Annotated in this window: 34 protein-coding genes and 1 pseudogene (1 of these 35 running past the window's edge); 10 read left to right on the top strand and 25 right to left on the bottom strand. The window is 47.4% G+C overall.

Annotated elements, in window-relative coordinates; genetic code table 11:
- The 3 genes from QZ323_RS06205 to nadA all read right to left on the bottom strand — a co-directional run.
- Positions 1-666, bottom strand: the 5' portion of a protein-coding gene (locus QZ323_RS06205) for an imelysin family protein (RefSeq protein WP_294633717.1). Its footprint begins 453 nt before the window's first position; only the first 666 of its 1,119 coding nucleotides appear in the window; its start codon is at positions 664-666; its stop codon lies beyond the left edge, outside the window.
- Between the two features lie 37 nt (positions 667-703).
- Positions 704-2,068, bottom strand: coding sequence for a hypothetical protein (locus QZ323_RS06200; RefSeq protein WP_294633716.1), 1,365 nt, complete (start codon positions 2,066-2,068; stop codon positions 704-706).
- Between the two features lie 278 nt (positions 2,069-2,346).
- On the bottom strand, positions 2,347-3,285 hold the full coding sequence (gene nadA, locus QZ323_RS06195; RefSeq protein WP_294633715.1) for a quinolinate synthase NadA: 939 nt from the start codon (positions 3,283-3,285) through the stop codon (positions 2,347-2,349).
- A gap of 495 nt (positions 3,286-3,780) precedes the next feature.
- Here nadA and QZ323_RS06190 point away from each other — a divergent pair, with 495 nt between their 5' ends.
- Positions 3,781-4,308, top strand: coding sequence for an RNA methyltransferase (locus tag QZ323_RS06190; RefSeq protein ID WP_294633713.1), 528 nt, complete (start codon positions 3,781-3,783; stop codon positions 4,306-4,308).
- 328 nt (positions 4,309-4,636) lie between these two features.
- Here the strand turns inward: QZ323_RS06190 and QZ323_RS06185 are convergent, their stop codons facing one another.
- Entirely contained in the window at positions 4,637-5,236 is a 600-nt protein-coding gene (locus tag QZ323_RS06185) for a DUF4294 domain-containing protein (RefSeq protein ID WP_294633711.1), read from the bottom strand.
- A 108-nt stretch (positions 5,237-5,344) separates the two neighbouring features.
- On the opposite strand from QZ323_RS06185, the gene QZ323_RS06180 reads away from it, so the two are divergent.
- From QZ323_RS06180 to rbr, 3 genes are all read left to right on the top strand, one after another.
- A complete protein-coding gene (locus QZ323_RS06180) occupies positions 5,345-7,354 on the top strand; it encodes a helix-hairpin-helix domain-containing protein (protein WP_294633709.1) in 2,010 nt (669 codons plus the stop codon).
- 153 nt (positions 7,355-7,507) lie between these two features.
- Positions 7,508-8,281, top strand: coding sequence for a radical SAM protein (locus QZ323_RS06175; RefSeq protein WP_294633742.1), 774 nt, complete (start codon positions 7,508-7,510; stop codon positions 8,279-8,281).
- 344 nt (positions 8,282-8,625) lie between these two features.
- Positions 8,626-9,204: a rubrerythrin gene (rbr, locus tag QZ323_RS06170; RefSeq protein WP_294633706.1), complete on the top strand. Its 579-nt coding sequence runs from the start codon at positions 8,626-8,628 to the stop codon at positions 9,202-9,204.
- A 258-nt stretch (positions 9,205-9,462) separates the two neighbouring features.
- Here the strand turns inward: rbr and nadB are convergent, their stop codons facing one another.
- Positions 9,463-11,034 (bottom strand): L-aspartate oxidase, encoded by a 1,572-nt coding sequence (nadB, locus tag QZ323_RS06165; protein WP_294633704.1) that lies wholly within the window; start codon positions 11,032-11,034, stop codon positions 9,463-9,465.
- A gap of 173 nt (positions 11,035-11,207) precedes the next feature.
- Here nadB and QZ323_RS06160 point away from each other — a divergent pair, with 173 nt between their 5' ends.
- The 3 genes from QZ323_RS06160 (at position 11,208) to dacB (ending at position 14,702) form a co-directional block, all read left to right on the top strand.
- A complete protein-coding gene (locus QZ323_RS06160) occupies positions 11,208-11,627 on the top strand; it encodes a PH domain-containing protein (protein WP_294633703.1) in 420 nt (139 codons plus the stop codon).
- 182 nt (positions 11,628-11,809) lie between these two features.
- Positions 11,810-13,168, top strand: a complete 1,359-nt coding sequence (gene lpdA, locus QZ323_RS06155) for a dihydrolipoyl dehydrogenase (protein ID WP_294633701.1) — start codon at positions 11,810-11,812, stop codon at positions 13,166-13,168.
- Positions 13,169-13,277: 109 nt separating this feature from the next.
- Entirely contained in the window at positions 13,278-14,702 is a 1,425-nt protein-coding gene (dacB, locus tag QZ323_RS06150) for a D-alanyl-D-alanine carboxypeptidase/D-alanyl-D-alanine-endopeptidase (RefSeq protein ID WP_294633700.1), read from the top strand.
- A 100-nt stretch (positions 14,703-14,802) separates the two neighbouring features.
- Here dacB and QZ323_RS06145 read toward each other — a convergent pair whose 3' ends face one another.
- Together QZ323_RS06145 and QZ323_RS06140 are read right to left on the bottom strand one after the other, a co-directional pair.
- Entirely contained in the window at positions 14,803-16,299 is a 1,497-nt protein-coding gene (locus QZ323_RS06145) for an acetyl-CoA hydrolase/transferase family protein (protein ID WP_294633698.1), read from the bottom strand.
- A 91-nt stretch (positions 16,300-16,390) separates the two neighbouring features.
- Positions 16,391-16,780: a hypothetical protein gene (locus tag QZ323_RS06140; RefSeq protein WP_294633697.1), complete on the bottom strand. Its 390-nt coding sequence runs from the start codon at positions 16,778-16,780 to the stop codon at positions 16,391-16,393.
- A gap of 534 nt (positions 16,781-17,314) precedes the next feature.
- Here QZ323_RS06140 and miaB point away from each other — a divergent pair.
- The 3 genes and pseudogenes from miaB to mutS all read left to right on the top strand — a co-directional run bounded on the left by miaB (position 17,315) and on the right by mutS (position 22,869).
- Positions 17,315-18,682: a tRNA (N6-isopentenyl adenosine(37)-C2)-methylthiotransferase MiaB gene (gene miaB, locus QZ323_RS06135; protein WP_294633696.1), complete on the top strand. Its 1,368-nt coding sequence runs from the start codon at positions 17,315-17,317 to the stop codon at positions 18,680-18,682.
- Positions 18,683-19,310: 628 nt separating this feature from the next.
- Positions 19,311-19,684: pseudogene (locus QZ323_RS06130) on the top strand (hypothetical protein); the annotation flags it as partial.
- 569 nt (positions 19,685-20,253) lie between these two features.
- The gene (mutS, locus tag QZ323_RS06125; protein ID WP_294633695.1) at positions 20,254-22,869 is read left to right on the top strand and encodes a DNA mismatch repair protein MutS; all 2,616 of its coding nucleotides are present in this window, start codon (positions 20,254-20,256) and stop codon (positions 22,867-22,869) included.
- A gap of 111 nt (positions 22,870-22,980) precedes the next feature.
- On the opposite strand, the gene QZ323_RS06120 is transcribed toward mutS, so the two are convergent.
- From QZ323_RS06120 to QZ323_RS06035, 18 genes are all read right to left on the bottom strand, one after another.
- Positions 22,981-27,021, bottom strand: a complete 4,041-nt coding sequence (locus QZ323_RS06120; RefSeq protein ID WP_294633693.1) for a two-component regulator propeller domain-containing protein — start codon at positions 27,019-27,021, stop codon at positions 22,981-22,983.
- A 551-nt stretch (positions 27,022-27,572) separates the two neighbouring features.
- Entirely contained in the window at positions 27,573-29,381 is a 1,809-nt protein-coding gene (locus tag QZ323_RS06115; protein WP_294633692.1) for a RagB/SusD family nutrient uptake outer membrane protein, read from the bottom strand.
- A gap of 29 nt (positions 29,382-29,410) precedes the next feature.
- Complete coding sequence (locus QZ323_RS06110) at positions 29,411-32,446, bottom strand: TonB-dependent receptor (protein WP_294633691.1); 3,036 nt, start codon at positions 32,444-32,446, stop codon at positions 29,411-29,413.
- Positions 32,447-32,588: 142 nt separating this feature from the next.
- Positions 32,589-34,505, bottom strand: coding sequence for a hypothetical protein (locus QZ323_RS06105; protein WP_294633690.1), 1,917 nt, complete (start codon positions 34,503-34,505; stop codon positions 32,589-32,591).
- A 7-nt stretch (positions 34,506-34,512) separates the two neighbouring features.
- Entirely contained in the window at positions 34,513-36,666 is a 2,154-nt protein-coding gene (locus QZ323_RS06100) for an alpha-glucuronidase family glycosyl hydrolase (protein WP_294633689.1), read from the bottom strand.
- Between the two features lie 19 nt (positions 36,667-36,685).
- Positions 36,686-38,632: a glycoside hydrolase family 97 protein gene (locus QZ323_RS06095; RefSeq protein ID WP_294633687.1), complete on the bottom strand. Its 1,947-nt coding sequence runs from the start codon at positions 38,630-38,632 to the stop codon at positions 36,686-36,688.
- Positions 38,633-38,653: 21 nt separating this feature from the next.
- The gene (locus QZ323_RS06090) at positions 38,654-39,775 is read right to left on the bottom strand and encodes a glycoside hydrolase family 88 protein (RefSeq protein WP_294633685.1); all 1,122 of its coding nucleotides are present in this window, start codon (positions 39,773-39,775) and stop codon (positions 38,654-38,656) included.
- A 16-nt stretch (positions 39,776-39,791) separates the two neighbouring features.
- Positions 39,792-41,258 carry a glycoside hydrolase family 125 protein gene (locus tag QZ323_RS06085; protein ID WP_294633683.1) on the bottom strand — a complete coding sequence of 489 codons (1,467 nt, stop codon included), beginning with the start codon at positions 41,256-41,258 and terminating at the stop codon, positions 39,792-39,794.
- A 21-nt stretch (positions 41,259-41,279) separates the two neighbouring features.
- On the bottom strand, positions 41,280-42,479 hold the full coding sequence (locus QZ323_RS06080; RefSeq protein ID WP_294633740.1) for a glycoside hydrolase family 76 protein: 1,200 nt from the start codon (positions 42,477-42,479) through the stop codon (positions 41,280-41,282).
- 916 nt (positions 42,480-43,395) lie between these two features.
- Positions 43,396-43,914 carry a hypothetical protein gene (locus tag QZ323_RS06075; protein ID WP_294633681.1) on the bottom strand — a complete coding sequence of 173 codons (519 nt, stop codon included), beginning with the start codon at positions 43,912-43,914 and terminating at the stop codon, positions 43,396-43,398.
- 132 nt (positions 43,915-44,046) lie between these two features.
- Positions 44,047-45,387 (bottom strand): family 43 glycosylhydrolase, encoded by a 1,341-nt coding sequence (locus QZ323_RS06070; RefSeq protein WP_294633679.1) that lies wholly within the window; start codon positions 45,385-45,387, stop codon positions 44,047-44,049.
- A 65-nt stretch (positions 45,388-45,452) separates the two neighbouring features.
- Complete coding sequence (gene xyl3A / locus QZ323_RS06065) at positions 45,453-48,041, bottom strand: xylan 1,4-beta-xylosidase (protein ID WP_294633677.1); 2,589 nt, start codon at positions 48,039-48,041, stop codon at positions 45,453-45,455.
- Positions 48,042-48,125: 84 nt separating this feature from the next.
- On the bottom strand, positions 48,126-49,577 hold the full coding sequence (locus QZ323_RS06060) for a family 43 glycosylhydrolase (RefSeq protein ID WP_294633675.1): 1,452 nt from the start codon (positions 49,575-49,577) through the stop codon (positions 48,126-48,128).
- Positions 49,578-49,579: 2 nt separating this feature from the next.
- The gene (locus tag QZ323_RS06055; RefSeq protein WP_294633674.1) at positions 49,580-50,278 is read right to left on the bottom strand and encodes an acetylxylan esterase; all 699 of its coding nucleotides are present in this window, start codon (positions 50,276-50,278) and stop codon (positions 49,580-49,582) included.
- Positions 50,279-50,336: 58 nt separating this feature from the next.
- Entirely contained in the window at positions 50,337-51,437 is a 1,101-nt protein-coding gene (locus QZ323_RS06050; protein ID WP_294633672.1) for a glycoside hydrolase family 43 protein, read from the bottom strand.
- Positions 51,438-51,461: 24 nt separating this feature from the next.
- Positions 51,462-53,489, bottom strand: a complete 2,028-nt coding sequence (locus tag QZ323_RS06045; RefSeq protein ID WP_294633670.1) for an NPCBM/NEW2 domain-containing protein — start codon at positions 53,487-53,489, stop codon at positions 51,462-51,464.
- Positions 53,490-53,520: 31 nt separating this feature from the next.
- The gene (locus tag QZ323_RS06040) at positions 53,521-56,145 is read right to left on the bottom strand and encodes a TIM-barrel domain-containing protein (protein ID WP_294633668.1); all 2,625 of its coding nucleotides are present in this window, start codon (positions 56,143-56,145) and stop codon (positions 53,521-53,523) included.
- 13 nt (positions 56,146-56,158) lie between these two features.
- Positions 56,159-57,511, bottom strand: coding sequence for a glycoside hydrolase family 43 protein (locus tag QZ323_RS06035; RefSeq protein WP_294633666.1), 1,353 nt, complete (start codon positions 57,509-57,511; stop codon positions 56,159-56,161).
- Positions 57,512-57,671 lie beyond the last annotated feature (160 nt).

The raw sequence follows: 57,671 nt of genomic DNA, 5'->3' as shown, positions 1-57,671 counted from the left end.
TCCTCCTTTGAGCACTTCTTCCAATACGGCACAAGCTTCCATCGCTTTTTCAGTTTCACTGCTATAGATATTGTTACGGAAAGGACTCGGAATAGCCCAGATGGCTGCTGCTGCATCATCAATCGCTTTCTTCACTGACGCATCAAGAGAAGCATTTACCGCTGCTACCGCTTTCGAAAGGGACAGGTCGCTAATGGCTCCGGTGCGTGTTCCGTAATATACGTTACGGATAGAATAGATATTGTTACGATAGTCTTCACGGGAATGCCAGCTATACCACGACTCTACTGCATAAAGGGCTTTCTCATATTCGCTATTTTTATAAAGGTCGTACGGATCGCCTATCTTGGCGGTGCCTACTTCATTGGCTATGTCCACGCAACCATCAATCAGTTGTTCTATGCTTGTCAGGGCATCCTGATTCTTGAAAAATGAAGCATAACTTCCACCTTCGTTGTACTTTACTGCCCAATCGTCATATAATATCGTGGCATCATTCACCAACAACTGCGCTACCACACGCATATAGTTTCCCCAACTGCTTGCATTTTCGACCGTATAGTCCAGGTTTTTAGCATCAATCTCCGTAGTGTCTTCATCACTACAAGCCGTAACAATGAACATCAACCCCATGGCGAGGGCTGACAAATAAAAAAACTTCTTCATTTTATTTATATGTTTTAATGATTAATATTCTTCCGATTTATTTTTTCACAAACCACCCTACATAAGCTATTCCGATGGCAAACTCATTCTCATTGTTGTATTTAGTCGATCCGAACACTTTGTTCGTACCGATCTTGCGGGTCATATAATCGGCTTTTACCACCAGATTGGGCAAAGCAAACCAGTTAAGTCCTACCGTCCATTTACTCACCTGGCAACGTTTCTCGATCATGGCGCTACCTTCCGCTTCTTCCTGCGGATTATAATATTCGTAACGGGCATACGGATAAATAACCGGACACTTCTTCTCCTTCGGGAAGAAAGCACTCAGGTTGATTCCCGCCTCCAACCCATAACACAAAGCATTCTGAGCGATATTGCGCATGGTACCATGATAGTAATTGGAATTATTGGAAAGGGTAATCTTACTAATCGCTGAAGAGTTCTCCAAGTCTCCATAGATGATGTTACCGCGTATCGTTAGGTATTTGTTTCGGAACTGTGCATCAGCAGAATATATCTTCAGTGCCGAAGCGCCTACGCTACTGTATTTATACTTCTTATCAGCATTGGCTGTGACATCCCGGCAATAGTAGAACGAAGCGCCTATGCGCAGGCCTGGCAGGCCTTTATAGTCCAGACGTGCCACATAGGCAGGCGATGTAAAATTATCTGCTTCGAAAAGTCCTTGTTTGCCACCCGCTACCCAGTTGTCGCGCCCGAATCCATCTGCATTCAGTCCTGCGACAACCATCGCCTGATAGTCGAAACGGGCATACCGTTTGCCGAAGGAACCGAAGAACTCCAACCCTGTTTCGTGCCACGTAGAGGGGATTATCGTCGTCTCTCCTTCCGGACGGGACGTGCCGAAGAAGTTAATGGGCTCGTGATGAGCATTGGTCAGTCCGACGGGTACAATCAGATGTCCTGCACGCACATTGAACACCGGATGTATCAACCGAGTGATATGAAACTGCTCGAGAGCTACTTCCCCACCCTTTTCCATCTCTGTCTCATACTCACCGTTCTCCGAATTTTCGAGTTCGGTCTCTATACCTACGCCTCCCGATTCGAACTCTATCTCAGCACCCAATACCCATTTAGAGTTAAACTTATAGTCGAAAGCCAATACAAAGCGAGGAATGGAGATCGTATTACGATGATCGCTATTGTCCACACCGCCATAAAAACGGTTTGTTCCATAGTTCATGAATTTCGCGACCATCTCTCCGTATCCGCCAAAGCGGAACTTTTTGTACTCCTCACCATTTACCGTTTGTTCCTTCTTCGCCATAGTTTCGGTTTGTCTTTCCACGGAAAGCACTTTTTCCGGTTCCATAGCCTGTAAAGTAGTCGCAAAGAACAAGAGACACAGCACACACAAATTTGTTATTTTTTTCATCTTTTATCTTAATATTTTTGTCGATGCAAAGATAAAGGGGAGTAAAAAAGCTGGCAATACCTAAAAATTGTGATTTTTAAGACTACTTTTAGAGATGGTTTTAATAGTTTTGGGTATCGTGCTGTTTCGAATCCCCCATGAAACTATCAAGCAATAAGAAATATAACTTTTATTGTAAAACACAGACTGTACTTAAAAAAATCGCCATGCTTGTTTGCTCTTCAAGCATGGCGGAAAAATGAATAAAAAAAAGAAAAAAAAGTATGGTTAAGAGTAACTTACAATCCTAATTTAGCCGATATTTCCAACATTCGTTTGATAGGCTTCACTGCCTTTTCTGCAATTGCCAGATCTACCGTAATCTCCGGTGATTCGTTTTTCAGGCAATCATAAAGTTTTTCCAGCGTGTTCAACCTCATGAAACTGCATTCATTGCAAGCACACGTGCTGTCGGCAGGAGGAGCCGGAATGAACTGGGTTTGCGGACACTGCTTCTGCATCTCATGAAGAATACCCGACTCGGTAGCAACGATATATTTCTTTTCAGGATGTTTCACCGCATATTTCAACAGAGCAGCCGTAGAACCGACTACATCAGCCAGTTTCAACACAGTACTCTTGCATTCGGGATGTGCCAACACAAGTGCATCGGGATGCTGTCTCTTCAGTTCCACAATCTTTTCAACAGAGAACTGTTCGTGTACGTGGCATGCACCGTCCCATAACAACATATTACGCCCTGTAACAGAATTGATATAATTTCCCAAATTTCTGTCCGGTCCGAAAATGATCTTCTCCTCCTTCGGGAAACTTTCCACAATCTGCTTCGCGTTGGTAGAGGTCACCACGACATCGGTCACTGCCTTTACAGCGGCCGTCGTATTCACGTAGGATATCACCGTATGCCCGGGATGCTCCTCAACAAACCGACTGAACTGATCTGCCGGACAACTGTCTGCCAACGAGCAACCGGCAGCCATATCGGGCACCAGTACTTTCTTATCCGGACAGAGCACCTTTGCCGTCTCGCCCATAAAGTGAACGCCACACATCACAATGATGTCCGCATCCGTCCGTGCCGCCCATTGCGCCAATGCCAGACTGTCGCCAACGTAATCGGCTATATCTTGTATTTCTCCCTTCTGGTAGTAGTGTCCTAAAATGATTGCATTCTTCTCTTTCTTGAGTTGCCTGATGGCTTCTATCAGATTATCCATAATTATATTTTTTATTTCTCTTTTTAAATTTAGAAATCCTTTATTGGTGATAATAGCCTGTTAATAGTGTCAACAAGTAAATGCGATTTTTCTTGCTCAGAAAGTTATTAGCATAAGATAAAACCTTATTCGGAGGTTATCAACGGGCGTATAAGGTATATATCTCTTGATAATAAGGCTTCTATAAAATTGCATTAACAGCTTGTTGATAATGTGCAAAGTTAATAACTTTATAGTTATAAACAGGTGTAATAGGGCTGAAAAATGTGTTTATATAACCTCGGAAAGTTTCTCTTAACTTTTTTGGAATGTTCATTTCGGTAGTTGCATATAGGTTGTTCCGAATATTGCAAGGATTACTTTTGACTTTCTTTCCAATCTGTTTTGACAGCTTTTCAACGGTTATTAACAGGGATGTGAACGGAAAGAAGTATCTTTGTGGCGTTTTGGTTTTATCCGTACTTAGAAACCTAAAAACTAAAGAATTGGAAGAATATGCGTAAATTGAAGATAACCGAGTTGAACCGTATCAGTGTAGAAGAGTTCAAGGAAGCTGAGAAACTGCCTCTGGTGGTCGTATTGGATAATATCCGTAGCCTTCATAATATAGGTTCGGTGTTTCGTACTTCAGATGCTTTTCGGGTGGAATGCATCTATCTGTGTGGCATTACGGCAACTCCCCCCCACCCTGAGATGCACAAAACGGCTTTGGGAGCTGAATTCACTGTCGACTGGAAGTATGTTGAAAACTGTGTTGAAACTGTTGATAACCTCAGAAAAGAGGGATATACAGTCTATTCCGTAGAGCAGGCAGAGGGTAGCATCATGTTGAATGACTTGGTGCTGGATAAGGCGGGTAAGTATGCCATAGTCATGGGGAATGAAGTGAAAGGCGTACAGCAGGAAGTTATTGACCATTCTGATGGTTGCATCGAAATACCGCAGTATGGGACGAAACATTCATTGAATGTATCCGTAACTGCCGGTATCGTGATATGGGATTTATTTAAGAAGCTGAAATAAACAGTTGTTTATATCATTATAAACAATATCAAATCTTTGTATTTCAGTATTCTATTTAGATAATTAACTTTCCTGTCAACAGGTTTTCAACCGTTTACTAACAAGGTTTCAACCGCTTCGATCAAGGAGTTATCCGGAAGTCGGAAAAATTGTTTGGAAGTAGTAAGAGTGATTAGTGATTCGGGAGCTATCGGCTTTAACTCCTAACGGAGCGAAAGGCAGTGATAACTCCTTTAACTTCTCTGACTCCTAAGAGCCTGTTTAAATTTTCTTCAAAAAGAACTCTCAAAAGAGGGCTGAACAAAATTTAAACAGACTCTAAAAATAATTATAATTGTCCGCTTTCTACCAATAAGATAACCCGTTCGGTAAGTGCATCTTCGCCCGTAGGATCATATTGTTTTTTCAAGTTGGCACCGAATAGTGCGGCAAAGGTCTGATAGAACCCTGCTTTGAAAGGACCCATGAAAGCTTTCACCAGTTCATAACCAGTGGAATTGGTTTGACGGTCTACTAACTTTATCAACAGCTTGCCTTGGGCGAAAGTCAGTTTCTTCATGCGTGGAGTATATTGTTCTTTCAGGCTTTTCTCTACGGCTTTTATGTGCTTCTGCCGGCTTTTCTCGTCGGGCAGAGTCATCAGATACTCGTATGTTTCGATGACTGCACGGTTGATTTCTTTGGAGATGGGAAGTACTTTCTTTACGTTGTACACCAGTCGGTTGTATTCATTCAGCTGCTTCTTATTCTTGAATTTCAACGGTTTGAATATATAGACAGTGGGTAATTTTACATAGGGGATAGTGTCACCTTGGTATATGCATACAGGAACCAGATATCCTTCTTTCTTCGTCTCCTGCGCATGGCATTGGAAGGTTACGAACAGAAGGAACACAGTTAGTATGAATATGTTAAGCCGCATGTCCATGCCACAAAATTACGTGTTTCTGTTGAATTATTGTTTGATTGTTACGGTTTTCCTTGCCTTGTTAACTTATTTATGGTAAATTCGTGCCCAATATATTGATTTACACACATGAAATTACTCAAGTTAGGAGTTTTTTTAAGTATGCTGTTAATGACTCCTATACTTGAAGCTCAAAATACGAACGTCTTTCTTTGGGAAGAGAGCATAGAGCAAATCTCTATGGATGAAGAGGAAAAAAACTGGGAAGACGAACTCGAAGAGCTTTCCAACCGCCTGCAAGAACCTGTTAATATCAATGTGGCTACTAAACGTGATTTAGAGCAATTTCCATTTCTTACGGACATCCAGATTGAAAATATCCTGGCGTATGTGTATATATACGGACAAATGCAGACCATTTACGAACTACAATTGGTGAAGGATATGGATAAACGTACCATCGACTTACTGTCACCTTTTGTCTGCACAATGCCGGTTCCTGAAAAAAACACCTTTCCACGGTTGAAAACTCTGTTGAAATATGGCAAACAAGAGGTATTGACCCGTTTAGACGTACCTTTTTATACCCGAAAAGGATATCAGAAAAACTATTTAGGACCGTCGATGTACCACTCTTTGAAGTATGGCTATCGCTATGGAGACTATCTACAGATGGGAATCACGGCAGAGAAGGATGCCGGAGAGCCTTTCGGAGCTTTGCATTCCAGCAAAGGATATGATTACTATTCGGTTTATTTTCTGCTTCACAATGCAGGGAGGTTGAAAACGTTGGCATTGGGCAACTATAAACTGAGTTTCGGACAAGGGTTAGTAGTCAGTACGGATTTTCGTTTGGGAAAGACTTATTCGCTTACTACACTGGACAATCGCAGTAATACGGGCATTCGGAAACATAGTTCGACCGATGAATATAATTATTTCCGGGGAGCGGCGGCAACGGTAGAGATAACTTCTGCGCTTCATGCGTCCGGTTTCTACTCTCATCGTTCGATGGACGGGGTAGTGGAGCAGGGCAAGATTACCTCTATTTCCAAAACCGGTCTGCACCGTACGGAGAAGGAAGCGGAGAAGATGAATGCTTTTACCTTGCAGCTGATAGGGGGAAATATTAACTATGAAATGAACAAATTAAATATTGGATTTACAGGTATTTACTACTTCTTTAATCATACTTATCAACCGAAGTTACGAACATACGCAAAATACAATATGCAGGGCAATCGCTTCTATAATGCAGGCATAAACTACAAGTATCGTCTGAACCGTTTTACCTTGACTGGTGAAGCGGCTCTTGGTAAGCAAGGTTATGCACTGGTAAACCAATTGAAATATAACGTATTAACAGGTTATCAACTGGCAATTGTTCATAGATATTATGCCCACGATTATTGGGCTATGTTTGCCCGTTCTTTTGGCGAGGGAAGTATGCCGCAGAATGAAAACGGTTGGTATTTGGCGGCGGAAGCCTCTCCGTTTAGCCATTGGAGCTTTTTCGCTTCACTGGACATGTTCTCCTTTCCTTGGTGGAGGTACCGCATCAGTAAACCGTCGCAGGGGGTAGATGTAATGTTCCAGTCGCTCTATTCGCTTCGGCGGAATCTCTCCATGTATGTCAATTACCGTTATAAACGCAAAGAAAGAGACGTGACGGGCACGGGTGGGGAAGTAGTACTTCCGGTTTATCATCATCGTTTCCGTTATCGGTTGACTTATTCACCGGAGCATATTCAGTTACGAACAACGGTTGATTACAATCATTTTCATTCGCAGGGATTGGCGGGAAGTCAGGGATATCAATTCACACAGTCTTGTTCGTATGTCTTTTCCTTTCCGTTGAGGCTTTCTGTGCAGGGTACTTATTTTCATACGGATGATTACGATTCTCGCATCTACGCCTCCGAGAGTGGGATGCTTTATTCCTTTTATGTACCTTCTTTCTATGGGCGCGGGTTCCGTTTTTCTGCCTGTGCCCGTTATGATTTTTGGAAAAGGTTTATGTTGCTCCTTAAGTTCGGGCAAACGATTTATCAGGACCGTGAATCCATCGGTTCAGGCAACGATCAGATACCGGGAAACAAGAAAGCAGACTTGCAGATGCAGTTGCGCATAAAGATTTGAGGGGAATTTTATTTAGGGAGTTGGAGAGTTAAAGGGAGTATTGGAAGTTAAGTGATAACTTCTTTAACTTCCGATAACCCCTTTTTCTTCCCTTTTAATTGCCTCTATATCCACCGAATTCATTAATTTTGTCCGTTGTAAAAAGTAAGAATGATGACTATTATTTATCCGTCTCCCATTTTCGGTCCTGTTCATTCCCGCCGTTTGGGAGTTTCTTTAGGGATTAATTTATTGCCGGAAGACGGTAAAGTGTGTTCTTTCGACTGCGTTTATTGCGAATGCGGTTTCAATGCCGACCATCGTGCACGAAAACCGCTTCCTACTCGCGAGGAGGTGCGTACTGCGCTTGAAGCCAAGTTGCTGGATATGCAACGGAACGGACCGAACCCCGATGTGCTTACTTTTGCCGGAAATGGTGAGCCAACGTCACATCCGCATTTTCCCGAAATCATAGAAGATACATTGGCTCTTCGCGACAAGTATTTTCCGGCTGCCAAAGTCAGCGTATTGAGTAATTCTACTTTTATTTCTCGTCCGGCGGTATTCGATGCGTTGAACAAGGTTGATAACAATATACTGAAACTGGATACGGTGGATGAAGAGTATATTCGTACCGTAGACCGTCCTAATACGCACTATTCGGTGACTGAGATTATCGAGCGTTTGAAAACTTTCGAAGGGAATTGTATCATTCAGACTATGTTTATGAAAGGTAGTTATCAGGGGAAAGATGTGGACAATACTTCTGACCGGTATGTTCTTCCTTGGTTGGAAGCCTTGAAAGATATAAACCCCCGCCAAGTGATGATTTATACCATCGACCGTGAAACGCCCGGACACGATTTGTGTAAAGCTACTCATAAGGAATTGGATCGTATTGCTGCTCTGGTGGAAGAGGCGGGCATTGCGGTGAGCGTTTCTTATTAAAAAAATAGGATGGATGATGTAGGAGGTGTATCAGAACTGGTCACAAATAGGTTTTGATACACTTTTATTGTTTTTATTTCATCTCACGAGACGGATAAATTCATCTCGTGAGATGAAATAAATCGTCTCATGGGACGGATTTTTTTGTCTCGTGGAACGAAATTATTCGTCTCATGAGATGATTTTTTCGCTATTACGGTATAAGTAAATCCATCCTTCAAATTTGAGTATAGAGACGAATCTCCTGAATAAAAAAGTGCGTATATGCTAAACAAATTCTTTTCCTTATACGTTCTTAATGAAAGAAAGGCAATACACAATTTATTAACTAAATAACAGAAATTATGGCTAAAAGCGTCAAGGGTACTCAGACAGAAAAGAATCTGTTGACCTCATTTGCAGGAGAATCACAAGCGAGAATGCGTTACACTTATTTTGCAAGTGTAGCCAAGAAAGAGGGGTATGAACAAATAGCTGCTATCTTCACAGAGACAGCCGATCAGGAGAAAGAACATGCCAAGCGTATGTTCAAGTATTTAGAAGGTGGTATGGTGGAAATCACTGCAAGCTATCCGGCCGGTGTTATCGGTACTACATTGGAAAATCTGAAAGCAGCCGCTGACGGCGAACACGAAGAATGGTCGTTGGATTATCCTCATTTTGCCGATGTGGCGGAAGCAGAAGGTTTCCATGAAATTGCTGCCATGTATCGGAATATCTCTATTGCCGAAAAAGGGCATGAAGAGAGATATCGTGCTTTCGTGAGCAACATTGAGAATGCTACCGTATTCGCCAAAGAGGGTGAAGTGGTATGGCAGTGCCGCAACTGTGGCTTTATCTATGTAGGTAAGGAAGCTCCGGAAATTTGTCCGGCTTGCTTGCATCCGCAGGCCCACTTCGAAGTGAAGAAGGAAAACTATTAAGATTTTTTGCATCTGTGTAAATAGAAGTTTTTTGCATCTGTACAAAAGATTCTGCCAAGAAGAAACGTCAAATAGCGCGAACGGGCAGAAGGCTGTGAACCTTCTGCCCGTTCCGTTTTTTCTGCTCGAAGCATTCCTTTATTTTAGAGCCTGTTTAAATTTTATTCAAAAAGAACTCTAAAAAGAAGACTGAATAAAATTTAAACAGGCTCTTAATATTCAGGACACTGTTGTCGGCAGTAACTTGTTGTTTGGCTTTTACTCTTTTGCGTGCGGATAGTCAATCGTATAGTGCAATCCGCGGCTTTCCTTGCGCTCCATAGCCTGGCGGGTGATCAGATAACCCACGTTGATCATGTTGCGTAACTCGCAGATTTCCTTTGACGCCTTGCTGCGCTTGAAGAGCTCTTCCGTCTCTTCGTAGAGCAAATCCAGACGTACCCAGGCACGTTTCAGGCGCAGATTACTACGCACGATACCCACGTATGAACCCATGATTTGGTTCACTTCCTTCATGCTTTGAGTGATGAGCACCATCTCTTCGTTGGTAACGGTTCCTTCGGCATTCCATTCCGGTATTTCGTGGTTGAACTCATAACGGTCGAGCACGCTCAGGGCATGCTTGGATGCAGCATCGGCATAGACAACGGCTTCAATCAGCGAGTTGGATGCCAGACGGTTTCCTCCGTGCAACCCGGTGCACGAACATTCTCCTACGGCATACAGGCGGTTGATGGAAGACTCTCCGTTCAGGTTCACCTTGATGCCACCGCAAAGGTAATGGGCGGCAGGAGCTACAGGAATGTAATCCTTGGTGATATCGATGCCCAAGCTGAGGCATTTCTCATAGATGTTCGGGAAATGCTTTTTGGTCTCTTCCGGATTCTTGTGCGTAACGTCCAGATAGACATGCTCGTCGCCACGCTGCTTCATTTCGCTGTCGATGGCACGTGCCACGATGTCGCGCGGGGCAAGCGAAAGGCGGGGGTCATACTTCTGCATGAACTCTTCGCCCCCCATATTGCGCAATACGGCACCATATCCGCGCATAGCCTCCGTGATCAAGAAGCAGGGACGGTCGCCCGGATGATAGAGCGCAGTGGGGTGGAACTGAATGAACTCCATGTCTTGCACCGAACCTTTGGCACGGTATACCATAGCGATTCCGTCTCCCGTAGCCACCAGCGGGTTGGTTGTATTGCGGTAGACGGCACCTACGCCACCCGTAGCCATCAGTGTCACTTTCGAAAGGAAAGTGTCCACTTCGCCGGTGTCCTCGTTCAGCACGTACGCTCCGTAGCATTTGATGCCCGGGGTATGACGGGTTACGATGATGCCCATGTGATGCTGGGTGATGATTTCTACGGCAAAGTGTCGGTTGAAGATTTCGATATTGGGATGTGCCTTTACGGCTTTGATGAGGCTTTGCTGTATTTCAGCGCCAGTGTTGTCCTTATGATGCAGGATGCGGAACTCGGAATGACCGCCTTCTTTGTGCAGGTCAAAGTCTCCCTGTTCGTTTTTGTCGAATTCCACTCCCCAGTTTATCAGTTCCTTGATTTGTCCGGGAGCTTCGCGCACCACTTTCTCTACGGCAGTGCGGTCACTGATCCAGTCGCCCGCAATCATAGTATCTTCAATATGCTTGTTGAAGTTGTCTACCAGCGTATTGGTTACTGAAGCGATACCTCCTTGGGCGAAGAAGGTATTGGCTTCTTCCAGTTCCGTCTTGCAGATGAGTGCTACTTTACCTTTGTGAGCCACTTTCAGGGCGAAGCTCATGCCGGCTATACCGGAACCAATTACTAAAAAGTCGAACTCTTTAATCATATTTCAAATGTTTTCTTGTTGCAAAACTACAAAATAACTGGTTTGCTTGTACTTCTCTTGTATATTAATTCACGATTTTGCGATAAATATTGTTTGGAGGGGCTTCATTCCCGTTGCATATCGGTTGGAGATACCATGAGAAAACTGTATCTTAGCGGCAAAAATAAAACTCAATGAACCGTATTTTTCATGCCCGCGTGGCGATAGGGCAATTTTTGTTTTTGCTGATGGCTACAGCTGTCACTCTTCATGAGATGTGGATGCGGCATGCTGTATTGACTGTTGTTTTCATGTTGCTGCTCGTGATTTCTATCGAGCGTCTTATCCATACTACCTATACACTGACGGCGGACGGTCGTCTTGTGCTCTATTTCGGGCGCTTCACCCGTCCGAAAGATATTCTTCTGAAGGATATTCTTTCTGTAGAGCAGACTTCATCGATGAAGATCGGGGGCTTTGCCATAATGCGTTATGTGTTGGTAAAGTACGGAGCGAAGGAAAAGTGTGCCGTGCTATTGCCTGTGAAGGAGGAGATGTTCGTTAAGATGCTCCAAGAACGCATGTGCGAAGAAAAGACAATGGATTTCAGTTAAATGTGCTAATGGTTTTAGAGGTGTAAAGTTCACGTTTGTGTCCCCAAAAGTGTAGACATGATTATGAGGGCAAAATGTGCACAGGTAAGTATAGAACGAAAAAAGTGAAGAAACCTCTTTTCTTTTGTGCAGATAAGGGAGGTTTTTATTAACTTGCAGGCAGTTTATAAATCAGAGAAACTATGAAATACCAAGTTGCCATTATCGGCGGAGGTCCTGCGGGATATACTGCCGCCGAAGCTGCCGGAAAAGCCGGATTGAGCGTAGTGTTGTTCGAAAAGCAAAGTCTGGGCGGTGTCTGTCTGAACGAAGGCTGCATTCCCACCAAGACGCTGTTGTATTCGGCGAAGACGTACGATGCCGCGCGCCATGCCTCAAAGTATGCAGTCAAAGTGGATGAAGTCTCGTTCGACCTGTCCAAAATCATAGCTCGCAAACAGAAAGTGGTGCGCAAGTTAGTGTTGGGTGTCAAGGGTAAACTGACCGCCCACGGAGTGAACATCGTGCAGGGAGAAGCCGTCATCGTCGACAAGAACACCGTGCAGTGCGGCGATGAAACCTACGAATGCGAGAACCTCATTCTCTGCACCGGTTCGGAAACCTTTATTCCTCCCATTCCCGGTACGGACACCGTGCCTTTCTGGACCCACCGTGACGCGCTGGACAGTAAGGAACTGCCCGCATCGCTTGCCATTATCGGTGGCGGGGTGATCGGTATGGAGTTCGCCTCGTTTTTCAATAGCCTGGGCGTGCAGGTCACTGTCATTGAGATGCTTGATGAGATTCTTGGAGGCATGGATAAAGAACTGTCCGCCCTGCTGCGTGCCGAATATGCCAAACGGGGTGTCAAGTTCATGCTGGGTACTAAGGTGGTATCCGTTGCCGAAGTCTCTTGCGAAGAGGAGAAAAAACAGGTGCAAGTCCATTATGAGAATGCCAGAGAAGTCGGTACCGTACTTGCTGACCGGCTTCTGTTGAGTGTAGGTCGCCGTCCGGTTAGGAAAGGTTTCGGTCTCGAAAATTTGAACTTGCAGAAAACGGAACGGGGAAGTATCTGCGTCGATGGGCAGATGCGGAGTTCCGTTCCGGGTGTATATGTGTGTGGCGACCTGACAGGGTTCTCCTTACTTGCCCACACGGCGGTGCGTGAGGCGGAAGTTGTCGTACATACCATTTTGGGTAAAGAAGATGTCATGAGCTATCGGGCGATTCCCGGTGTGGTGTACACCAATCCTGAGATAGCGGGGATAGGGCAGACTGAAGAGGCTTTGCAGGCGAAAGGCGTTGTTTATCGCGCAGTGAAACTTCCGATGGCTTACAGCGGTCGTTTTGTGGCTGAAAATGAAGGAGTGAACGGCGTCTGCAAACTTCTGATAGCAGAGGATGACACCATATTGGGTGCACATGTACTGGGCAATCCGGCTTCCGAAATCATCACGCTGGCAGGGATGGCGATCGAGTTGAAACTGACCGTTGCGGAATGGAAGAAGATCATCTTCCCACACCCCACGGTTTCGGAAATCTTCAAAGAGGCGTTGTAATTACAAATGATTTATCTCTTATTGTCAAAACACATCCGGCAGAAATATGATAAGTATCAGTAGAGGAATGAACACGAAGGATTTTTTTAGAATGAACACAAAGAATAGAATGAACACAAAGAAACTTTTTTTATTGCTTGTTTTTTCTCTCCTCTTTATTTCTGCCGCATTGTGGGGACAGAATGGGAGTGCGCGTCTCTCTTCCCGTCTGGATACCCTGATCAAGTATAAACTTCCTGCCGGTTCCCATGTCGGTATCTCTATATACGACTTGACCGACGGGAAGCCGTTGTATGCTTATCAGTCGGACAAGCTTTCCCGCCCCGCTTCCACGATGAAACTGTTGACTACCATCACTGCCCTTTCCCGTCCCGAGGCAGACGAACCTTTCCGGACAGAGGTGTGGTATCGGGGAGCGATCGAACAGGACACGTTGAAGGGGGATTTGTATGTTGTCGGCGGCTACGATCCGGAGTTTGATGAGGAGGCTTTGGATTCGCTTGTGAACACAGTGGGGCGTTTCCCTTTTTCGGTCGTTGCGGGCAATGTGTATGGCGATGTCTCCATGAAAGACTCCATCTATTGGGGCAGTGGCTGGGCGTGGGACGATACGCCGGCTTCTTATCAACCCTATCTCTCGCCGCTGATGCTGAACAAGGGTGTAGTGACCGTAACCGCGTCTCCAGGAATGAAGGGAGATACGGCAAGCGTAGAGTGTGTTCCGGTCTCTTCTTATTACACTGTAGTGAATGAAACCGAATCCCATACCCCTTCTGCCGGACGTTTCAGTGTTTCCCGCAACTGGTTGCAGAATGGTAATACGTTGGTCGTCAAAGGAAATGTGAAAAACAGGCAGACGGGCACAGTGAACCTCTATTCTTCACAGGACTTCTTCATGCATACGTTTCTTGAACGCCTGCAGGCGAAAGGTGTTCAGTGTCCTGCAGGTTATGCTTTCCGTGAGTTGCAAAAGGATAGTCTTTCAGTGCAAATGGCACTGTTTGAAACCCCTGTTCAGGAGGTAGTCAATCAGATCATGAAAGAGAGCGATAACCTGAATGCCGAGGCATTGCTTTGCCGCTTGGGAGCACAGTTCACCGGCAGGAAGTGGATCTCCGATGAAGATGGACTTGCCGCCATCCGCCGACAGATAAAGGTATTGGGGGAAGATGCGGATAATTATAAGTTGGCAGACGGTTGCGGGCTTTCCAATTACAACTATATCTCTCCCGACCTGCTGGTCGCTTTTCTTAAGTTTGCCTATTCGCGTACGGATATTTTTCAGAAGTTATATAAAGCACTACCCATCGGTGGCGTGGATGGAACGTTGAGGTATCGTATGCGACGTGGGACACCCTCTTATAAGAATGTGCATGCCAAAACCGGTTCTTTTACGGCAATCAATTGTCTGGCAGGTTATCTGCATGCTGCAAACGGGCATCTGATTGCTTTTGCCATTATGAACCAGAATGTGCTTTCGGGAGCTAAGGCGCGTGCTTTTCAGGATGCTATATGCGATGAAGTGATAAAGTAATGAGTTACAAGTTACAAGCTACAAGTTACAAGCTACGAGTTACAAGCTATAAGTTACAAGTAGCTTACCCACTTGTCACTCGTAGCTTGTCACTTGTCACTCATTTATATTGCGCCCAGTCTACATTTCTCATATCTCCGCTTTTAGCCAGTTCGGCATGCATTCCTAATGCGGCGCGGAGGGCATGCGGCGTTTGAGATTTTCCGTCGGTCAGTTTCAGATAATCCCATAAGATATTCTTGTAGTCGGGGTGTACGCAGTTTTCGATAATGGCTTGTGCGCGCTGCTTCGGGCTCTTGCCGCGCAGGTCGGCAACACCTTGTTCAGTGACGATGATGTTGACATCATGCTCGCTGTGGTCGGCATGCGATACCATCGGTACGATAGCACTGATCTTTCCTTCTTTGGCAACGGACGGACAAGTGAAGATGGAAATGTAAGCATTGCGCGTGAAGTCGCCCGAACCGCCGATACCATTCATCATCTTCGTACCACCGATATGCGTGGAGTTTACGTTTCCGTAGAGGTCCGCTTCGATGGCAGTGTTGATGGAGATGACACCCAGGCGGCGAATCACTTCCGGATTGTTGGAAATCTCTGACGGGCGGAGCACCAATTTGTCGCGGAAGAAGTCCATATCATCATAAATACCTTGCAGGCAGTCGTTCGTGACGGTCAGTGAACAAGCACTGCCAAACTTCACACGACCGTCGCGAATCAATCCGATGACTGAGTTCTGTATGACTTCTGTGTACATCTCGAATGCCGGAATCGTCTTGTCACGTCCCAGTGCGCCGAGTACGGCATTGGCAATGTTTCCTACGCCCGATTGCAGCGGCAGGAACGTCGGCGGGATGATGCCCCGTTTCATATCGGCAGCTAAGAAGTCGGCTACGTTCTGCCCGATTTTGTCTGTCAACGGGTCGGCATCCGCAAAGCCGCGGGCTTCGTCCGGCCAGTTGGTTTCCACCACGCCAACAATCTTCTTCGGGTCTACCTGAATATACGGTTGTCCGATCCGGTCACTTGACTTGTAGATAGGTATCTCGCGACGGTAAGGTGGGTCGAGCAGTTCATATACGTCATGCAATCCCATTGCGTTTTTGCTGTGGGCGGCATTCAGTTCCACGATGATCTGGTCGGCAAGGCGGCAAACGGTGGGTGAGATACCTCCGGCCGCAGTCAGATAGATTTTTCCGTCTTCGGTCACTTCGCAGGCTTCGATGATGGCGATGTTCACTTTACCCATGAAGCCGTAGCGAACCTCTTGCGCCATTTGCGACAAGTGGATATCATTATAGGCAATCTCTCCATTGTTCACCGCCTTACGAAAATCGACATTAGTGGTGTAAGGAGCACGGTAGCGGATGGCTTTGACACGCGAGAGTATACCGTCGCAGGAATCCCCCGTCGATGCACCGGTGAAGATGCCTATCTGGAAAGGATTTCCTTTGGCGTGTTCTGCTTCCGCTATTTTTGCTAATTCAGCCGTAACGGCTTTGGCTGTTCCTGCGGGAGTAAATCCGCTCAAGCCGATGTTGTAGCCATGTTTGATCAGGCTTGCAGCTTCTGCTGCCGAGATGTAATTGAGTGCCATAATTAATTATTTTTTTCGGTATGAAAACTCATGATTTGCAGGCGAAAGTTCTTTGCATGGCAAATGGGAGTTTCATCCTGTGTTGATATTGCTATGTCTCCGCCGTCCATTTGTTTCGCAGTATTTCCGACCAGATGATGGCTTTCCGCGCTTCCTCCACCGAATGGATGGAATAATCGGGATTACTGTCAGACGCCTGCGGGGCAGGTGGAGGAGAAGGGGATACTTTTTTCGGAGGGGCTGTACGTGGGGAAGCCGTAAGCTTGTGAACTACTTTGGGAGGCAGCTTTTCCGTAGTATGGTCAGCATAAGGTCTTCCCCAACTTTGCGGGACGGGCATTGCATCTTCGTCAATCTCTTCTTCCGGCAAAGGGGTGTCAAATTGATTGTCGGTGCTTTTTTTGCTCTCTTTTTTGAGTTGTCCGACAATACTGATGATGATGAAACCTGCGATAAACAGGAACTGTAATATGTCTTCCATATTGTTTCTGATTTATTTATCGCCAAAGGTAATTAAATAATCTGAATTAGAACCTATTTTGAAGGTAATTAATAATCGCCTTGAAAGTAATTAAATAATGGGGATGACAGTCTGTTTGGAGAGATGAAAAAAAAGGGCAGTTTCACAACTCCCCTTATTCTTTTTAACCTAAACCTTAACTATGAAAAAATCTAATGTTTCTTTCGTTTACAAAATTGTGAAATATTTCCGTTTACACCAAATAACAGCCACAAAAATGTTCACTCCCTTAACATTAATTATCAGAAACACATCAAAATGTCCACTATCAGATGTTATTTTCCTCTTGTTTCGTCTTTAGTTTGGAGGCGAAGGCGTATCTTTGCGGCGGAAACTCTTTCATCGTAGAATTATGCGGATCGATACGGATTTCTTTTGCAAAATGAGACAATTACTCTTTGCAAGACGGGAAGTTGCCGAGGATTCGGCAGAAAATTCAATAATCAATTTGTACTGATCTGTATTTTCTGTGGTGGACTAAAAAACAAAGAATTTATGGAAAATATGACGGGAGCAGACTTTAAATCTGCAACTACCGATGTCAACAAGAAGTTGTTCATCGAAACCTACGGCTGCCAGATGAACGTGGCAGACAGTGAAGTAATCGCTTCTGTGATGCAGATGGCGGGATATACCGTAGCAGACACGCTGGAAGAGGCGGATGCAGTGTTTATGAATACTTGTTCCATCCGTGACAATGCCGAACAGAAGATCCTGAATCGGCTGGAGTTCTTCCATTCGCTCAAGAAGAAGAAACGCCATCTGATTGTGGGCGTATTGGGCTGCATGGCGGAGCGGGTGAAAGAAGACCTGATTGCCAATCATCACGTCGATCTGGTGGCAGGTCCGGATGCTTATCTCACTCTTCCCGACCTGATTGCCGCTGTGGAGGCAGGCGAGAAAGCGATCAATGTAGAACTGTCTACTACGGAGACTTATCGGGACATCATTCCTTCGCGCATTTGCGGTAACCGCGTTTCAGGATTCGTATCTATCATGCGCGGTTGCAATAACTTCTGTACGTATTGCATTGTTCCCTATACCCGCGGTCGGGAGCGTAGTCGTGACGTAGAAAGCATCTTGGGTGAAGTGTCCGACTTGGTGGCAAAAGGTTATAAAGAAGTTACCCTCTTGGGACAGAACGTCAACTCTTACCGTTTTGAGCGTCCGGACGGCGGAGTGGTCACTTTCCCCATGTTGCTTCGCATCGTGGCTGAAGCTGCACCAGGTATGCGTATCCGTTTCAGTACATCCCATCCGAAGGATATGAGCGATGAAACGTTGGAGGTGATAGCCCAAGTTCCCAATGTGTGCAAGCATATCCATCTGCCGGTGCAGAGCGGAAGTTCGCGTATTCTGAAGTTGATGAACCGCAAATATACCCGTGAGTGGTATCTGGAGCGTGTGGATGCTATTCGCCGCATCATTCCCGATTGCGGCTTGTCTACCGATATTTTCTCCGGTTTTCATTCTGAAACGGAGGAAGACCATCAGCTTTCCCTTTCTTTGATGGAGGCTTGCGGTTACGATTCCGCTTTCATGTTCAAGTATTCCGAGCGTCCGGGTACGTATGCTTCCAAACATCTGCTGGACGATATTCCTGAAGAGGTGAAGATACGTCGTCTGAATGAGATAATCGCTTTGCAGAACCGTCTTTCGGCAGAAGCGAATGCCCGTTGCGTCGGCAAGACGTATGAAGTGCTGGTGGAAGGAGTTTCCAAACGTTCGCGCGAACAGCTGGTGGGACGTACGGAACAGAACCGCGTGGTGGTATTTGATCGTGGAACACATCGTGTGGGCGATCTGGTGATGGTGAAGATTACCGAGTCCAGTTCGGCAACGTTGAAGGGAGAAGAAGTTTGATCTGTCTGTTTCTCTCTTTTTTGTCTTTAATGTGTGTGCATACTTTATAATGTATGTGTGTATACTTTATAATGTATGTACGTACTCTATTTTAATTTAATGTGGATATTCTCTGCTCGTACGCGCGCTTTCGCGCGCATACATGGAGTTTTTGTATTTCTGCCTACATCTCGTGTATGTTTCTGTATGACAGGGTGATATGTATGGTGTAGGCAGGGTGTAACCAGGGTGTAGGTAAATTTACCTACACCCTGGTTGTTTATATATATATTTATTTATATTTAACGGATTCATATATAGGCAATAAAGGTAATAATCTGCCAATAATCCGGTTTAAGGAAGAAGGGGTAATAATCCTGTTTTTATAGGGTTGTTCTTGCCGTCGTAAGGAAAGGGGAACATTCGTTTTCTCTCCTTTCTTTTTGTTATAACAAAGCGAGATCATTATGTTGATGATCAATGTTATATTGTAACCCACCTATGTGGAACACGTGCTTCACCATTGTGGAGCTGGTGAACCACAATGGTGAAGCACGTGTTCCACATAGGTGGGCGTATAATAATGAAGCGTTCTGAACGGAACAAACATAGGGGGAAAAATTAGAATTTTACCTTGATTCTTTTCATAAATGAGTATGCCTACTTCCAGCGCATGCTCTTCGGCACTTCCAAATTAGTGACCGAATATATCCATCGTGGCGAAAGTTACTTCTTAATACCGGCGAAATCCCGGAAGATGCGTTGGCACCCGGTTTGCCGGAAGCCAGAGAGAAGCTAAACTTGGACAAACTCTCCAAATCGGAGTTGGAGGCTTATTATAGGCATTTGGACAATGTGGTTATTCTGAGAGACAATATCAATACTGAATGTGCAGAAGGGCGTGCAGAGGGACGTGCGGAAGAAAAACGAGAAATGGCTTTGAGAATGAAATCGGAAGGTATTCCTACGGAAGTAATAGCCCGATGCAGTGGATTGCAGATAGAAGATATTGATAATCTGTAATTATCAGATTATGATAGTCTTATGAATAATCTTGTAGGACTATTATATTGAGGATACTTTGTAGTATGTTTTTAGAAAAGATGGAAAAGAGTTTGAAAGTCCCATGGTTCTCATGAGATGAGGGATCAATATTATTAAATATGCAGAATGTATATTCTTCCATCGAATTTTGTTATATGGTTCGCTGTTTCCAATGGTTCAAAGATATAAAAGAAAGCAAATCATAACTATTGGCACCAGAATCAAATAAAATAATAACTGTTTCCGATATTTCCAAAATCCTAAAAATGTGAGAGTTCCTTTAACGTATAGGCATAAAAAAAGGAGTACCGCTGTACTCCAACCTTTGTTAACCTTAAATCTAATACTATGAAAAACACATTGCAAAGGTACGGACTTTTTGCTATTCTCCAAATAAAGCAAATAAAAAAGTGTGTTTTATAACATGTTTTAGCAAAAAGAATGCTTTTGTTAAGGCTTACTAAGGATTTAAACACTCTCAAAGCTTGTTTTCTAAAAAAGAATTATCTTTGTCTCATCAATCAAAATATAATAAAGATAAGCTTTGCATGAACGAAGATATTGTCCTCACTCCGATGATGAAGCAGTTTCTGGACTTGAAAGCCAAACATCCAGATGCCGTTATGCTGTTTCGTTGCGGCGACTTTTATGAAACTTATTCCACTGATGCGATTGTTGCAGCCGAAATACTGGGAATCACCTTGACTAAACGTGCCAATGGCAAAGGAAAAACAATCGAAATGGCAGGGTTCCCACATCATGCACTGGATACATATCTGCCTAAACTGGTGCGTGCAGGTAAGCGCGTGGCCATTTGCGATCAGCTGGAAGATCCTAAGCTGACCAAGAAACTGGTGAAGCGAGGCATTACGGAACTGGTGACTCCGGGCGTTTCTATCAATGATAATGTGCTGAACTATCGCGAAAACAATTTTCTTGCTGCAGTTCATTTCGGTAAGGGGATGTGTGGCGTGGCGTTCCTTGATATTTCTACGGGGGAATTTCTTACGGCGGAAGGACCTTATGACTATGTGGACAAGTTGTTGAACAACTTTGCGCCGAAAGAAGTACTCTTTGAACGAGGCAAGCGCGGCATGTTCGAGGGGAATTTTGGCGGCAAGTTCTTCACTTTCGAACTGGACGACTGGGTGTTTACGGAGACTACCGCCCGCGAAAAGTTATTGAAGCATTTTGAAACGAAGAACTTGAAGGGATTCGGAGTGGAACATCTCAAGAACGGTATTATCGCTTCGGGTGCCATCTTGCAATATCTTATCCTGACACAGCATACTCAGATCGGACACATCACGTCGCTGGCACGTATTGAAGAGGATAAATATGTACGCCTTGATAAGTTCACTGTCCGCAGTCTTGAGTTGATGGGCAGTATGAACGACGGAGGTAGCAGCTTGCTGAATGTGATTGATAAGACCATCAGTCCTATGGGGGCGCGTTTGCTGAAACGCTGGTTGGTGTTTCCGTTGAAAGAAGTACAACCGATCAACGAACGGCTGAATGTGGTGGAATACTTCTTCCGTCAGCCCGACTTCAAGGAGTTGATAGAAGAACAGTTGCATCTGATCGGTGACTTGGAACGTATCATCTCCAAGGTTGCCGTAGGGCGTGTCTCTCCGCGCGAAGTTGTAGCGCTGAAGGTAGCACTTCAAGCCATAGAACCTATCAAGAAAGCATGTTTGGAAGCGGATAATGCCAGCCTGAACCGTATCGGCGAACGGCTGAATGTCTGCCAGGATATACGCGACCGCATAGCGAAAGAAATCAATAACGACCCTCCGCTGCTGGTGAACAAAGGCGGTGTCATCCGGTCGGGTGTCAGCAATGAACTGGATGAACTGCGTCAGATAGCCTATTCAGGCAAAGATTACCTGTTGCAGATACAGCAAAGGGAGAGTGAACTGACGGAAATCCCCAGCCTGAAGATCGGTTACAACAATGTATTCGGTTATTACATCGAGGTGCGAAATACGCATAAAGATAAAGTGCCGCAGGAGTGGATACGCAAGCAGACCCTGGCAAATGCGGAACGATATATCACCCAAGAGCTCAAGGAGTATGAAGAGAAAATATTGGGAGCCGAAGACAAAATACTGATACTGGAGACTCAACTCTATACGGAATTGGTGCAAGCCTTGAACGAGTTCATACCTGACATTCAGGTCAATGCAACCCAGATTGCTCGTTTGGACTGTCTGCTTTCGTTTGCCAACGTAGCGCGTGAGAACAGCTATATCCGCCCTGTCGTTGAAGATAATGATGTGTTGGATATTCGTCAGGGACGCCATCCGGTGATTGAGAAACAGTTGCCGATAGGAGAGAAGTACATAGCCAACGATGTGATGCTGGACAGCAGTTCGCAACAGATTATTATCATCACTGGTCCGAACATGGCGGGTAAGTCGGCATTGTTGAGGCAGACGGCACTGATAACGTTGCTGGCGCAGATAGGCTGTTTCGTACCCGCAGAGAGTGCACATATCGGATTGGTGGACAAGATATTTACCCGCGTGGGGGCCAGTGATAATATTTCCGTCGGCGAATCTACCTTTATGGTAGAGATGAATGAAGCTGCCGACATCTTGAACAATCTCTCTCCACGCAGCCTGGTGCTTTTTGACGAGTTGGGGCGGGGAACCTCTACATACGACGGCATTTCCATCGCTTGGGCGATTGTGGAGCACATTCACGAGCATCCCAAGGCAAAGGCGCGTACTTTATTTGCCACGCACTATCACGAACTGAATGAGATGGAAAAGAGTTTCAGCCGCATTAAAAACTACAACGTCTCCGTCAAGGAGGTGGATAACAAGGTCATTTTCCTGCGTAAGTTGGAGCGTGGCGGTAGCGAACACTCTTTCGGTATCCATGTGGCAAAGATGGCAGGCATGCCGAAAAGCATCGTCAAACGTGCGAATGACATCCTGAAACAGCTGGAGAAGGACAATCGCCAGCAAGGCATCGTCGGTAAGCCGATCGTGGAAGCGGGAGGGGCACATGGCGGCATGCAACTCAGTTTCTTTCAGTTGGATGACCCGGTACTCTGTCAGATACGCGACGAGATACTGACGCTGGATGTGAATAACCTGACGCCGCTGGAGGCGCTGAATAAACTGAATGACATCAAACGGATTGTGAAAGGGAAGTGAAGAAGCATTCTTCCTTCTCCTAACATTGTATCTTTTGTTTCTTAACGTTGTATCTTTTACCTCCTAACATTGCTTGTTTTAGGGCAACACAAGCAATATTAGGAGTTCTTTTTATTTCTTCTTCACGCTCTCCTTCTGCTGTTCTTTGTACTGCCGCGGAGGCATGCCGTAGCGTGCAGTGAACAACTTGTAGAAAGTACCTCGGTTGTTGAATCCCGTCTGATCCATAATCTCTTCGATGGTGAGGTTGCGGGTCAGTAGCAAACGTTCCGCCATCGTCAGGCGATACTCCTTGATGATGTCGGCGGGCGACTTCTCGGTGATGGGTTTCAGTTTCCGGTAGAACTGGCGGGTACTATACCCTAACTCGCTGCTCAGCAATTCGACGGACAAGTCGGGATTGCTGATATTCTTCTCTATGGTCTCCGTTATCTTGTCCAGGAATTCCTGGTCTTCCTTATGGATACAATTGCCGTTTTCTATCTTGACGGAACTGAATATGGAACTGTAATATTCCTTCAGGTCCAGTTTGCGTTTGAGCAACCGGTAGACTATCTGCTCCAGGTATTTCACGTTGAAAGGTTTCGTGACGTAGGCTTCCGCTCCCGATTCGATGCCTTTCACCTGCTCGTCTTCATTGCGCAGGGCGGACAGCAGGATCAACGGTATGTGGCTCCACAATTTATTCTGCTTTATCTGTTGGGCGAAGGAGAGCCCGTCAATTTCGGGCATCATGACGTCTGAGATGATTAAGTCCGGTTGCTTTAATTCCAGGCTGTCCAAGGCTTCTTTGGCGTTGCTGAAAGACACCACATTATACTTCTCGACAAATATCTCCGAAACGAACCACAACATGGAGGGATCATCGTCGATGATCATGATGGTTTCTTTGGAAGCATCGAATGCCGTAACCGTTTTTTTCAGTTCCACGGGTTCGTCATTCATGCTCAATGCCGTGTTCTCATACACTTCCTGCGGTGCTTCCTGCTTCGTGAGCGGCGGCTCCGGTAGGGTCACAGTGAAGGTTGTCAGTTCGTTGGGCGTACTGTCGACGGTGATTTGCCCGTTCAGCAGGGTAGTCATGCTTTTGCATATGGCCAGTCCGAGACCGTTTCGCGAGTTGGTTCCGTTCATTTCGAAGGAATCCAATATCTTGTAGCGGTCGAATATCTTGGCAAGATTCTCCTTGGCTATTCCCTTGCCGGAGTTGGAGATACGGATGATGAGGCTGCCGTCTTCCGTTTTCAGTCCGACGGTGATGGTTCCTTCTTCCGGTGTATATTTGAAGGCGTTCGATATCAGGTTGTTGGCTATCTTGTTGAAACAACTGATATCCGTGTTCCACAGCACGTCGGGCTGTATATCCAACCGGTAGTTCAACTTACGGTTCTCCGCCAATTCTCCGAACGACTCGGCTATGTTCCTTATCTTGTCCGATACGGATAAGCGCTGGATGGAAAGCGCCTTGTTGCCCGTCTCCAGTTTGCGGAACTCGAGCAACTCGAGAATCAGGCTGTTCAGCCGTTCGGTATTCTGCCGTATCATCTGTCCGTATTTGCGGATGTACGGGTCGGCGTTCGGATAGGCAAGTATCTTCTCGCACGGGCCATAGATCAGGGTTAGGGGAGTGCAGAACTCATGCGTGATGTTGGTGAAGAAACGAAGTTTCGATTCATAGATTTCCTCCTTTTTTTCCCGATTCATCTTTTCGATAATATGGTGCTGCTTGCGGCGGTATTTTTGGATAAACTGGTAGACCAGCAGCAGGCAGAGCGAAGCGGCCAGCAGGAAATATACTCCGTATGCCCAGTAGTTTAGATACCAGGGGGGAGTGATGTAGATGAACAGGGTTTGGGGGCGGCTTTCCTGTTCGTTGGTGTTGTTTTTGTACTTCACTAACAGGGTGTACTTGCCGGGCGAGAGGTTGGAAAATATGGCGTTGGCAGATGTTCCGCTCTCTATCCAGTGGTCGCTGACCTCCTCCAGCTTATAGGAGAAGGAGTAGTTGTTGCCGTTGATGTAGTCCACTGCCATGAAGTTGATGCAGAAGAAGTTTTGGCTGTAATCCAGTTGCAGTGTCAGTGTTTCTTTCTTTTCGGAGACGAAGTCATGGATGTTGTACTCTTTTCCGAAGATGGTCAATCCTTTCAGGTGTATCTGTGGCATGTAGTCTTCCATGATGTAGGTGTTGGACTTCACGGTCACAAATCCGTTTGTTCCTCCGAAGAACAGCGTGCCCGTCCGCTTGTCCTGATGGAAAGCGCCGTCGCTGAACTCGGTGACGGCCAAGCCATTCTCACGGTTGTAGGTCTGTCCGGTATGGGTCTGCGGGTTGAATCTTACCAATCCCCGATTGGTGCTTATCCAGAGATTGCTCTGATTGTCTTCCAGAATCCCGTGTACGGTATTGTTCAGGAAGAGGGCGGCCCTGTCGTGATGGGGCGAATTGTCTTGATCGAAGTGGAGTAGGCCTGAACTGGTGCCCAGCCAGTAGCCTTTCTCGTTCTTATAGATGGAGAATATGTCGTTGACCGTCTGACTGTTCACCACATTGTCGAAGCTGTATGGCGTCAGGCAGCCGGTCCGCGTGTCGAGCTTGTAGGCTCCGTATCCGCGGTTGCCGAACCACAGGGTGGAATCGTTTTCCAGGAAAGAGGTGAAAAAGTAATTGGATGCCATACGCCCGTTGTCCAGCGTGATTCTGTCGGCGTACTTTGCGGCAGGGGATGCACTGTTGCCGTCTAACGTGATTTTCACGATGCCTTCTCCCACGGTTGCCACCCATAGGGTGGAATCGTTCAGTTGGTTGATGGAGTGCACGTATTTCACTTTTTCGCCTTTGGCTGTTACGGGAAACTCCCTGATCTGCTTGTCTTTGTACGAGTAATAGTTGATACCGTTTTCGGTGCCTATCCATAGCCGGTCGGCGGTGCTGGGGGCAAAGCAGTAGACGGAGTTGTCGGTCAGTGTACTGTTGCTGCTGGTGATGTGGTCGAACGCTTCCGGCGCGCTGTTTTCGGGCGAGTATGCCTTGATGCGCAGTATTCCTCCTCCTTTGGTTCCTATCCATAGGGTCTGTTCGTGGTCGTGATATAGGGCGCGTACGGGGTTGTTTATCTGATATACGGGCGTGTCGAGCAGGGTATTGGTGATGGAGAAGGCGTTGTTGAAGTACATATATACGCCTTGTCCGTCCGTACCGATCCAGACGATGTCCTGAAATCTGTCTTTCATCAGGCAGAAGATGCCGGAATGAATCTCGGTGGACTGCATCTGGTATTTTATTTTCTGTTCGGGCATGTATTTCAGTACGATTAACCCGCTGTTTTTGAATCCGATGTAGTAGTCGTTCTGCTGTTTGATAATGGAGGAGACTTCTCCGCGCGTTTCGATCTCCGTCTTCAGGTCGGCAATGAAGTATTGCTGCTGATTGCTGAAATCGTATTCGTAGAGCGAGTAGGTTTCGTCGATGAAGTAGGCTAAACGCTCTTCCGAGAATGCCCATAGCAGTTTTTCCTGGTGTTTGAAGAGGTTTTCGGGTGTCAGGGTGATGTTTTCCGCCGCCTTGTTTATCCGGTAACTTCGGGTGTCGTTATCGGAGGTGAATATCCACAAGACGTTGTCTGCGTCTATGGCGACGGAAAGTATGTGGGCGAACGAGACGCGCGGGACGTCCAGTTTCTGGAAAGCATGTTGCCCTTGCGGGATGCAGTAGAGATATCCGTCGTCTTTCACGATAAAGAGGTCGTTGTTGTTGCTTTTTGCCATGTAGTTCTTGTCCTTGAAGTCGGCGAAGCTTTGGCAGATCTGCTGTTTGAGATCGATCCGGTCGAGTCCGTAGTTGGTCTGAATCCACAGAATATCTTTTTCGGCTTCCATGATGCGGCTGATCATGTTGCCGGACAGTATCGCTTTGGAGGAGTTGACGGGGTTGTACATGTACAGGCTGTTGCCGTCGAAGATGTTCAGTCCGTCGCACGAGCCGATCCAGATGGTGCCTTGGTGGTCTTGGTAGAGCGAGAGGATGGCGCTGTTGGACAGTCCCTCTTTGTTGGAGAATTGTCGCAGGCTGTATGCGTGGGCTGGGTGTGAAAGACAGCATAAGATGCAGGTCAGTAATACGATGCTGAAAAGGCAATGTCTGTTCTTCATATTTCTGTATATTGGACTTATTAGTTACGGCAAAGATAGTGCAAACGAGGGCAATGGGGAGCTTGCTCATCACTGCCGGGTGCTGCCTATCTTCTGCAAAGATAATGTTTTATCGTGATTATGGTAACTTATGTGTCTTCTTTCAGCTTTCAGAAGGAAGTATTATCCCCTTACTATTTCCTATCTGAATAATGTTATAACCTTAATGCTTATTAAATACAAATATAGATGATAAAATACAAATATAGATGAGGTTCTAACAAGCCTAAAGGTAAAAACGATTTTTTTGTTTTATTTTGAAGTTCATCTATCGGTTCCTCTAAGGAGTACAATTTATATACAGTTATACAGTTACTTATTCAAAGTTTGCAAGCTCAACTTTTGTAGGTAACAAGGTAATGAAGAAACGAGGTGACAAGGAAAAAATGCTTGTTTGTCATCAAACTAAGAATTATAACCAGTACTGTCTTCCTTGTAAACTTGTTAACTTTACTCTTGTCAACTAAGAAGTTGAGCTTGCGAAACTTAAATTATTCAGACTTATATATCTATCACCATCCTTCGTTTTGCGGATAACGTTCGCCGGTCGTCACGCGGTCGATCATCTGCTGCGGGATGGGACGCAACCAGTGTCTGTCTTCCGTGATGTTCGCATGAGCTTTGCCGTCGTCATACTTGCGTACACGTTCGATCAATGTTCCGGTACGTGCCAAGTCTGCCCAGCGGCAGTGTTCTGCAAGCAGTTCGCGGGTACGTTCTTCGAGGATGAAGTCGAGGGTGACATCGCTTGGGGTGATATCCAATGCGCCTGCTGTACCGACTTGCTTGTCGCGGGCACGCTCTCTGATCACGTTGATGTATTTGGCGGCGTTCGTATTGTCACCCAACTTGAATGCAGCCTCGGCAGCCAGCAGGTAAGTCTCGCCTAAACGGTAGATGATATAAGAACGGTCCGTGTTGTCGTTCGGAATGGCACGCGTACGGTCCAGGAACTTCATGATGGTCGGGAAAATGGCACGGCCGTTGTAGGCGTCGGGCGTAAAGATCAGATAGTGGTTGCCGGCACGGTTCTGCGTCTTGGCACGGATTTCCTCAGCGGACATGTAATAACCCGGATAGTACATCGCCGTATCGCCGACAACGGTATAATCCCATTGGAAGTGTTCGTCCTTGCCGTCGATGACATAGTTGACCTCTCCGCCCTTCTGAGTCTTGGTGGCATACCATACGGTCTGGAAAGTTGCTTTGTAACGCGTGTCCATGTCGCGGTTGTTGAAGGCGTTATAGGTGTATCCGGTCGGGTTGATCCAGGAGTAGCAACGTCCGTCGTTGATGTTACGTTCGCCGAGATACTGGTCGTAACCGTTCACGAAGTAATGGTTCAGCGTACTGCGTCCGCCGAACGTGTTGTCATCGTCCCAGTCCATACGGGCTACGAACAGCTCTTCCTTGTTCTTGCCGGAAGGAGCGTCGTTGGCTTCATCGAAGACATCGGCAAAGTTGTCCATCAGCTTCAGTCCCAAGGAGGGCGCATCGGCAATCAGTCCGGTTGCCATTTCGTAAGCTTTCTGATAATATTCCTTTGCCTTAGTGGTGTTATAGTACTTCGTCTGCGTGTTTCCTTTGTAAGCTGGATTGGCAGGGTCTTTATCGAACACCCATCCTAAGGTCAGATAAACGCGTGACAGCAAGTGGCGGGCGGCAGCGGCAGAAGCACGGCCGGACTCCAGACTGTTCAGTTGTGGACTGGGCGAACAGAGTCTGACGGCATTCAGCAGGTCGGGGATGATGACCTCTTCGTAAACGCGTACCATGTCGTGACGTTCGGCGGAAGTACCGGGAGAAGCATTGTAGGTGGTAGTCAGGGTGACGTCGCCGAATTGCTCTACCAAGTGGAAGTAGTTGTAAGCCCGCATGAAGTAGGCTTCGCCTAAGTATTGGTCGCGTTGTGCGGCAGTCAGTACGGTGGTGGTGACGTCTACTTTGTCCGCATTCTCAATCATGTAGTTCAGGGTGTTGATGTGGATATAGGCATCGTTCCACAACTTCCTTGGATATTCGTTGTTGGCATTATACTTCTCCAGGTCGTAGTTGGCAAGGTCGGCACAGCGGTTGCTGCCTCCGATGTTGTTCTTCAATTCGTCCGTTCCCGGATTCATCAGACCGTGAATACCTTCTTCGGCGCTATACGTGGAACGTACGTTGGCATATACAGAGTTCAGAGCCATGCTGAATCCGGCAGGCGTTGCCATGAAATCCTGCATCACATTCGAGTGGTTCTCTTCTTCCAGAAAATCGGAACAACCGGTTGCCAGCAAAACAAGCGATGACAAGGCAAGAGTTGATAATATATTTTTCATATCTATTTGGCTATTATTCGATGATTAAATTAGAAAGTTAAATTCAGTCCGAACACGAACGAGCGTGTAGGAGGCGTCTTCAGGTTGATGGTGCTTGTAGTCTCCGGATCGATACCGCCGTCTTTGCGGTATTCCTTGCTGAACCAGGTGTAGAGGTTCGAGCCGGTGGCATATACGCGGGCAGACTGTACGTTCAGTTTGGAGAGGAACGTCTTGGGGATGTTATATCCTAACGTGATGTTTCTCAGTTTCAGGTAGGAACCGTCGTAGCGTGCCAGCAGTCCTTTGTTGGAAACCGTAGCGGTGGTAGGTTTCGGCCAGCGGGCGGTGGTGTTGTCCGGTGTCCAGTAGTCGATGTTCAGGTTGTTGTATCCTCCTTGCAATGTGTTCATCCAGCCGTTGTGCATGTCGGAAGTGATCGTTCCGCCATAACGGAATGTCCATAAGAATGAAAGGTCGAAGCCTTTCCATGCAAAGCGGTTGTTGATACCTCCCTCGAACTTCGGGGCACGGCGACCGATAAATACTTTATCGTCTTCGTTGATGATCTGTTTGGCTTTCGGAGTGATGCCGTCTTCCTCATAGTCGATGTGGTGGTTCTTGATCTTGACCGTACCGATGACGGAGTTGGCACCGGAAGTGGCATAGCCGAATGTTTCTGCCAGCGCACGGTCTTCGGGAGTATCTTGCCACAGACCGTCGTGTTCGTAAGAGTAGATCACGTATCTGTCTTGTCCCAAGAAGAATCCGGCATCCTTGTCAAATTCCACTCCTTCGCCAAGATCCATGATTTTGTTACGGTTGCCGAAGATGTTTAAGTCGGTTGACCAAGAGAGTTTGTCCTGTCCGTCGCCTTCGATATTCACTGTAGTCACATTGAATTCCAGACCACGGTTTCGGGTAGCTCCGCGATTGGTCAGGTAAGAATTGGAGTAACCGGAAGTAGAAGGCAGATGTACACCCAGCAACAAGTCCGTAGTATTCTGCTGATACCATTCGATAGTACCGGTGATGCGGTTGTTCAGGAAGCCGAAGTCTACACCTACGTTCCATGTCTCGGTGTTTTCCCATCCCAGGGAGCTATCCGGCACAGTACCCGGACGAACACCCATCACGCCGCTTGTACCCAACAAGTACTTGCTGCCGGTATCCAGTATCGACATCGTCTGATAAGCATTGATAGCCGTACTGCCCACATTACCCCAGCTGGCTCTCAGTTTCATGCCGGAAAGGACGTCCGTATTGACATTCTGCATGAAGTTCTCACGCATCAGGTTCCATCCCAAAGCAACCGAAGGGAACGCATGCCATTTGTTACCTTTTGCCAAGCGGGACGAGCCGTCGTATCTCACGGTTGCCGTCAACAGGTACTTCTCTTTATAGTTATAGTTCAGACGTCCCATGTAAGAGAGCAGGCCCCATTTCTCGTAGCCACCGCCACCGGTCACATTGCCCTGTGCAAGTCCCGGATTGTAATACTGGATGTTGTCATCGTAGTAGTCATTGCCGGACACGCTGTTCTTGGTGAACTCCTTCTCTTCTGCGGAAAACAATCCGGTCACATTGAAGTTGTGGACATTGTTGAAAGAGTAGTCCCAAGTCAGGATATTCTCCAACGTATAGTCTACACTGTGCTGATATTCGCCGAATGACCAGTCGAGGGCGCCCATACGTTTGGTCGTATTGGTGGATTGGAATTGGCCGATTGAGTAATATTTCAGGTTGATACCGCCGTTGAAACGATACTTGATGCCGAAAGGCAACTTCACATCGATATAACCGGTGGTGAAGGTAGACAGGCTCTTACGGTCGTCCACTACACTGTTCTTCTGCGTATCTAATAAAGGGTTCCATACATTCTGTCCGCTACCGGGCAAGTAAGTGCGCAGAGAACCGTCTTCTTTGTACGGAGTGGTGAAAGGAGAAGCACGCAAAGCCATTTCCATCGGATTGGTGTCCTGACCTTTATTGATGATGTAAGTATTCAAGGTAGAAAGACCCACTCTCAGAAAGCTGGTTATCTCCGTGTCGAGAGAAAGCTTTGCCGTCATACGCTCGAAGCTGTGTGCCTCATAGTTATTTTGTCCTTTATAGTAACCTACGGAAGCGCTGTACGTAGTACGGTCATTGCCGCCATTGATAGCCACCTGATGATTCGTCGTCATGCCGTTTCGGAATATCAAGTCCTGCCAGTCCGTATCGTTTCCTGCCAGATAGCCTTCCATCTCCTCCTGATCGCGGAAGACATCCCCCACGCGCATCAGATTCGGGTCGTCAATGCCGATGTAGGCATCCGGATTGGCATTATAGGTAGCCCATTTCTTCAGTTGGATATATTCGGAACTGTTCATCACGTCATATTCCTTGATGGCAGTCGTGATACCGTAATAACCGCTGTAGCTGACGTTCATTTTCCCTTTGCTTCCACGTTTCGTAGTGATCAGAAGTACGCCGTTGGCACCGCGGGAACCATAGATGGCTGTTGCCGAAGCGTCTTTCAGTACGCTGATGCTCTCTACGTCATCGTTATTGATTTCGTTCAGTCCGCCGGAGAAAGGGATTCCGTCTACAATGATCAAGACATCATTTCTTCCACTAAGCGAACGCTCTCCACGCACACGAATCTGTGGAGAGGCTCCCGGATGCGTATTTCCGCCTGCCATCTGTACGTCCACACCGGCAGCCAGACCTTGCAATGCTGTTCCGATGTTTCCTACGGGTGCCTGTTGTAGCGCTTCGCTTTTTACATTTACCATCGCTCCGGTGATGTCCGACTTCTTTTGCGAACCGTAACCGACAACGACTACTTCATTCAACATCTCGGCATCATCCTTCAATACTATTTTCACTGAAGGACCTGTCACTTTCATTTCTTCCGATTTATATCCGATAAAGGAGATAAGTAGAACCGCATTCTTCGGAGCGTCAATGGCAAAGTTACCATCTATGTCCGAAATCACTCCAGTAGTAGTGCCTTTCACTACGATATTAGCCCCAATCACGGGTTCACCGGCAGAATCTACAATCTGCCCTTTCACATGGATGGCTTGTTCTATGGCCGCCATGACATTTACACTGTTCAAAAGAACAAGGCATACCATTAAAGGTATCCACAATAAACGTGTTTTTCGTAACTTCATAATGTATATATATTAAATTAAACAATATGTTTCTTGTTTTTAAGGAGTTAACTCTTCTAACTTCTCATCATTTATAATCCAGCACCAACCGCTCTCCATCCTTCTCTATCTCGATGTGGGTAGAATTGAACGGGGCGTGGCAGTAGGGATTATCGTATCTGTATGCCCAGCGCAACGGCATCTCCTTGTCCTTCACGCAGAACGGACGGTCCCAGCCGTAGGAAACCTTGCCTTCGGACGGAGAATCATAGCTGATGTCCAATCCTTCGGCATGAACCGGTGCGGCAGATATGGCCTCGATAAACCTGGAGAAACTTCCCCATTGCGACTTTGAGCCTGTCTCGCAGATCCAGATGTTCTGTCTGCCTTTTGCCAGCAGGTCGCAGACTTCTCCCCGGTCGTCGGCTTTCAGTTCTGTCGCATTCCTTGAGTAGAGCGCTACGTAGCCCTCTTCCTTACGGCCGAATATCCACGAACCGGAAATATGTACCTCATCAAAGGCTTTCACCGGAAAATAGGCGTGAGAGTAATCGTTTTTCTGATTGTCGGGGATGTTGTAGATGCAGACGACTACATTCTTGCTTTGGGCGGCACGGGGCAGAATTTCATTGCCCGACCAATAGTTGGGCGACCAACGCAGGTTCTTTCCGCCGGGATGATTGGTGTATACCAAGGCTTTGTTGCCCAATGTGGCTTGCCATATATGTTGCTGATAGCCCGGAGCGCCTTTTCTGTAGTCCAATGCACAGCTCAGCATGTAATCGGGCGTGCGGTAAGTCTCTATATTGGCTTCCGAAAGCGCAAAGCGGTCCAGATACATATTCACCAATTTGCCATGTTCGGCAATTTGTGCATCATACTTCCTGATGTATTCGTCGTAATTCCGGTAAGGCCATACGTCGTACTTCTCCGAAATCTGCTTGGACATGCGGATTGCCATCGGATGGATGAATTCTTGCATACCCCAGAAGAGATGGCAGTCCAGCTCCTTGTCATAGGAAAGACCGTAGTCTGCGGCATCCTCCACGTTGATGCTTATCCGTTGACGGTTCAATAGAGGAGTCTTGTAGTCCACTGCTATTTTTCGGATGACTTCCGGGCAACGGTACGCACTGGTAGAGAGTGCTACGGGAGCCATCACTTCGTCCCGGTCGTAGGTTCCCACGCCGAATACCAACTTGGTCAATGGAGCCGTGTAGTGGGCTCCCATGATGAGGGAATGGGCGTAGTTGCGTCCGCTTGTCGAGCCGAGGAAACCTTCGTAATTGTTCAACGCTACATCGAACATGAGCAGGTCAAGTACCATGCCGGCTTTGGAACGGATATTCGCATCTTCGGCAAAGTCGTATAGGTTGGTCAGTAACAGGACTTCCACTTCGTAGTAGGTGGACATCCATTCACTGAATCCGAAACGGAAACGGTATTCCAACCATTTCATCAGCCTCTCCTTGGCATGTGCCATGTGTTGCTTGCCGTTCATTCCGTTGGTGAATCGGGTCTTCTTGTAAAGTTGGCCCGCAAGCAACTCTGCGGTATGGTAGAGTGCTTGGTGGTTCTCTGTATGATAGCAACGGTAGGTCGTATCGCGACGGCCGTCGTCCCACCAATACTTGAAGTCCAGAATGCACTCTTCGATGCTGCCTTTGATCTCTTCCGGAAAGAAGTGTTCTTTCTTGTCCAGGTAAACCATGCGAAGCAGGCAGTTGAGCGTAAAGTCGTTGCAATCCCGGTTGGACTTGATGATGGAAATCACCTCCCGCATCTTGTCCATCTCCAAGGGACGTCCGGAGGCGGCACGTGCGGTCTGACGGAAAACACCGTAGAGGGGATGTCCGCTTCCATTCTCTGAGTAGTAATCTAAAAACAGGGCACGCCGTTCTTCGTAGGTTCCACGGGGAGAACTCCAGTATTCATCGGGCTGGCGAGCCTCGGTTGACGTGGCAAACAGCCACGCCAACAACATGGTAAGCATGATGTATCTCATAAATTCTTTATTCGTAGTGTCCTTTCCAGTCGTGCGGGAAAGGGATGTTTTTATAATATTTCAGTGAATGTTTGGGTTGTTCCAGATTGGCAGGGATGGGCAATCCCGAATAATCCTGGAAGAATAGCAGGCAACCGTCGCGCCACCAGATGGCTTCCTGCTCCTGATACTTCAGGAGAGAGGCTACATGCTCGAAACGTTCGCGGTCTATCTGTCCGTCCAGTTCATTCCATATCTGCTGCATCTGCCGGACTTCATCTACACCTTTGTAGTAATAGTGAACCAGTTCGTTCCACAAGCTTCTTCCCGAAGCCGTCTTGTAGCTCCAAGGAACCCGATGGAACCACAGCAGATACTCCTGCGGGCACTTCTTGATGTCATCGAACATTGCACAGACCGGTACATGATATTGTCCGGTAGCTCCCGTTCCTTTGAGGGTTCTGTCTACACCGATGCTGTCCTTGGTGATTTTGTGATAGTCGTAGGCAGTCCATACCGGATCGTCGTGCCAAGGTTCGGGACCGTTGTGTGTGCCGAAGTTCATGATATGGTTCAGCCCGAGGGGCATGGTATAGTCGACGTAGGTTTCGCGGGACATCATCATGATCTTCAACACCGGAGAGAGCACGCTTTCACTGTTGGAGAAAGTCATTCTTGCCCACTCTTCCGCTATCTTGCCTGCGCTTGCATCCGGATTCCATGCCAAGCGACCGAAGGCATACCAGTTGGCTTGCCCGAAGAGGTGTCCGGTCCAGTTCAGGTCCGTACCGATGTTCGGTACTCCGGCAATGGCAGAGATGCCATGCGTCTTCTGATAATTCTGCAACACTTTCGATACGGTGGAGCCTTTGCCCTGTTCGTAAGTATCCGACTGAAGGATCTCTTCGAACAGTGTACCCAGATATACCAGATGGCCTGCATGTCCGAGGTTCTCTTGCGTGATCTGAAGTTCCAGAGAGAGCGGCGTGTCGGGCATACCGCCGAACAGCGGATGGAAAGGTTCGCGTGGCTGGAAGTCTATGGGACCGTTCTTGGGCTGTACGAAGACATTGTCGGCAAACTCGCCATCCAACGGCTTAAACTCGTTGTATCCGGTTATCACACGGTCTACATGACGTTCGTTCTGATAGACAAATGCCCGCCAGAATACAATTCCTCCATAAGGCTTCAATGCTTCGGCAAGCATATTTGCACCGTCGGCATGCGAACAGCCGTAATCCTGGGGACCGGGCTGACCTTCGGAGTTTGCCTTCACCAAGAATCCGCCGAAGTCGGGAATCAGAGAGTAGATCTCTTCCACTTTATCTTTCCACCACTTCCGCACTTGGGGATCTTTGGGGTTCGCCGTGTTCAGTCCGCCTATCTCCTTGGGGGCGCTGAATTTTGCTGTCAGATACACTTTGATGCCGTAAGGACGGAATGCGTCTGCCAATCCGGAGGCTTTGACTAACCAGTCGTATCGCAGGCTTTTGGCCTGGGCATTTACATTGTTGAGCACTGCTCCGTTGATACCGATGGAGGCATTGGCACGTGCATAGTCCGTGTAGCGTTGTTCCTTGTAGGACGGAAGCCGTTCCCAGTTCCAGATGCTGTAACCTGCATAGCCGCGTTCTACGGTGCCGTTCAGGTTGTCCCAATGATCCAGTACGCGATATTTCAGTTTGGGATTCTCCTGGATGTGCAGTTTGTCCAGAGAGTGGTCGGTTTGCATCAGTCTGAGGTAGTGGAACACACCGTACAGTACCCCGACATCAGTCCGGGCTGCTATGACAGTAACCTTTTTCCCTTCGATAGTGCAACTTCTAATCAGGTATCCTTCGTCAGCCAGACCGTCAATTTCAGCGTGGAAAGTTTGTTGCTTGAACAAGGGTACGGATTGCGGCGTACCGACAACAAGCATGTTGTTCTCCAAAACTTTCGTCTCCGTATAAGGGATGTCCAGTAAGCCGGACAGTCCTGCCTGTAACTCTTTTCTTGCAGCAATCAGGCTTTCCGTCTCTCCGGGGAACATGACCTTTTGGTTCTTCATGCAATAGGAGGTATGGGATGTTCCTTTGGCTACCGGCCGATAACGTAGCCAAAGCTCATAGCCATTCTCTGCCTGTAGCAGCGAAGTGCTACAGAGCAGGAACAGCAAATATATAATTCGTAACTTCATCATGTTGTGGCCTTCTTTTTATTTATTCGATTACCCCTGCCCAACCGCCATTGCGGACCAGTTTCATGGTCAGCTTGGTGGAACTTGTGACGTCCGTCTCTCTCTTCTTGTAATCCATTGCCTGACGGTCGGCATTGATACCGTCTTCAAAATAGGTGAGGTGCATGCGTTTGTTTTCCGGCAGGAAACTTAAATCGACTTCAAGTTCGCGTCCCGTGTTGTTGGTGATGGCACCGACGAACCATTTCGCTCCGCTGCGACGGGCGATAACGACATATTCTCCCACTTTGGCATCAAGAACCTTGGTTTCATCCCAAACTACGGGGACACTGGAGATAAATTCCGTGCAGGGACGTTCGCGATAGTAATACACCGGATTGTCCGCCAGCATCTGCAAACCGCTTTCGAATACGACGAACAGTGCCATCTGGTAAGCGCGGGTTCCGGAACCCATCGCATTGGCGCGGGTAGAACGGTTGTCCTCCGGCTGGGCGGAGAGCATGGAACCGGGGGTAAAGTCCATCGGACCTACGGCATTACGCATGAAGGGAAGGTAAATGGTGTTTGCCGGCTTGCAGTTGCCGCCTTGCTCCATGCCCAATACGCCTTCGTAAGAGAGAATGTTCGGATATCTTCGTTCCAGTCCGGCGGGCTTGAATGCACCGTGAAAGTCTACAAACAGCTTGTGCTTGGCAGCTTCTTTTGCCACGCGCTCGTAGTAGTTCACCATCCACTGGTCGCTGCGGTCCATGAAGTCGATCTTCACTCCGGCAATTCCCCAGTCGGCAAAGGTCTTGAACAGGTCGAAATGATTCTCTACGGTCAGCCAGGTGAGCCACAGTACGATTTTTACGTTACGTTCCTTGCCATATTTGATCAGTTCCTGCAGGTCGATCGTCGGATTGGGTGTGAACGGGTCACGGGTACTTTTTGCCCAACCTTCGTCCATGATGATGTAGGGGATGCCGAAAGTGGAAGCGAAGTCAATATAATACTTATAAGAATCCATGTTATAGCCGGAACGGAAATCAACCCCGTACAGGCGGGCATCGTGCCACCATTCCCAGCTCACTTGTCCCGGTTTGATCCAACTGTAGTCTTTCAGTTCGCAAGGGGCGGAGAGGTTATAGACCATCTCATTGGAAACGATGTCCCTATCGTCATCGGAAATCACAAAGAAACGCCACGGGAAACTTCTCTTGCCGGAAGTCTTGGCTATGTAATCGGCCTCTTTCAGGATTTTCTGGCTGCGGTCGCCGTCTTCGCCGAATTCCAGCGGGCACTTCGGGAAGAGCGATTGCATGCCGTTATCGCCCGTGCTCTTCAGAAACATGCATGGGTAATCCCGCAAGTCGGCTTCCGATATCAATATCTTGTATGCCTTGTCGGTCTCCAAAAGTATGGGCAGATAGCTCATGCGGTCAGTGGACTTGTATTCCTTGGTCTGTACGTGCGTGTACGGATATTCATAAGAGGTCTTGAATCCGCTGGGTTGGGACAGATGGGCAAGATAGTCTGCCGGGAAATTGATCACGAAGTCTTCTCCCATCACTTCAACCTCACCTTTCTTGTCCGTCAGAAAGCGGTATGCCATTCCTTTATCGAAGACACGGAACTCGACGGCATAGTTGCCTGCCATGTTCAGGCGTAAAGTGTTACAGTGGTTCTCTACGATGGCATTCTTCAAAGGGACTTCCCGCTTGATGCTTTCGTCGATCTTGCCGCGCTTCAGGCTTTTCAGTCGCGGTTGGTCGCCCAGTACTTCGTTACCTAATGTCATTGTCAGGGAGCAGTTATCCAGCAGCAGGTCATTGCCCGAATATACGGAATAATAGATCTTATCTTTCAGTTCGATATTCACTTTCAGCTTGCCGTCCGGCGACTGTATGCTGATCTCTTTGGCGGACATTTGTCCTGCACACATGCAAAATAGTGCGATTAAAGCGAGTGTAAAATACTTATGTATCATCGTTTTTCTATAATTATAAGGTCATTTTTCCAAGAATGCGTTTACACACCATAACACCGGAGCCTGTCCGTGCATATTGCCCAATAACGTACGGCGGTTCAAATAGAACTGGCGGTCGTTCGTCTTGTTGGTACCTTCACATACGCCTGCGATGTCTCCGTTTGCGTCAATATGTCCTACGAGGGCGATCCATGCTTTGCGGACTACCGGTGTATAGACTGCTTCATCCAGCCAACCCTGTTTGACGCCCTTTATCATGGCGTAGGTAAACATGGCGGAACCGGAAGTTTCCGTCCAGGTAGTCTTGTCGTCTACCAGTTGTCCCCACAGGCCGTCTTCTTTCTGATATTGGCGCAGGGTATCCATCATCTTCCTGTACGATTCCAGGATACGGGCACGGTTCGGATTGTCTTCGGGCAGCAATCCGAGAAGTTCCGTCATGCCGGCTGCCATCCATCCGTTACCGCGTCCCCAAAAGAAGGGTACATCTTCCGCATGATAGAACAAGCCGTTCGGTCGCTGTATCTTGTCCAGATAGACCACCATCTCTGCGGCGGCACGGTCTATATACTTGCGGTCTTTGGTTACGAAGAAGGCTTGGGACTGGATGGCAGAAATCATGAACATGTCGTCAATCCAGTAACGTGTCTGCCACGACAACCCTTTGTCCAACAATGCCTGATACTCTTCTTTATGCTTGGTCTTGCGAGGCATCTGCCATTGTTCGTCGGCATACCACATTCCGAGGTGATAGTAGATCTCCTTTCCCGTCTGTGCATACAGTTGCAGGGGAATGGTTCCGAATACGGTATGGTCTACGTGGTCGGGTAGGGGTTGCAGGCGGCGTTCCGGACCAAAAATCGGCAGGAAACGCTCTTCCAGTTGGCGGAGCAGCCGCTTGTTGCGGGTGATGTCCGCATACCGCAAGGCGCCAAACCAAGCACAGGTCTCCGGATAAGTAATCTCATTGGGAGGCGCCGGATTGCCATTGAAGTTAGGGTGGGGCACCTCTACGAAACGTTTACTGACCAATTCGCCGACTTCTTTTGGGGATACGCCTTCGGGCCAGCTCTTGAATGCTTTTTGTGCCGATGTCCAAACGGGAACAAAAGCCATTAATCCGATTATGAATAATTTACGCATAGATTGTTCCTCCTCTTTATTTGATGTTGTTCAGCAGTTCCACTTTTCCTTCGTTCACCAGTTTTATGATCAGCTCTCCGAACAGCGTGTTTTGCCAGGCAAACCAGGCACGGGTGAAGTTTGCCGGATCGTCCTTGTGGAAAGATTCGTGCATGAATCCCGTTCCGGCATCGGTATCCATCAGCATCTTGATGCATTCTTTGATCTCTTGGTCGTCTTGGCTGGTGAAGGCTTTCATCATGATGCTCATGGGCCACACCATATCATAACCGATGTGTGGACCGCCTATACCTTCACCGGCTTTTCCTTTGAAGAAATAGGGATTGTCCAGGCTCCATACAAAGCGGCGGGTATTCTGATAGATCGGATCGTTTACGTCCACATCTCCCAAGTAGGGCATGGCAAGGAGACTGGGTACGTTGGCATCGTCCATCAGGATATGATTGCCGAAACCGTCTACTTCAAAAGCGTAGATAGTACCATATTTCGGATGATTGTAGGTGGCATATTTCTGCAAAGCGGTAGCTACTTCGTTTGCCAGGTCTGTACACTCTTGTGCCAGGGCGTTATTCTGATTTACCGTTGAAAGAATCTCCGCGGCTTTCTTTAAGGAAGACACGGCAAAGAAGTTAGACGGAACCAGGAACTGGAATGTCGTTGCATCGTCCGAGGGGCGGAAACAGGAGACAATCAGTCCGACAGGATTGACGGGTGCTCCCAAGCCGTTGTTGTTCAACGTGTCTAATGCACGTTCTGTCTTGCGTTGGAACTTATAAGGACCGGCGCTGTCTTTGCGTTGTTGTTCCTTGAAGGTCTTGAGGATATTGGTGATGGCTTTCAGCCATGTCTCGTCGAAAATGCTGGCATCGCCTGTGGCCTTCCAGTATTGGTAGGCAAGGCGGAGCGGGTAGCACAGGGAGTCTATCTCCCATTTCCGTTCGTGCAGTTCGGGCTTCATGTCTGTGATGTCCGACATCCAGTTGCCGACTGTAGGACCGTCGTTATAGGCGTTGGCATATGGATCGATGTTGATGCACAGGAATTGGCGGCGGATAACTCCTTCCAACATCTTTTTCAGTTCAGGGTCTTTGTCTGCCAGCTGTATGTACGGCCATACCTGGGCACCTGAATCGCGTAGCCACATGGCATGTATGTCCCCGGTGTAGACAAATGTATCGGGCTTGCCGTCCAACAGGCGGTAGTGGACGGTCGTGTCCAGCGTGTTTGGGAAACAGTTCTCGAACATCCATGCCAGTTTGGGGTTAGTCAACAGTTTCTTTATCCGCAAGATTTCAGCTTCTACGGCTTTCGAAATGTACAGCCTGTTCTTCATGGCAGGACGGTTGGTCTTGTAAATGGCGTTTGCCAGGGCGTGATTGACTACTGTAGTATTGTCCTTTTTTTGGACTGTTTCCATTGCTTGGGTACTGTTGTGCATACAGCACAAAGCGATGGCACATAAACCGATATTTCTTTTTTTCATGGTTGTGGATATTTATATTTCCTATTTTACATTGGCAAGGCGGGCATACATCTCGATCATAGCAGCTTGTGTCAGTAGCCATTTCCGGTTGTTGTGGGTAGTTCCGCTGAAGTCTGTGTTGAACAATCCTTGTTCGTTCCGTGCATGTTCCCAGGCGTAGTCCAAACTTTGGTTGAAAGAGTCCAGATAAGTTCTGTTTTGGTCTGCTTGATACAATTCGATGAATCCTCTGAGCATGACTGCGGTAAACCAGATGTCACCCTTCTTCAGTAGTTTGAAGGGAGTGCCATGTTTGGGGGTATGGTCCATGAAGAAGTAACAGTGGCAGGCTTGGGCTATGTTTTGAGCATCGGTGAGATAGTTCTTCTCTCCGGTCAGTTGGTAGAGTAGGGTAGCTGCCTGCATCATTTGTCCGCTGTTGTAGGCGAATTTGGCTTTTCCTATTTTTCCGTCTAAAGCGATATTGTCAAAGTACAAGTAATCTGTAGAGTCTTGCAGGGTAGCTTTGGTCCACTCATAAAGTCGTTTTCCCTTCGTGAAGTAGGTACTGTCTTGGGTGGCTTCGAAGAGTTTCAGTGCAAGGACTGAGCCGGGAGCGTTCGAGCAGGTGTTTTTGGAACCTTTCTTCTGTTCACACCAATAGATGCCTCCTCCCAGAATGTCGTCCGTGCCACTTTCTATAAATTTCCAGATGAGTTGTGCTTTCCGAAGATATTCGGCTTCGTGAGTGAGCTGGTAGATATCGGTGAAGTCGATGCCCAACCAGATGTTGTCATCATAGAAACGGTCGGATTGCGCAGCACTGTTGATGTATGAAGCATATGCCTCAGGAGTTCTTCGGGTATCAAAATACTCTTCCAATCCAATCAGTACTTTGTTGTCGAGCAATGACTTGTAGTTTGCATCGCCTGTGGCAGCAAATAAGGCGTTTACGGCTGAGAAAGTACCGGAATAGGGCCATAGATAAGAATATTGGTTAGGTATATTCTTTTGTTCCTCCGATGCCAGATAAGTTGCTGTATAGTTCTCAACATCCGACGGATAGTTTTCACGTAGCAGGCAGGTGTTGGGAGCAGAATAATACCGATATAAAGAATCCAACGTTTGCTTGGCTCGCATTAAGGCAAGTTCATTGCCTGCGGGGACTTGTTTGGGCGCATCGCAGCCGGCCATTGCCAGTACGCATAGTAATAAACTGAAAAGCATTTGTCTTGAATTCATCATTCTTGGTTTTGGGTTATTATATTATATGTTTTTCTTTTCTCTTCTTTTTGTTTTGAAGTGAGTGTGTCATGGTTCACCACAGATAATTCAGGTCATCCTGCGGATTATGGCACACCCACTTTTGTTCTCCTGTTTACAATATCTCATACCTATATATTCTTGTTTTACCTATCTCTTTCGGTCAAGGATACGAATGACACTTTTTCTGCCTGCAAAGATATGCGCAAATGGGAAAAGAGAAATATGATTTCGCGACATTAATGTCTGTATGCAGGCTATGGCATAAATGGAGATAAAAATGTCACAAAACTGTAAAAGGTAGCTAATCAGAGGATTGTCACTGCCGGAAAGTTGACGTATTCGTTGTATGAGTGGTAGACTTGTGATAATCTTATTGGGACTTTATGGAAATACGTACCAAGGTATAGACCAGCGGGGAGTTCTTGTCCCCGATTTTCTTGCGGTGCTGTCTGCGCATTACTAAAGCTTTTGCCATAATCGTGTAATTTTTTGTTTGTTGTCGGAATCGGTTCGGCGTTCCCTCCCGTGCAGGCTTTGGAAACCGGGTCCGCGGTGCCTTTTCCCTTGCTTGCTGACGCAAAGATACGACATGTGAAATTGGGGAAATCAGGTTTTGTCAGTTTCTGTCAGTTTTTGTCAGGATATGTCACGATATGTCAGTTTCCGTCAGTTTTCGTGTGTTTTTTCGTTTTGACTATAAACAGCCAGATTGACTATAAATTGCCGGATTTCCCCGGGCTTTGTGTCCGATTCCCCTGGGGTTTTCCGGACAAATGCGAGGCAACGTTCCAGCAAACCCCAGGGGATACGGTAGCAAATGCGGCGGCTTTTTACTCGTACTACGGTTCCCTGCATTGCAGGCGGTCGTTCCACAGGGAGTGGTTGTCGGGACTTAGAGGGACGTTGTCGGGGATGGGGTGATCGTTGTACATACGGCGTTTTTCCAGCTACTGCTCGTGGGTGGTAGGGGTTGTCGGACGGGAACGTTCCGATCGTTTACGATATTTTCCGCCTTTTCTTTTTCTTCTTCTTTTTCTGTAGAAGAAATATATTTTTTCTTTCTTTCTCTTTTTCTTTTTTTATTATATATGGATGTGTTTGCGTTGCTTGTTTTAAAGAAATTGTGTTCAAGTGATTGTTTATCAGTGTGTTCTGCCTGTTTTTGTGACGCTTTTCTCACTTGTTTTCCGCTGTTTTCTGCTGTTTTTTGCCATTTTTCGCTTGTTTTTCGCTGTTTTTTGATGTTTTTTGATGGATTTCCGTTATTTTTTGATGGAATTTCATCGTTTTTCAGCATATTTTCGTTGGAAACAGATGAATTTTCGCTGTTTTTTGTCCATTTTCTGCTGTTTTTTTGATGTATTTCTGCTGTTCTTTCGGCTTGTTTTGTTTCCCTTTTGCGGCTTTCCAATCATGTCTGCGCGAGTCATAACCAGGCATGCCATCGGCTGTTGATATGGGTACAATGCTTATAGAACCGTTTCGGATAGGGTGCAAAAAAAGACCCGACGGACAACTGATTCTGCCGGCGGGTCATTGAGATCTATTTCTTGCTTGGGAAACTGAGCCAGTCAATCGCCACCTCGTTATTTCCTTTCAGCGACACATACAGGTCGTGTATGCCGCTTTTGCCGGAACGTACAGGAGCCTCTATTTCCATCCATTGGTTACCCTTGGGTACTTTGACTTCCGCAATGACTGTGCCGTCTGCCCCGTCTATACGTATTTGCAGCGTTCCTCCGCTTGCCGATAAGACGCGTGCTTTCACCTTGCGGGGAGCCTGGCTGCCGAAGTCCACCCGGTTGTACTGCACCCACGCACCGTCAGTGCTGAGCAGGGTCTTCCAACCTTCAAACTTGTTGGCTTGGTTCAGGTAGTCGATGGCGGCTCCCTTGTCGCTCAGCCGGCTGTACCGGTCGAGTTGGATCTCCTTCCGGGCATCCGTCAGTCCGACACCGCGCAGGGTAGGGATTACCTTCTGGATGGTACCGTCAGGATTGAAGAACAGGGAGTCGGCACGTATCGACCTGTTCTTGTCAAATTCGGGAGAGTAGTCGTTGTGGTGGTAGAACAGGTACCATTGGCCTTTGTATTCCACTAACGAGTGATGATTGGTCCAACAGCCTACGGGCGACTCGTCCATGATGATGCCTTTGAACTCGAACGGTCCCATCGGACTGTCTCCCATGGCATACGCCAATGTCTCCGTCTTGTCTTTTACCCACGGGAACGTGAAGTAGTATTTCCCATTGCGCTCGAAAGCGAACGGACCCTCTTTGAAGCCTTCGGGCAATCCCGCTATCTGGACAGGTTCGGTGGCGAGCTCGAGCATGTTCTCTTTCAGCTTGGCTACCGACATCCCGCGACCCGACCAGTAGATATATGCCTGTCCGTCCTTGTCGACAAGCACACAGGGGTCGATGCCCATTACCCCCTTGATGGGGCTGGCTTGCGGGGTGAAGGGACCGTATGGCTTGTCGGCTACGGCTACACCGATGTTGAAGCCGCGCATGCCTTCGCCTTTCGGGGTGGAGGGGAAGTAGAAATAATATTTTCCGTTCTTGTACACGCAGTCGGGTGCCCACATGGAGTAGGACTCGGGCGCTACCCAAGGTACATTTTCCTGGCTTAGGATGACACCGTGATCCGTCCAGTCTGTCAGGTTCTCAGACGAGAATACGTGATAGTCCGCCATGCAGAACCACTCTTTCAGCCGGTCGATAGGGCTTGGAATGTCGTGCGAAGGGTAGACATATAGCTTGCCTTCGAAGACTCTGGCTGTGGGGTCGGCGGTGAACTGGTCTCTGATGATCGGGTTTTGGGCTTGTAACGCGCCTGTGATGGCCCAAAAGGCGGTGAGTAGAATTAGTCTTTTGTTTTTCATGATTTCTCTGTTTTAAGGTGTCGGCGAGCCGGAACTTGCCGACACCAAGTGAATGAAGAAAGGAATTAGCGTAGAGTGACTTTGACGGATTGCAGGTCTCGGGCGGCGGAACTGTTTCCGTAGAACAGTTCGTATTCACCCGGTGCCACCCGCATGGTGTTGGTGGACGGGTCGAAACACTCGAATGCCTCGGGCGGCAATTCTATCTTGACCTCTTGCCGTGCTCCTGCTGCCAACTCCACACGGGCGTACGCCTTCAACGATTTCAGAGGACCGTCGGCGTCATCCGTCTTGCGGATATATACCTGTATGACTTCCGTTCCGCGACGTTTGCCTGTGTTGGAGACGGGTACGGTCAGGGTCAGCGGCTCGTCGGTGCGGAGTTCGGTACGGCTGCAACGGGCGGTGCCTATCGCGAAGCTGGTGTAGCTCAGCCCGAAGCCGAACGGGAACAGCGGGTCGGACATGTAGCGGTAGGTGCGTCCTTTCATGGAGTAATCCTCATAGTCGGGCAGTTGCTCCGTGCTTTTATAGAAAGTGATGGGCAGTTTTCCCGAAGGATTATAGTCGCCGAACAACACATCGGCCACCGCCTGTCCGCCTAACTCGCCCCCATACCATGCCTGAAGAATGGCGTCGCAGCTCTCCGTTTCGGGTAGTAGCGCCATCGACGAACCGGAGCAGTTGACGAATACCACCTGCTTGCCGGCCTCCTTCAGTGCTTTCAGGAAGTTGCGTTGTACTGCCGGAAGCTCTATGTCCGTGCGGTCGCCATTCTTGAATCCGGGCAGGTTCAGGGGCATCTCTTCTCCCTCCAGTTGGGGCGAAATACCGCCTACGAAGACCACGAGGTCTACACCCTTCAACTTGGCGATGCTCTCCCCGTAGTTGATGGGCGATTCCTTGCCGAGGTTGAACCTCAGGTTTGCCGCCCAGTTCTCTACTTGCGCATAGAGTATTTCTATCTTATACTCTTTCCCCTTTTCCACTTGCAGCATGGTGCGGGTGTCGGTGGTTCTCCAGGTGCGTCGTTTGGTCATCGACTTGCCGTTGACCAGCAGTTCGAAGTAGCTGCAACCTTCGAGGCTGAGCAGGACTTCGCCCGACTCTTTGGGCACAAAAACTGTTTCGTACTTCGCCGAGAACTTTTCGAGGTTTACTCCCGGACCGAATGCGTGCATTCCGTATGTCGTTACGTTGATGGGCTGGGTGGTGCGGAGCGAAGAGACCGGTTCGCCTTGGCGCTCCGGATTGTTCCAGAACGTGGCTTTGATGCCCGGTTTCCCATCCATGCTGCACTGGTCGAGATAGGACTCCAGCGTCTGGTCGTTCACCAGGTCGCAACCCTTCATGTAGATGATCTGGTTCTTTTTTAACTTGCTCTTGACGCCGTCCAGTATGGTCACCGTCCGGTTGGGAGTGCCGTTGTAGTTGCCCCATAACATGGGTTTGTCATCGGCATTGGGTCCGATAACTGCAACCTTGCGGATGGACTTGCTCAGCGGAAGGAGATTGTTCTTGTTCTGTAGAAGCGTCATCGTCTGGCGGGACATATTCAGAGACAAGTCCTTGTGTGCCTTACAGTTGACCACAGACATCGGTATCTGCGTCCACTTCACCAGCGAGGGATCGTCCATCTCTCCCAACTCGAAGCGTCCTTCCAGTAGGCGGAGCACATGCTTGTCTATCTCCTCTTCTGTGATCAGTCCCTTTGCCACTGCTTCCGGCAGTTTCTGGTAGGCGTATCCGTAGCCGCACTCCACATCCGTGCCCGCCATTGTGCCTTTGACGGCAGCATGTACGGCGTCGGAAGAACTCTTGTGCGAGGTCCAGAAGTCGGCAATGGCTCCGCAGTCGGACACTACGAGATACTTGAATCCCCATTCGTCGCGGAGGATCTGCTGGAGCAGGCGGGTACTTCCGCAGCAGGGGTCATCGTCGAGGCGCTGATAGGCGCACATCACTTCGCGCACATCCGCCTTCTGCACCAGCGCTTTGAATGCGGGCAGATAGGTCTCCCACAAGTCGCGGGGGCTGATGTTGTTCAGGTTGGCGGAGTGGCGGCTCCATTCGGGACCGCTATGCACGGCATAATGCTTGGCGCAGGCCAGGAGTTTGCGGTACTTCTCATCTTCCGGCCCTTGCAAGCCTTTGACTACCGCGATGCCCATTCGGGATGTCAGATACGGGTCTTCTCCGTAGGTCTCTTGTCCGCGTCCCCAACGGGGATCGCGGAAGATGTTCACATTGGGAGTCCATACGGAAAGGCTGTGGAATCGGGTGTCCTCCAGCCCGTTACGCACACGTTCGTTGTGCTTGGCACGCATTTCGTCGGAGGTTGCGTTGAACACCTCGAAGACCAGTTCCTCATTGAATGAGGCCGCCATTCCGACCGGTTCGGGGAAGACGGTTACATTGCCCTGATTGGCAACCCCGTGAAGGGCTTCGCTCCACCAGTTGAATCTTTTGATTCCCAAGCGGGGAATGGCTTCCGAATCGTCGCACATCAGGAGTGCTTTCTCTTCCAGTGTCAGGCGGGAGACTAGGTCTTTTGCCCTTTCTGCCGGACTTAGTTCCGGATTCTGGTATGGCAATGTTTGCCCCCATCCCGACAAGGAGAAGAACAGGCTGCATGTTATTATAATCTTTCTCATGTTACTTTCGGTTTCTCATATTACTCTTGATTTCTCATATTACTCTTGATTTCTCATGTTACTCTTGGTTTTTCAGCATAGCCTTTAATGGTTGCGGAAATTCCATTTGGAGTTATCGCTGTTCATATCGAACTTGCCCAGCGAAGGCGTACTGTCACCTACGGAGACCAAAACCAGTTCTTCGTCTGTTCCCGGTACCTTCTTGGGCATAATCCGGTAGGTGCCGTCCGTCAGCTGGTCGATTCTCCACAACTGCTCGGGGGCTCCCGTAAACTCAGGTACGGCCACTACTTCCGCATCTGCCGTGGCTGCCAGTGCCCGGTTGGTTCCTTCAATCACAATCTTGTAGTAAGGGCCACCCAAGTATCCGCCGGCTTCGGGCACAGCGGTGATGGTCCACTTCTGATGGGGACGGAACATGTAATCGCCGATTCTTACGTCGATTTCCCCTTCCGGCCAGGTTCCTATCACCTCTTCCAGCGTTTGTGACTTCAGCGGTACGATAGGAGCACTGTCTTTCTCCCAGAAACGGTGTCTGGTGTACTCCATACGCACGAAGTCGACGGCAAGTTCGAGGGCATAACCTCTACGCTCGGACTCAATCTCGTAGGTGCCTTCTTTGAAGACTTCGCCGGCAACGGGCCATCCGTTCTTCCATAAGAGCGGACGTATGCCCAATACACTACGGCCGCCTCGGTCGAAGTCAGCTTCGAAATGGCACGACATCTTCTCTACGCCGTCCGTCACTTTGAAAAGCCCGAAGTGTCCGGGACCGGTCTGACGGTTTCCGGCGGCGATCACCATCTTGCCGCCACCTTCCAGCATGTCTCTTCCCATATTATCGAGGTAGGGGCCTGTCACTTTGCGCGAACGGCCGACTACGATATTGTAAGTAGAGTTCGGACCATCGCAACATGTGCCGTGCGTGCCCAGTAGATAATACCATCCGTCGCGATAGAGCAGGTCTGTCGCTTCGCAGTCGATGGCGATGTTGATGGCTTCGTTGCCCTCCACCCGTTTGCCGGTTGCAGGGTCAAGCTCTACGAGTCGGATGAATCCGAAGTAGGTACCGTAAGACAGCCATAGGCGTCCATCCGTCGGGTCCAGCAAGAGTCCGGCGTCAATGGCATCGCAGTCTTCATCGTTGAGGGAGGATGCCACTTCTATGGGTTCCGTATAGGCAAAATCGGGAGAGTTGGGGTCTAAGGTCTTGTTCCACATGGTCAGCACCTTGCCGCTGTGTCCTCCGCCAAGTCCCCCTCCGGTGGCACTGTAAGCAATCAGGTAACGATCGCCTATCTTCACGGCATCAGGGGCGGCACCTCCTCCGGGTCTTACTCCGCCGCCATTCCAGGTCCAGCCGTCTTCGGAGATCAGTCCGCCGCCGCCAGTACCGAACGTGTAGTATTTGCCCTCGCACTCCATGATGGTCGAAGGGTCGTGGATGTACGGTTCACCTATTTGTGCAATTGCTTTTTGGGATGTCAATGCAGACATCAGGGCTGCTGCGCCCAAAAGTATAACTCTTGTTTTCATGGTCATTTATAGCTGATAGTAATGTTTTTGACAGGTGCTCCATTCTCGTCGAGGAAGCGAACACAGAAATCACTCATTCCAGGGCCATTGATGATGGCTCCACGTAAGATGTTCTTACCTTTCTTCAAGGTCAGCCGGCGCGACAGGCAGTCGTCCTTCACCATACGGCGGTCGCCCGAAAGTATGACCGCCTCTTCGCCGTTCAGCCACCACATGGATGCGGAGTTGGAACCTACCGACAATCGGACGTTCTCCATTTCTTCGGGACATTCAATTACGGTGACCGCCCAGAACAGTACGCCATAGACCTGTTTCTTCAGACCCGATGCAAAGCGGAAGAGTTTCACGTTGAAGAGTTTGCTTTCGAGGGCGTGCCAGGTCAGCTTCTGTTTACCCACTTTCACTTTGTCTCCGGCTTTGGGCAGGACGGTGAATTGTCCGGGGAAGTATTCGATGGCAAACGCTTCGCGGAGGTAACTGTCGGTGAAGACCGTATTGGAACGGTTGGGTTTGTCGATAGGCTCCAGTAATAGCCAGCGTTGGATGAAGCCTTCGTCGTCCGGCGACATGATGTTCGTGGTTGCCGGAGAGAAGTAGGCAGACAGTTGTGGGGACTCTTCTGTTTTCTGCGCGTAGCCCGATAGAGAGAACAGGGCTGCAAGGCAAGTAGCCAGTAGCGGCTTTCGCTGTAAAATGTTCATCGTTGTAGATAATTTATTGGTTATATATTCTTTTGGGTAAGAAAGAAGCGTAGTAAGTCTACTTCGTTTCTTCTTGCGATGCTTCTGATTCGGAGGTTATGATATTTTCTTTTTCTATAATCTTTTCTTCTTCGGCAGACGGATTTATAATTGCAGCCACTTCAGCGGGATTCTTCAGTTTCGCGGTAACTCCCTCCTTGGTTTGTTCAACGTACGCCATACGTCCGTCCGGCAAATAATACAGATAATCGACACAAACGCTTCTACGGCCTGTAGCACCTGATTTCCCGTTCAAAGTGAGTGTCGCATTATGATAGAACAGGTAGCTCTGACCCTTGAATTCGATGATTCCCGGATGTATGGTAAAACTGTTTTCTGCCATTCCTGTCAAGAGTCCACGATATGTCCACGGTCCTTCCATGCTTGGTGCCGTCGCATAGCTTATTGTTTCGCGTCCTTTGCCCATTGAAGCGTATGTCAGGTAATAGAGATTTCCATGTTTATGTAGCCAAGGACCTTCTACATATTTCGGCATTTTGAGAATTTCGATAGGACCGTCCAGTTCGATCATGTTAGGTTTAAGCTTGACTAAAAAGCAAGTCCCGTTGCCCCAGCTCATCCAGGGAGTGCCGTCATCATCTATAAAAACCGTCGGGTCTATATCGTTCCACCATCCGCGCGCTCCATTGGGCGTCATGTCATCCGTCACAAGCGGAGTGCCCCGCGGATCGACAAAGGGTCCTGTCGGGCTATCTGAAACGGCAACTCCCACCACTTTGCTGTTGTACGGGTCTCCCGCTTGTACGGTTGTATAGTAATAGAATTTCCCGTCTTTTTCCACAACCTGGGATGCCCATGCTTCACCTACTCCCCATGAGAAATCTGTAGGTTTAAGTACACTTCCATGATCGGTCCATGTCTTCATGTCCTTGGTAGAATAACATAGCCATTCAGTTATATTGAAATCTTGTCCTTCTTCCGCTTCATCATGACCTACATAGAGGTAAAGCGTACCATTGTGCACCATCGGTGCCGGATCGGCCGTAAACTTATTCAAAACAATCGGATTCCCTTCTGGAGTAAAGTTCACTTCATTACTCCTTCCTCCACAACCGGAGAAAATCAAACACAGGCTAAAAGCCAAGAAAACGTTCCTCATAATAAAATAATTAAATTAATAGATTCATTGAACTTGTTTAAACTTATAAAGCAGTACGCCATGAGCTGGAACTTTCAGGGATAATGTTTCCCGTCCGGTATCAAGTGTTTTTATATCTTTTTGCCTCCAAAGGTCACGGATAATCTGCTTACCTGTAATACCTAATTTATCGAAATCCCGGAAAGAAAGCTCGGCCTTTTCACGATCAAAATTGCAGAATCCCACTGCTTTATTGCCATCTTCCAATTCTTTCACATAGATACGTAGTTCTCCTATGGCATGTACACATGTAGCTTGTTTACCTAACGGATCCTGATTGACAGCAATGACTTCATTATTAGTCAACAGACTGAAAGTGAAATCATCCATTTTTTCCAGATCACAACCAATCAGAAGAGGTGCAGAAAACAAACTCCAAAGACTAAAGTGAAGATATTGCTCATCTGGTTTAAGTTTGGTCTGATGAGGATTTCCCCAACCTACAACGCCAATCACTAACATATCCGGATCGTTCCAGTTGCCCGGTTTAGCCCAAGCTGCCGCTTTGTCTTGAGAAAGGGCGATGCTCTTTACGCTTTCCCAAGTATCTGTGATGTCATTGGTCGTACGCCAAGACTGTCCTCCGACAGCATCTCCCCATTCCCAAACATCTCCCATACCATATTGACACAGGTTATACACAATATCTCGAGGCTGTTGGCGCAAATAGTCACCCATGATTTTGAATGGTCTTCTACCGGTAATAGTGTCTCCTCCTCCTTGAAAGGCTAAAGAAGATACACTATAAGGATCTTTCTTTAAATCACGGTCAAGTACCCCTCCATAGCTGCACCAGTCATATTTTAAATAATCAAATCCCCATTTGGCATACATCTCAGCGTCTTGTTTTTCATAACCATAGCTGCCTGCACATCCTCCGCAAGTCCATGGACCGGGTGAAGAATAGATACCTACTTTCAAACCAAGTGAGTGTATATAGTCAGTTAGTTCTTTCATATCAGGGAATTGGGTGTTAGGCAGAATGTTGCCACGTTCGTCGCGCAGTTTTCCGCCTCTGGTCCGGTCATTAGGATCACGGTGATGTTGCCACGAGTCATCTATATTGATATAACTCCAACCGTAATTCACCAAACCACTTTCTATCATGGCTCTTGCCGCCAGTTTCACTTTCTCAGCGGAAACTTCATGCCCGAAACAGTTCCAGCTATTCCATCCCATTGGCGGAGTAAGAGCAATTCGGTCACCACATTCAATGCGGAGTTTCTTTTCCGTTATTCCTTTCTCATTTTTAGCTTGTAGGGTTACTTCAAACGTTCCGGATTTGGTCAATTTACCGGTAATCAGACCTGTTTCTTGATTAATTTTCAGTCCTTCCGGTAAGCCTACTGCTGAAAATAACATAGGCCGGTCACCAGTAACTGCTACTTGAAATAGGAATGGAGAACCGGGGCGTACTCCAAACACAGAAGCACTATTGATTCTTGGTGTTGCAGGCGCGGGAGGGGTCAGTATATAAGGCTCGGTAGCTATAAATTTCAGTGTGGGGAAACTTTTTTTGCCCTTTGAAATAATTTTTGCATCCGCCCAATCCGCATGATCATAATAAGGACCGTCATCGCTACCAGCTACAATCAATTCCAGCCTTTTCACACCATTAAGTGAAACAGTACATGGTTTTGCTGAATCTCCTGCTTTTACAACTCCACTGGACCATAGCTGTTTCCCATCCCCGATTACAATAAATTCGGCCGATGGCTTATGTTCCAGAATTTCATCATCCAAACCCACTTGAGCCATAAATGATGTTGCTTTACCATCCAATTGAATTACCAGTTCGCTGATAGAGTGGGTACCTACTCCACGCTCAAACGTCTGCCCTCCGATTGTCAACGTTTTACCGTCAACTGATTTGTTTTTCATGGCAACCCCATGCCCTTGGGTCATAGCTGTCAGGTCCAGATCATCAAGCCATACAGTCTGTGGCTGGTTACATCCGGTAACAATCCCTGCTAATGCAAAACTTGCAATTATCCAAATTTTAGTATTCTCCATATTTTGATTCTTTTCTCTTGATTAAAAACTTTTAGAATGAAATTGCCACAGATTTCCCTGAATACGTAACAGTCTTATCCGGTGTTGATTGATAAATTCCGGTACCAGATTGTGGTGATACTTTTATGACATTAAAGGTTATTTCCTTTTTCATTCCAGTGAATGTTCCTTTCCTGTCACTGATGGTCAAAGTCTTGTCCGTATCATTCCAATTTAATTCAAATGTGCTGAACTGCCCCTTTTCGTAATTATAGTTATTCCCTTCATCTTCATAAACAGAATAAACACCATCGGCACCTGGGTAAATACGGATTTCCCATGGCTCTTCCGTGTCTTCGGAGGTTGATTGCTTGGTAGGTCCCAATGGCAATATAGAACCGGCTTTCACAAATAAGGGTATTTTTTCAAGGTCGATATCCACATCTGCCATTTGTCCACCTTTATAGAATGTACCGTCCCAAAAATCTATCCAACCTTCCGGGCATTCGGGAAGATACGTTGCCATCCGATTAATGCCGCCTTCTACGACCGGGGAGACTAAAATAGAGGGACCGAACATGAACTGATGTTTTTGCTCCAATGCACGGGAATCTTCCGGAAAGTCCATTACTAATGGACGCATCAACGTAGAACCTTTAAAGGAAATCGCAGCATTTTGAGAATAGATATAGGGAAGAAGCCTGTAACGCAGGTCTAAATATCGGGCAACTATGCTTTCAACTCTCTTTCCGTATCTCCAAGGTTCGGTATTACTCATGTAACCATGTACACGCATTAACGGGAAAAATGTTCCTGCCTGCAACCAACGGATAAACTGTTCATGATATTCTGTATTGGTATATTGGTTGCTTGGACGGAAGAACCCACCGGCATCATACGTCCACCAAGGCAGACCTGTTGCCATTTGCCCCAGTCCTCCGACTATTTGCCGACGTAAGGTTTCCCAGTCATGTCCCACATCTCCCGACCATGTAGCCGCTGCATAACGCTGCATTCCGGAAAAGCCGCTACGAGTAAATATCATGGCTCTCCGGTCGGGATCATCTTTGCGCAAACCTTCATAAATCGTCTTACTGACATACATCGGATAAACATTCCGGTAAACCTCTCCCGGTGTCTGCCCATTGTTTATACGTCGGTTCTGGAGATCGTCATTCTCTGGTTCTGTGGCATCCTGCCACCATGCGTCGATGCCATATTTCAATAGTCCGCTACGGAAGTTCTGCCAATAAAAGGCGGCGGCATCAATATTGAAGAAATCAATCCAGTCGCTGCCTGGAATATAATATCCATTTTCTTTTGCCTGCTTCCCGATTTCAGATTGGGCATCTATTTTAGACCAAACGGAAAGCATCAGATGTATGTCTATATCATGAAGTTCCTGAAGCATCTTTCCCGGATCTGGATACCTGTCTTCATCAAACTGCATTGCGTTCCAGCCGTGTTTTCCCCAATATTGCCAGTCTTGAACAATCATATCTATAGGTAACTTCCGTTGCCTGAACTCACGGGCATTTTCCAATAATTCTGCCTGCGTATTGTATCGTTCCCGACAATGTATGTATCCCAAACTCCATAAAGGCATCATGGGAGAGGGGCCAGTCAACTCACGGTAACTGGCTATAACTTCATCTCCATTACCGGCGAAAACAGTATAATCCAATGTCTGGGCAACCGGTGAACGAAATACTGTTTCTTCGGAAACAGGACGCCAATGCAATATAGGCTTATCATTGCGCTCACCCTGCACTTCTATAGTATGTTTTCCAGCACTTAGCTCTACTATTGTGGAGGTTGTGGGAGGCAGCCACAAATTATTAATATCAAGTACATTATTCCCATCAATAGCAAGATAATGCTTACGTGCCATCCGTTGTCCGACATCCAACAGTAAAGAATAACGTCCGGAATGAGGTACTTCCAATGAGGCAGTGAAAGAGTATGTCTGTCTGGTTTCTTTTATATTTCCACTCGTACCTGTAGCATTCACTGTAACCGTTTCACCACTTGCACTTGTAGGAATCAATTCAACAGATTCATCTGCCGGGTTGAAATCGGTTAGGCCATAGTTATTCCACAACAGTCCATAACCTTTGTTTGATAGAATAAAAGGAATGGCAATTTGTGTGTTGACCTGTGTTAACCTTCTCGACAAACCTCTGATATTGAGATAACCATCCTGGAATTGACCTGTACCGTATATATACTCATCTTTCGGAGATACAAAGTGTTGTTCCACTTGGAAGGTAGCTTCTCCTTGTACAGAAGAAGCTACCATAAAACGTCCTCCGACTTTTTCCTGAAGAATGGTATGCTTTTTTGCATCTTTAAAAGTTAGTGCTTCAGTATCTTTATCAAACTCCACAGAAATCCCTTCCAGAGATAGAGTCAGAGATTTATCATCTTCTGAAACATGATACTCTGGAACGGGAGAACTCTCTGTATAGATAAGTTCCGGCATAGGTACTGAACCGGATTGGGCAAACTGTATTCGGACAGCATTCCGGTTTAGTGGTATCAGTGAGAGGGTACCTTGCTCCAGTTCAAGTACGATATTTTTCTTTTCACCAGAACTACATGCCGTATTTAGTAAAGAAAGAGATAAAATTACTGCAATAACTCCAATCAGCTTCCGCTTCTTCCATTCTGTTTTCATCGTATATAATGGCTTATTTAGAGAACATCCAATAATCGAAATACATAAGGTTGGTAGTCGGTCTTCCTTTTACCACAAAATAAAGATCATGTACTCCTGTTATTTTTGAGATATCAATGGTCTTTAAGTCCCAACGGTCACTGCCACCTGTACGAGGAACTTTAATGGTTCCTACCAGTTTCCCGTCCATATTATCCAAGCGTATCTCAAGTTGTACGGGGTCATTGTGTGTCGTGCCGATTCTGGCAGTGAATTTCGTTGCGCCGTCTTTCCCAAATTCCACGTCACGAACCCGGATATAACTACCATCCTTCATTGCTGTCACAAATACACCCACTTGCTTGTTTTGGAAAGATTTGAATCCTTCAGAGAAGGCAATTGTTTCCGCTTCATTTTTCATATACGGATTCAATGTAGCAACTCCTTTGGTGATTCCTTTCGTGGCTTTTACCTCAGGAATTGATCCGTCCTTGTTGAATTTTAGTTCTTCTACGCATACTGAACGGTTGAAACCACCGCCACCGGGCAACTCTCCGTTGTGATAGAAATAGTAGGTCTTTCCTCTGAAGTCGATAACTCCCGGATGGATTGTAAACGATCCACCTCCGGCAGCCATTACCGTACCGCCATATTTCCATGGTCCTGTAGGACTGTCGCTGGTAGAATAGCCGATATGTTCGGGTAGCGGACCTCCCGGCCAGAATAAATAGTATTTCTTGTCTCTTTTGTAGAGCCAAGGACCTTCCTCATACAAGGTTTCTCTCTTCGGGTCTCCCTCACGCTTTCCGAACGATTCTGCAGTCAGTGGAACACGGACTACATCTCCGCTGTAAGAGATCATGTCTTCATTCAACTTTACATAATACAAATTCGGGTTTCCCCAATACATATATGCTTGCCCATCGTCATCTATAAATACCGTCGGGTCTATGTCTCCCCAATCAGTCTGTACCAGTGGTTTCCCAAGTGGATCGTAGAAAGGGCCGTAAGGACTATCGGCTACCGCTACCCCGATAGCTCCTCTGTTATTGATATTTGAAATTACGGGTACATACATATAGAATTTGCCTCCTCTCTCGATGCATTGCGGAGCCCAAGCATCCCCTTTGGCCCAACTGAAGTCGGTATAGGATAATACGGCACCATGATCAGTCCAGTTCACCATATCACTTGTGGTATACAATCGCCAGTCGTTCATCGTAAACCAAGTAGAATTATCTTCATCGTGGGTGGTGTAAAGATATACCTTGTCATTATATACCATTGGAGCCGGATCGGCCGTATAATTTGTCTGAATAATCGGGTTCTGCGCCAACCCTGAAGTACTCACTACTGCCAGTAATGAGGAAAGGAATAAAGATTTCATTTTATCTTTCATTTTATCCATATTGCTTTTTTTAGTTTGATTATTAGAGTTTATACGGAATAAGAAACAGGGTGATTGAGAATCAGCGTCCTAAAAACTTATTCGATACCTGTTGGTTGAATTAAATTAGTGAATATTTTATCTGTCCAATCGGACGGTG

The organism is uncultured Bacteroides sp. (genome assembly GCF_910585845.1).
Lineage (GTDB): Bacteria > Bacteroidota > Bacteroidia > Bacteroidales > Bacteroidaceae > Bacteroides.
This window is presented reverse-complemented; position numbering and strand designations above follow the sequence as displayed.

What these genes read in the sequence shown, in the direction of transcription:
- QZ323_RS06200 (WP_294633716.1), bottom strand. Translation starts at nt 2,068, where the DNA reads ATGAAAAAAATAACAAATTTGTGTGTGCTGTGTCTCTTGTTCTTTGCG.
- nadA (WP_294633715.1), bottom strand. Translation starts at nt 3,285, where the DNA reads ATGGATAATCTGATAGAAGCCATCAGGCAACTCAAGAAAGAGAAGAAT.
- QZ323_RS06190 (WP_294633713.1), top strand. Translation starts at nt 3,781, where the DNA reads ATGCGTAAATTGAAGATAACCGAGTTGAACCGTATCAGTGTAGAAGAG.
- QZ323_RS06185 (WP_294633711.1), bottom strand. Translation starts at nt 5,236, where the DNA reads ATGGACATGCGGCTTAACATATTCATACTAACTGTGTTCCTTCTGTTC.
- QZ323_RS06180 (WP_294633709.1), top strand. Translation starts at nt 5,345, where the DNA reads ATGAAATTACTCAAGTTAGGAGTTTTTTTAAGTATGCTGTTAATGACT.
- QZ323_RS06175 (WP_294633742.1), top strand. Translation starts at nt 7,508, where the DNA reads ATGACTATTATTTATCCGTCTCCCATTTTCGGTCCTGTTCATTCCCGC.
- rbr (WP_294633706.1), top strand. Translation starts at nt 8,626, where the DNA reads ATGGCTAAAAGCGTCAAGGGTACTCAGACAGAAAAGAATCTGTTGACC.
- nadB (WP_294633704.1), bottom strand. Translation starts at nt 11,034, where the DNA reads ATGATTAAAGAGTTCGACTTTTTAGTAATTGGTTCCGGTATAGCCGGC.
- QZ323_RS06160 (WP_294633703.1), top strand. Translation starts at nt 11,208, where the DNA reads ATGAACCGTATTTTTCATGCCCGCGTGGCGATAGGGCAATTTTTGTTT.
- lpdA (WP_294633701.1), top strand. Translation starts at nt 11,810, where the DNA reads ATGAAATACCAAGTTGCCATTATCGGCGGAGGTCCTGCGGGATATACT.
- dacB (WP_294633700.1), top strand. Translation starts at nt 13,278, where the DNA reads ATGAACACAAAGAAACTTTTTTTATTGCTTGTTTTTTCTCTCCTCTTT.
- QZ323_RS06145 (WP_294633698.1), bottom strand. Translation starts at nt 16,299, where the DNA reads ATGGCACTCAATTACATCTCGGCAGCAGAAGCTGCAAGCCTGATCAAA.
- QZ323_RS06140 (WP_294633697.1), bottom strand. Translation starts at nt 16,780, where the DNA reads ATGGAAGACATATTACAGTTCCTGTTTATCGCAGGTTTCATCATCATC.
- miaB (WP_294633696.1), top strand. Translation starts at nt 17,315, where the DNA reads ATGGAAAATATGACGGGAGCAGACTTTAAATCTGCAACTACCGATGTC.
- mutS (WP_294633695.1), top strand. Translation starts at nt 20,254, where the DNA reads ATGAACGAAGATATTGTCCTCACTCCGATGATGAAGCAGTTTCTGGAC.
- QZ323_RS06120 (WP_294633693.1), bottom strand. Translation starts at nt 27,021, where the DNA reads ATGAAGAACAGACATTGCCTTTTCAGCATCGTATTACTGACCTGCATC.
- QZ323_RS06115 (WP_294633692.1), bottom strand. Translation starts at nt 29,381, where the DNA reads ATGAAAAATATATTATCAACTCTTGCCTTGTCATCGCTTGTTTTGCTG.
- QZ323_RS06110 (WP_294633691.1), bottom strand. Translation starts at nt 32,446, where the DNA reads ATGGCGGCCATAGAACAAGCCATCCATGTGAAAGGGCAGATTGTAGAT.
- QZ323_RS06105 (WP_294633690.1), bottom strand. Translation starts at nt 34,505, where the DNA reads ATGAGATACATCATGCTTACCATGTTGTTGGCGTGGCTGTTTGCCACG.
- QZ323_RS06100 (WP_294633689.1), bottom strand. Translation starts at nt 36,666, where the DNA reads ATGATGAAGTTACGAATTATATATTTGCTGTTCCTGCTCTGTAGCACT.
- QZ323_RS06095 (WP_294633687.1), bottom strand. Translation starts at nt 38,632, where the DNA reads ATGATACATAAGTATTTTACACTCGCTTTAATCGCACTATTTTGCATG.
- QZ323_RS06090 (WP_294633685.1), bottom strand. Translation starts at nt 39,775, where the DNA reads ATGCGTAAATTATTCATAATCGGATTAATGGCTTTTGTTCCCGTTTGG.
- QZ323_RS06085 (WP_294633683.1), bottom strand. Translation starts at nt 41,258, where the DNA reads ATGAAAAAAAGAAATATCGGTTTATGTGCCATCGCTTTGTGCTGTATG.
- QZ323_RS06080 (WP_294633740.1), bottom strand. Translation starts at nt 42,479, where the DNA reads ATGAATTCAAGACAAATGCTTTTCAGTTTATTACTATGCGTACTGGCA.
- QZ323_RS06070 (WP_294633679.1), bottom strand. Translation starts at nt 45,387, where the DNA reads ATGAAAAACAAAAGACTAATTCTACTCACCGCCTTTTGGGCCATCACA.
- xyl3A (WP_294633677.1), bottom strand. Translation starts at nt 48,041, where the DNA reads ATGAGAAAGATTATAATAACATGCAGCCTGTTCTTCTCCTTGTCGGGA.
- QZ323_RS06060 (WP_294633675.1), bottom strand. Translation starts at nt 49,577, where the DNA reads ATGAAAACAAGAGTTATACTTTTGGGCGCAGCAGCCCTGATGTCTGCA.
- QZ323_RS06055 (WP_294633674.1), bottom strand. Translation starts at nt 50,278, where the DNA reads ATGAACATTTTACAGCGAAAGCCGCTACTGGCTACTTGCCTTGCAGCC.
- QZ323_RS06050 (WP_294633672.1), bottom strand. Translation starts at nt 51,437, where the DNA reads ATGAGGAACGTTTTCTTGGCTTTTAGCCTGTGTTTGATTTTCTCCGGT.
- QZ323_RS06045 (WP_294633670.1), bottom strand. Translation starts at nt 53,489, where the DNA reads ATGGAGAATACTAAAATTTGGATAATTGCAAGTTTTGCATTAGCAGGG.
- QZ323_RS06040 (WP_294633668.1), bottom strand. Translation starts at nt 56,145, where the DNA reads ATGAAAACAGAATGGAAGAAGCGGAAGCTGATTGGAGTTATTGCAGTA.
- QZ323_RS06035 (WP_294633666.1), bottom strand. Translation starts at nt 57,511, where the DNA reads ATGAAATCTTTATTCCTTTCCTCATTACTGGCAGTAGTGAGTACTTCA.